The sequence below is a fragment of the Bradyrhizobium sp. P3_C3 genome (assembly GCF_056402655.1).
In genome coordinates this window covers 52,688-109,452 of record NZ_JBFUGY010000008.1, presented here as the reverse complement: position 1 = coordinate 109,452, position 56,765 = coordinate 52,688, and the positions used below count along the sequence as shown (strand labels likewise).

Sequence of the window (56,765 nt, the reverse complement as noted above, 5' to 3'; positions counted from 1 at the left end):
GATTGCCGCGGACCACGACGACCCGGGTCTCCTCCGGGTGGGTGGCATCGATCAACATCTTGTTGGGCATGTCTTAACTCTTGGCGGCGGCGGGCGCGATTCACCGTGGGCGCGATCTGCGCTGCCGGGTGACGCGACGGTCCACCTGATTCGGGGGTGAGGGGAAGGCCGAAACGCCGTCTCTCGCGCCTTGCCGAAACGGAAGCTGGAGGGCCGAAGCGGCGCGCGGGATTGTCACTCCGCAGCGTCGCGAACGGTCCTTCAGAATTCGTCGGCACAGTCTGGCGCATCAAGCGTCGGCCCGTATGAAACATTGGGCGGCGGGGCCGCCCCTCAATCAGTTGCTGCTGGCCAGGCATGGCGCGAGCGCGCTCGCCTTGGGGATTACGAACCGCTCCCTTGGGATTAAGGGACCGGGTAACGAGTCACGTCGCTGTCAAAACCGTCCCGGAAACGCGGTGGTAACCAGGGACCGTCCGCCACCGGGGCTTGACCCGCTCCACCTCGCTGCCGCGCACCGCGCTGGTCTTTGAGGGGAACGGAAAAACGCTGGAATTCCCAAACCTTGAGAGTTCCGGCGCTGCACCGGGAGGCTGAACGCGACACAACCGGAAATATCGGCCGTCAGCACTCCGTACATACGTGGAATGGACCAACCGTGCAAGGGAGCGTCGCACGACGGTCACAGTCGGGGAGTTTCGTATATCTGTCATTAAGCGGCGATTAACCCTGTGGTTCTATTGCGTTAGAAGGGCCGCTCGGAGGCACTGAATCGGTGACGAGCCGCACAAATCAAAGGGTTTTGCTGGGATGCGCGCTTCTGTGCGCCGCAGCATTGGCATGCGCTGATTCCTGGCGCCTGAGCGCGGCGGAAAGCCAGCCGCAACCCTCTGTTGCGGTAGCGAATTTTCCAACCGCGTCCGCCGCCCGGCTGGCCGGCGATGGCAAGCAGACCCGTTTCATCCTCGACATCGATCAGGCCGTCACATTCCGCGCCGTGACGCTCGCCGACCCGTATCGGGTGGTGGTCGATGTGCCCCAGGTCAATTTTCAACTGCCCGCGGGCACCGGGGTCGAGGGGCGGGGACTGGTCAAGGCCTTCCGCTACGGGCTGGTCATGCCCGGCGGCTCGCGAATCGTGTTCGATCTGACAGGCCCGGCCAAGATCGCCAAGTCCTACGTGCTGGAGGCCGCCAATGGCCAGCCGGCCCGGCTCGTGCTCGAGCTGGAGGAGGTCGACCGGACCGCCTTCGTGCAGTCGCTCGTCCCCGAGAAACGCCCCGAACTGCGGCCCGCAATCGCCGACGCGCCGCCGGCAACGGTTCCGGCCGCCGCAACTCCGGAAGCTGGGCAGCAAAAGGTCGACGGCCGCCCGATCGTCGTGATCGATCCCGGCCATGGCGGCATCGACAACGGCACGCAGTCGAGCGGCGAAAGCGAGAAGAACCTGGTGCTGGCCTTTGGCCTGGCGCTGCGCGACCGGCTGGACAAGACCGGCAAATTCCGCGTGGTGATGACACGGGATGATGACACCTTCATTCCGCTCAACGACCGGGTCAAAGTCGCCCGCGGGCTCAAGGCCGCATTGTTCGTCTCGATCCACGCCGACGCGCTGCCGAAGGCCGAGGGCGATGCGCAGGGAGCGACCATCTACACGTTGTCCGACAAGGCCTCCGACGCCGAGGCGCAGCGGCTGGCGGATGCGGAAAACCGGGCGGACGCGATCGCCGGTTTCAACCTCGCGGAGGAGCCGACCGACGTCGCCGACATCCTGATCGACCTCACCCAGCGGGAAACTCGCACCTTTTCAAGCCGTTTTGCCCGCCTGTTGATGGGCGAAATGAAGTCGTCCGTGCGGATGCATAAGCATCCCCTGAAGTCGGCCGGCTTCCGGGTCCTCAAGGCGCCCGACGTGCCGTCGGTGCTGGTCGAGATCGGCTATGTCTCCAACAAGGGCGACCTCGAGCATCTGGTCTCGGAGGGGTGGCGGTCCAAGGCCGTGGGCTCGATGGCGCAGGCGATCGACGGGTTCCTGACCAAGCGGATGGCGACGGCCGGATCGTCGAATTGACGACCGGGAGGCGTCGAATTGAGAGGGATTTTCCGTCCCGTTGCAAAAGCCCTAGTTTGGCCACAGCGGGCGCTTTATAAAAATGCCGCAGGGGGTTCCGGAATCGGCGAGAATCCCGTTCGGCAAGCGTCTTGGTCCGGCACTGATGTAATTGAGTAGGCCGGTGAATTCGCGACGTGGAGTTGGCGCCTGTTTTGGGTGCCTTGAGCTGATCCAGAGTTTGAACGGATAAACATATAATGCGCTTGCTGGTGCGGTTCATGGGCTTCCTGTTCGCCGCGGGAACGGTGGTGTTCCTTGTCGGTGTCGGGGCCGTGGCAGGCCTGATCTGGCATTTCTCCAAGGACTTGCCCGATTACTCTCAGCTTCAGGATTACGAGCCGCCGGTGATGACCCGCGTGCACGCGGTCGACGGCTCGCTGCTCGGCGAATACGCCAAGGAGCGCCGGCTGTACCTGCCGATCCAGGCGGTGCCGAAGCTCGTGATCAACGCCTTCCTCGCGGCCGAGGACAAGAATTTCTACGAGCATGGCGGCATCGACTACACCGGCATGGCGCGCGCGGGCGTGCTCTTCATCCAGAACTACGGCTCGAACCGGCGTCCGCAGGGCGCCTCCACGATCACCCAGCAGGTCGCCAAGAACTTCCTTCTGACCAACGAGGTCTCCTTCGCCCGCAAGATCAAGGAAGCCTTGCTGGCGATGCGCATCGAGAAGACCTACTCGAAGGACAAGATCCTCGAGCTGTATCTGAACGAGATCTATCTCGGCCTCGGCGCCTACGGCATCGCGGCCGCTTCGCTGGTCTATTTCGACAAGTCGGTGAACGAGCTGACGGTCGCGGAAGCGTCCTATCTGGCCGCGCTGCCGAAGATGCCCGCGACGCTGCATCCGGTGCGCAACCGCGATCGCGCCATCGAGCGCCGGAACTACGTGATCGACCGTCTGCTGGAGAACGGCTGGATCAAGCAGGCCGACGCCGACAAGGCGCGCAAGGAGCCGCTGGCCGTCACCAACCGTTCCAACGGCGCCCACACCTTCGCCGGTGAATATTTCGCCGAGGAAGTCCGCCGCGACATCTTCGAGCGCTACGGCGAGAAGAAGCTTTACGAAGGCGGTCTGTCCGTCCGCACCACGCTCGACCCGAAGATCCAGGTCATGGCGCGCAAGGCCATGGTCGCCGGCCTCGTGAATTATGACGAGCAGCAGGGCTATCGCGGCGCCATGAGCAAGCTCGATATTTCGGGCGATTGGGGCGTGAAGCTCGCCGAGATCAAGTCGCTGTCCGACATCTCGCCATGGCGCATGGCGGTGGTGCTGGAGACCAGCGACCAGTCGGCGCGCATCGGCTTCCAGCCGAACCGCGAGCTCGGCGGCGCCATCAGCAAGCAACGCGAGACCGGCATCGTCACGGTCGACGGCGTGCGCTGGGCGAGGGCGGCCCAGGGCAACGCCAAGGGCAAGACCCCGACGTCCGTCGCGCAGGTGCTGCAGCCCGGCGACGTGATCTATGCCGATCCGCTCTACACCAAGGAGGGACAGCCGGTCRAAGGCCAGTACCGCCTGCGCCAGATCCCCGAAGTGTCCGGCGCGATGGTGGCAATGGATCCCTGGACCGGCCGCGTGCTCGCGATGGTCGGCGGCTTCTCGTTTGACCAGAGCCAGTTCAACCGCGCCACGCAGGCCTACCGGCAGCCGGGCTCGTCGTTCAAGCCGATCGTCTATTCGGCCGCGCTCGACAACGGCTATACGCCCTCGACCGTGGTGCTCGACGCGCCCATTGAAATCGACCAGGGCCAGGGCGCCGGCGTGTGGCGGCCCGAAAACTTCTCGTCCGGCAAATTCCAGGGACCCGTCACGCTGCGCAACGCGCTGCGGCAGTCGCTGAACACCGTGACGGTGCGCCTCGCACAGGACATCGGCATGCCCCTGATCGGCGAATATGCGCGCCGCTTCGGCGTCTATGACGAATTGCCGAACTATCTCTCCTACGCGCTCGGCGCCGGCGAGACCACGGCGATGCGCATGGTCACGGCCTATTCGATGCTCGCCAATGGCGGTCGCCGGGTGAAGCCGACCTTGATCGACCGTATCCAGGACCGTTACGGCCGCACCATCTTCAAGCACGACCAGCGCGAATGCCGCGGCTGCGACGCGCCGGGCGGCTGGAAGAACCAGGCCGAGCCGCAGCTGATCGACCGCCGCGAGCAGGTGCTGGATTCCATGACCGCCTATCAGATCACCGAGCTGATGGAAGGCGTGGTCCAGGCCGGTACCGCAACCGTGGTCAAGGAGGTCGGCAAGCCGATCGCCGGCAAGACCGGCACCACCAACGAGGCCAAGGACGCCTGGTTCGTCGGCTTCTCGCCCGACGTCGCCGTCGCGATCTATATGGGCTACGACAAGCCGCGCGCGCTCGGTAGGGGCAACGCCGCGACCGGCGGCCATCTGGCCGCACCCATCGCGCGCGACTTCCTCAAGCTTGCGCTCGCCGATAAGCCCGCCGTTCCGTTCAAGGTGCCGGCCGGCATCAAGCTCGTGCGCGTCGTCTCCAAGACCGGCATGCGCGCCGGCCCCGGCGAGACCGGCGGAACCATTTTGGAAGCCTTCAAGCCGGGCACGGCGCCGCCGGACAACTACTCGGTCATCGGCGTCGCCGATGCCGACGGGCGCGGCGGCGTGCCGGCGTCGCAGCAGCAGCAGCCGGATTCCGGCTTCTTCATGCGGCCGGGCACCGGCGGGCTGTACTAGCGGATAAGACAGATGATCGCGGTTCCGGCGGTTGCGCTTTGCAGCCGCCGCCGCTACATCCCAGCTCCAATGCACGCGGGATTCCGCGAGATCAGAGTACAATATGCGCGCCGAAATCGAACGGTTGGTAGAAGAGATCAAGCAGTCAGTCGGGCTGCTGAGGAGGCATCTTTGACGTCGAGAAATCGACGGCGCGCCTCGCTGAGCTGAACAAGCTCGCAGAAGATCCCAACCTCTGGAACGATCCCCAGAAAGCCCAGAAGCTGATGCAGGAGCGCACCTCGCTTGAGGATTCGCTCTCGGGCATCGGCAAGGTCGAGCAGGAGCTCGAAGACGACATCGGCATGATCGAGCTCGGCGAGGCCGAGGGCGATGCTGGCGTCGTCGCTGAGGCTGAAACCGCGCTGAAGAACCTCAAGAAGGAAGTCGCCCGGCGTGAGCTCGAGGCGCTGCTCTCGGGCGAGGCTGATCGTTTCGATTCCTATCTCGAAGTCCATGCCGGCGCCGGCGGCACCGAGAGCCAGGACTGGGCGCAGATGCTCTTGCGCATGTACACGCGCTGGGCCGAAACGCACGGCTTCAAGGTCGAATTCCTCGAAGAGTCCGAGGGCGAAGAGGCCGGCATCAAGTCCGCGACGATCCAGGTCTCGGGCCACAACGCCTATGGCTGGCTGAAGACGGAGGCCGGCGTGCACCGGTTGGTGCGCATCTCGCCGTTCGATTCCAACGCGCGGCGGCACACCTCGTTTTCGAGCGTGCAGGTGTTCCCGGTCATCGACGACAGCATCAAGATCGACATCAAGGAAGCCGACGTCCGCGTCGACACCATGCGCTCGGGCGGCGCCGGCGGCCAGCACGTCAACAAGACCGAATCCGCGGTGCGCCTGACGCATATTCCGACCGGCGTTGCCGTGGTCTGCCAGGCCGGCCGGTCCCAGCACAAGAACCGGGCGCAGGCGTGGGACATGCTGCGCGCGCGGCTTTACGAGATCGAGCTGAAGAAGCGCGAGGAAAAGGCCGCCGCCGACCAGGCCGCCAAGACCGATATCGGCTGGGGTCACCAGATCCGCTCCTACGTGCTGCAGCCCTACCAGATGGTGAAGGATTTGCGCACCGGCGTGCAGACGTCCGACACATCGGGCGTGCTGAACGGCGAGCTCGACGACTTCATGGCCGCAACCCTGGCGCAGCGCGCCTTCGGTACCACTGGCGCCGACATCGAGGACGTCGACTGATGTCCCGCGTCGCCTTCATCGGGTTGGGGCGGATGGGCCACGGCATGGCCGGGCGCTATCTCGATGCCGGCTTCACGGTGACGCTGTGGAATCGCAGCAAGGCAAAAGCGGACGACCTGATCGCGCGCGGCGCGCATTGGGCAACTTCGCCTGAGGATGCCGCGATCGATGCCGATGCGGTTGTGACCATGGTCGCCGATGACGAAGCCTCGCGCGCGGTCTGGCTCGGGCCTGAGGGCGCGGCCAAGACGGCAAAGGCCGGCACCATTGCGATCGAGTGCTCCACCGTCTCCTATGACCACGCCCGCGAGATGGGCCGCGAACTGAACGCGCGCGGGCTGATCTACATCGACTGCCCCGTGACGGGATTGCCGGATGCGGCCGCGGCCGGAAAGCTGACGCTGCTCGCCGGCGCCGACGCAGCTGATCTCGAACGTGCGCGGCCGTTCCTCGAACCGATCGGCTCGACCATCCGCCATTTCGGCGCGGTCGGCTCCGGCACCGTCTACAAGCTCATCAACAATCTCCTGGGTGCGATCCAGATCGCGGGCCTTGCCGAAGGCCTCGCCATCGCCGAACAGGCCGGGCTCGACATGAACCTGGTGCTGGAATCGATCCAGGCCGGCGTCGCCGCCAGCCCGCAGGTGCAGCGTCATTCCAAGCGCATGGTCGCCCGCGATTTCAGCGGCGCGACCTTTACGGCGGCGCTGCGGCACAAGGATGCCGCCTATGCGGTGAAGCTCGCCGAAAGCCTGCTCGCCGACAAGCCGCTGGTCTCGCGCGCTGCGGTCGAGTCCTACGCGCAGGCCAAGGCCGCAATGCCCGACGACGATGAAGGCAAGATGATCGAGCTGGTGTCGCGGCCGAAGAAGCCGACCTAGCTGGGCGCATCAACATGGGGCAGCCTCGTTCGGATCGCGGTCTCGGCATTGCCCTCGTCATCGCTGCCGCAGTTGCCTGGAGCACGGCGCCGTTCTTCACGCGCCTCTTGCCGTTCGATCCCTGGACCATCCTGTTCTGGCGCGGCCTGTTCGCGGGCAGCCTGATCAGCGTGTTTCTTGTCGTGATGCAGGGCCGCGCTGCGCTGTGGCAATTGGTCGTGCCGGGGAAGGGCGGCCTGCTCGTCGCGTCCTTGTCCGCGGTCGGCATGGTCTCGTTCATTCCCGCGCTTCAGATGACCAAGGTCATGAATGTGGCGGTGCTGATCGCCACCCAGCCCTTCGTTGCGGCTGCGCTGGCGTGGCTGTGGCTCGGCGAAGCCGCGACGTGGCGTACGCTGACCGCGAGCCTGATCGCCTTTGCCGGCGTGGTGATCACGGTCGGCGGCGTTGGGCCGGCGCCGATCTCGGCGGCGTCGCGCTGAGCTGCCTGATGGTGCTCGCCATCTCCGCCATGACGGTCGTGGTCCGGCGTCATCGCGAGACGTCGATGGTGGCCGCGGCAGCGCTGTCGAACTTCATGGGGAGCCTCGTCAGTCTTCCCTTTGCCCACGACATCGCCCATGTCGGCGGCAACAGCCTTGCGATTCTCGCGATGTTCGGCTGCCTCCAGGTCGCGCTCGGCCTGACCTTCTACATGCTCGGCTCGCGCTTGTTGCCTTCGGGGCAGGCTTCCCTGATCGCGACGCTGGAAACGCCGCTAATGCCGTTCTGGATCTGGGTCGCTTTTCGCGAACTGCCCGCCGTGCATGCGCTCATTGGCGGCGCGCTGGTGATCGGAGCGGTTGTCGCCGATATTGCCGGTGACGCTCGCTCGCGGCGCCCCTCCTGAGCAAATTTGTCGGAAATCGGGTGGCGGCCTGTCTCGCGCCGTTCTAGGCGGCAGGCTCGGCCGCCGAGGTGAAGCAACATGTCCCCGAACGATAACAGGATCGACGCGCGAGACTGGTCGCTGCTCGCGGTGCTCTCGGTTCTCTGGGGCGGATCGTTCTTCTTCAATGGCGCGGCGCTGCGGGAATTGCCGCCGCTGACGCTGGTGCTGCTGCGCGTCGCGCTTGGGGCGGCCATTCTGCTGCCGTTGCTGCGGATGCAGGGTATCGGTCTTCCCAAGGGCATGGCGGGCTGGAAGCCGTTCGTCGCGATTGGACTGCTCAACAACGTCATCCCGTTCTCGCTGATCGTGCTCGGCCAGACCTACATTCCGAGTGGGCTGGCCTCGATCCTGAATGCGACCACGCCGCTGTTCACGGTGATGGTGATGGCGGCGGCCGGCGAAGAGGCCCTGCAGATGCGTCGGGTGGCCGGCGTGGCGCTCGGGCTCGCCGGCGTCATCATCCTGCGCGGATGGGAAACGAGGCCGGGGCAGGGGCTCGGCATCCTGCTCTGCCTGGGCGGCGCATTCAGCTATGGCTTTGCGGCGCTGGCCGCGCGGCGGCTGCTGAAGGACACGCCTCCGCTGGGAACGGCGACGTTTCAGCTGATGGCATCGACTGTGATGATGGCGATCGTCGCCGGCGCCATGGAGCAGCCGTGGCATCTTTCGATGCCGGGCCTGACGACCTGGCTCGCGGTGCTTGGCCTTGCCGCCCTGTCGACGGCGCTCGCCTACATCGTCTTCTTTCAGATCATTCGGCGTTCGGGCGCGACCAACGTGATGCTGGTGACTCTGCTCATTCCCGTCACCGCCATCCTGCTGGGATGGCTGGTGCTGGGTGAGCCGATCTCCGCGCGCGAGATCGCGGGCGCCATCGTCATCGGTAGCGCATTGCTCGTGATCGACGGGCGCGCGCTGAGACTGCTGCGGCGCACCGCGTAAGTTCCGGGTCCGTCGTTTCACGGCGCGGAAAATCGCGGCGCTTGCCAGCGGCGAACGGCCTTGCGACACTCTCCGCAAAACAAGACTACAAAACATAGGGGAGAGAACGATGCCGGGTCGTCGCGAAAGCCTTGCTGCCCTCGCCATTCTTGCTGCCGGCGTGCTCGTCACGGCACCGGCTCTGGCGCAGAAGAAATACGATCCCGGCGCCACCGACACCGAAGTCAAGATCGGCAACATTATGCCCTATAGCGGGCCGGCGTCGTCCTATGGCGTGATCGGCAAAACCGAGGCCGCCTATTTCAGGATGATCAACGACCAGGGCGGAATCAACGGCCGCAAGATTAACTTCATCAGCTATGACGACGCCTATTCGCCGCCGAAGGCGATCGAGCAGGCGCGCAAGCTGGTCGAGAGCGACGAGGTGCTGCTGATCTTCCAGCCGCTCGGCACGCCCTCGAACTCGGCGATCATGAAATACATGAACGCCAAGAAGGTGCCGCAGCTGTTCGTCGCCTCCGGCGGTACCAAGTTCGGGGACCCCAAGAATTTCCCGTGGACCATGGGTTTCCAGCCGAACTACCAGAGCGAGGGGCGGATCTACGCAAAGTACATCCGCGATCATTTCCCCAACAGCAAGATCGCCGTGTTCTGGCAGAACGACGACGCCGGCAAGGACCAGTTCAAGGGCCTGAAGGACGGGCTCGGCGACAAGGCCGGCATGATCATCGCCGACAAGTCCTATGAGGTCAGCGATCCCTCGATCGACTCGCAGATCGTGGCGCTGCATGACTCGGGCGCCGACATCTTCTTCTCATGGGCCGCCCCGAAGGGATCGGCGCAGGCAATCCGGAAGGTCGGAGAGCTCGGCTGGAAACCAAAATTCTTCCTCGCCAATACCGCGACCTCGGTCGCCTCGGTGCTCAAGCCCGCCGGGCTCGACTATTCCAAGGATATCATCTCGACCGTCTATCTGAAGGATCCGACCGACCCGACCTGGGACAAGGACCCGGCGGTGGTGAAGTGGCGCGAATTCATGGACAAATATTATCCCGATGGCGACAAGGCCAACGCCAACAACATCTACGGCTATGTGCAGGCCGAGGCGATGGCGCAGGTGTTGAAGCAGTGCGGTGACAATCTCACCCGTGAGAACGTGATGAAGCAGGCCACTAGCCTGAAGAATTTCCACACTGATCTGATGCTGCCAGGCATCATGGTCAACACCTCCACCGACGACTATTTCCCGATCGAGCAGATGCAGTTGATGCGCTTCAACGGCCAGGCCTGGGAGCTGTTCGGCGACGTGATCACCGGCGAGGTCGGCCACGAGCGCAGTCCGTAGTTCGGTTGTATGTGACCGACAGCGGTCGCGGTGTCCAACTCCGCCAAAGAAATGTCCTCCCGGGTGTGTTCTACTTCACATTGCAGCCGGGTCGGCCCAGCGTAGTCTTCCCTATTGTTCGGGCACCTGGGTCGACGCGCGCTGCGTCTCCACGATGTCCCTGATCTGAATTGTGCCCTGCCTCGGCGAGGGCAGAGCCATTCATGCAAGCGTCGCCTGCTATGTGGGAGCGCGTAACATGGACATCATTGAAGCGATCGTTACGAAGAGCCAATGGATTATTGCGATCTTGGCACTCTTTGTCGTTGCCTGGGCTCGCTTCAACTCTCCGCCCACCAATCGGTCCGGTACGACCTTCGCGCTGTTCTTCTGGGGGGTGATATTCTACTACGCCCTGATGATACCGCTCTGGCTGGTCGTCATGATCGGACTCGTCCAGGGCAGCATCGGGTTCGACTTCATCGTCGGCCAGGTGAAGGCGGTAGATCCAAAGGCGCAGGCGCAACTGGCTCAATATGCTCCGATCGTGGCCGTGCTCATCATCGTCGTCGCTTCGCAATTCCGGCAGGTGGCACGGATCGACCGGGCCGCGCGCGCATTTTGTGTCAGATTGGCCGCCATTCCGCGTGAAGCCGACCGACTCGCATTTGAACTCGCRCAAACCACGGGTTTCGTCCCGCGCGACGACCTTCGAAGCAAGGTGACCAAAATCGTTTCGGAGAATATCGGTCCGCAAGCGTTGAGTTTCAGCAGGGACGGTACTCTTCCCGACCGCTTCACAAGAGCCATCGGCCTTTACAACCTGTTCGTCGGACCCCGGCAGAATGCCGCGGCACTCGACTTCACCGGAAATGGCTATGGCCGATCCGCCTACGCCATGATCATGCAATTGGGCGACGCGGTGGCGGCTCGTGCGGATGCCCGTTACGAAGAGATGATGCACGCCGGTCTTGCCTTTTTCACGTCGTCGCTTCCAACCCCGGAATTGAAGGACGCTTTGAACCGCAACATTGCTGAGGTCACCAACCTCACTTGCGGCCTCGTGTCTCGCTATGTCCTGTTTTGCGAACGGACCCATAGCGGCCGATTGCAGCGGCTAGCGAGGATGGGCTTCGCCTACAGTCCGGGGCCGACCTTTGGGCTGGATCAATGGGCGACGACGATCTTCCTCGTGACGGTCTGGAGCATTGGCATGATGGTGTTCATGCCGGGAACACTTCCGATCGACGTCGGCAAGGTGCTGACGATTGCGGTCACGTTCGGCGCTTCGATCGGCTTCGCAGTCCTGGGCGCAATCGTCGTGGCGCAACGCTTCATCGGACGCAAGGAAGGCAACACACCTGGATATCCGCCTATCGCCGAGTTGGTTGTCGCCGGTCTCGTCGTCGTGGGGCTGTCGATTGCGCTCCGGATCGGCATTCCACTAGTGTCCGCCCTGATGCAGGGAGGAGGATATCAGGACGTTCTTAGGCAGTTCATCGAGCGGCTATACGGCGTCATCACGCCTTTCATCTGTACGATTTCCCTCGGGCTCATTTGTTCCTACATGGGATGTTCGCGGATGAGCTGGTACCGCGTGGCGGCCCTCGGGGCTCTCGCGAACGGCGCCGCGCTGACCTGTGCGGGGTGGCTGGTCGCGCATATGATCGGCCAGCAAGTACTGGCTCTGTTCTATGTACATCCGCAGGATGCGATCCAACTGGTGGCGTTAAGCACTGGCTTAACCGGCTTCATCGTCGGCGGCATGGTCCTCGCGGTCTTCAATGAGTCCGAGCGCATACGCAACGTCACGGCTGAGCGGATAGCCACCAGTCCGCACAAGGAGTTTCCATTGCACGATGCGCCGTCGATTGCCGGCGGACTCGAACCTCCGCCAGTGACGTCTAGGTTCGACGTCGCCGATGATCTTGGCTACCGCGATCGCGCAGGAGTCGAGACCTTCGAGGGGGATTACGTCTGCTTCAGGCCCGCGTTCTCCAACCCCGAGATCATTAGTGCCTACATCATCGGCATTCATTGGGACGAAACCGAGTCCTGTCTTATGTTCGAGGAACGCGAACGTGTTGATGCTGGGCACACGCAGAGGGGCCGTGTCTACATCCCGGATGGACGCCCGTTCCTGAATTTCGTCACCCTCGAGAAGGGAGCGATACGTCTGATCATGGTGTCACGTCCCGATAAGAGAAACGAGCCCGCACGCGGTCTGATCACGACGCTGTCCAATCCCGGTGGCGCCCAGTTTACGCCGGCGAGCGCTCCGATCGTTCTCAGGCGTGTGGTCGATCACACGCTTCAACTCGGCTTCATTCGGCCGGGAGCGCTCAGCTACGAAAGCTATCGCCGCGAACTCGAAATGGTGGTGCCCGATTTTGGCGTCTTTGCGCTGGCTTCCCCCCAGGCGGCTTGCGTGGCGGCGGAGTAAAAGGCCTAGTCGGCGCTGAGCCGCACGCCGGCGCGCAGAAATTTCTGCGGATCGACCGCTTCACCCTCGATGCTGGCCTCATAGTGCAGATGCGGTCCGGCTCTTGCCTTCAGCACCATGCCGCCGGCGACGCCGACGCCGAGCACATACATCCACCCCGCGTGGAAGTCGAACAAATGCGAGTTCAGAAGTGAGCTCGCGATGTTCTGCACCACGGCGACGAGCCCGATCCAGGCCGCAAGGCCTTCGTCCAGGAACAGGCGAAGGTGGGCGATCCACATGGTGTAGAGCAGGACGACGCCGAGTACGCCCCATTGCATCGCGACATTGAGGGTCTGGTTGTGGGGATTGCTGACGATCTCCGCATCGAGGTTGCTTCCACCAGTGGCGGCGCGCTCGAACTGGCGCTTGATCGACCCGGTGCCGTGACCGGTCAGGGGCGCCTCGGCAATGGCGTGAAGCGCCTTGCGCCAATAGGTCAGGCGTTGGGCGGTAGAGGCTCGGCTGATGTCCTCATGGCCGTGGCGGTATTCCACGGCGATGTCTGCAATGCGGTGGCGCAGATAGGGCGAGGTCGTCCAGGCCAGTGTGCTCGCGGCTATCGTGCCCGCGAGCAGGACCAGCGCCGCGCGCCGGCTCAAATGCCTCCAGGCGAGCAGTCCGAGCAGCACGGCGATGCACAGCAACGCCGTGCGCGCGGAGGCGACGAACACCATGTTGGTGGCGAACAGCAGGATCAATGCCAGATAGATGGCTGTCGCGACCACGTTTCCGCGGCGCCAGAAAGTCAACGCCGGCAGCGCGAGCGCAAAGGCGCACAGCGTGAATTCCTGGCTCTGGTCGATGTAGTTCTTGACGGGAACACCGGCCGACGCGGTCGCGGTGAGTTTCCAGGCGGGATCGTGCAGCACGATCCAGGAATAGACTGCAAGCAGCGCGCAGGACGCGAGAAAGCCAAGGAAAACCCAGAAACCGCGTTTGGATCGGCTGAAGTGATAGAGCAGTGCTGGAATAAGCACGAGCTTTGCGACCGGCTTGATCGCATGCAGCCGATCGGCCCACGCGCCGTCCGACCAGAGCGTGCCGAGAAGCGCGAGCAGCAGCAAGGCAAAGGGCAAGGCGAACGCAGGTCGCGCGAGCTGGCGTCCATAATCGCGCCAGTCGATGGTCGGCGTCACCACCAGCAGCCAGAGCCCGACGAAGATCGAAGGCGCCGTGGTCGACCAGGGCAGCGACGCCGCGATCAGCACAGCGAGCCCATCGGCGGCCCCCATCAGAGCGGGCGATTGGCCCATGGCTTGCCATCGGGCGCGCAAGGCTTGTCGACCGGCCGGGCCGGACGATACCGCGGTTTCAGCAGTCATGTGCAACGACGCCTATTGCGCGGCGGCCAGGCTTTCCCGGGGCATCACATGCCCGAGGAAGTCGCGCGCCTGGGTCTCGTAGCCGAAGCGCTCGGCGAGCTCGTGTCTCCTCGCGCGGATGCGGCCGCGGCATTCCTCCTGCCGCGTCAGCACGCGGGTGATTGAAGCTGCGATCGCATCGGTCGAGAACGGATCGAAATAGTCGGCGAGCTCGCCCGCGACCTCACGGAACACCGCGATATCGGAGCACAGCACCGGCGTGTTCGCGGCCAGCGCCTCGATGATCGGTATGCCGAAGCCTTCGGCCAGGCTCGGCATGATCAGCCCGTGCGCCTCCGAGATCATGGCGGCCTTTTCATGCTCGTCGACATAGCCGGCGAAGCGGACATTTGGCGGCAGGTTGCGCATCCGGCTGATCTGGCCCGCATGACCGATCACCACGAGATCGGCCTGAGGGACGTTGCGGAAGGCACGAATGACGGTGGCGACGTTCTTGCGCGGCTCGTTCGACACGATGATGACGAAGTTCGGCCGCCCCGGACGCCCCGACAGGGCTGGGAGGTGGAGGACATCCGGGGCGTCGAACCGGGTGCGGGGATACACGACCCGCGCCGGCAGGTGCGCAAATTGCGGCAACAGTTCCCTGAACCGCATCATGCTATAGTTTGAAACGAAAGCGAGCTCGTCAGCCTGGCGCAGGCTGGTGCCGATCCGCGCCAGGAACTGCCGCGTGGCGATGTCGCTGAGCTTGAGGTCGGTGAGCGGCAGCAAATCGTGGACGACGCAGATCACCTTGGCGTTCGGCTTGCGCCTGATCGCGACCCGCGTCGGGGTGTCCACAACGATGAGATCATAGTCGCGCGCGTCGATCCGCGGCGGCGGCAGCAGGAAGAAGGCCGAAGAGTCCTGATAATTGAAGAATCCGGGCTCGAGCTGGAATTCGCCGAACAGTTCGAGATGGCGCATATCCGGCGGAATGTATTCGAGCGCGGCGGGCCGGTTCTCGATCAGCCGGGCGTGCAGGCCAAGCAGGCCGATCGCGCGCAGGAGGCAGAGGATATTGTCCCGCGACAGCAGCATGGCGGCCTTGTGGCGGAGCCAGTCGAACCTGCGACGCGCGCCGCTGAGCATCACCGGCCCGCTCACGTTGACCTCGTCGAGGAAGCGATAAAGAGCGAGCAGCTCGATGTTGCGCGACTGCGCCGGAAACAGCTTCGTGCGTCGCTCGCGCCGACATAGCTTGCGGTAACGCTTCGAGGTTTCCACCAGCAAGGTGAGTTCGTGGCCTTCCGACGCAAGCGACCGTACCAATTCCCGGGTGAAGTGGAAGATGCCGCGCTTGTGATTGGGTTGTCCGAGCGACTCGGACACGACCAGGATGTTCTGTTTCATGCGCGTTTCTCTCGGAGCTCAAAGGCGTGCGTGGCTGATGGCTCGACCGCGATGGTCGAGGCGATGCGGCCGTGATCGAGGTTGAGGATGCTGGAGCAGGTGCGGCGCAGCAGCGGGAGGTCGTGCGAGGCGATGATCACAATCGCTGCCTGCGAGACCAGGTTTTGCAGCCGCCTCTCGGCCTTCTCCGTAAAATGCTCATCGACGACGCTGAGCCATTCGTCGAGCAGCAGGATGTCGGCCGGGAAAGCGGTGGCGGTCGCGAACAACACCCGCATCAGCATGCCCGAGGAGAACATCCGCAAGGGCAGGCGCTGCATGCGCGCTTCGAGCTCGGTGAAGGCCCAGATCTCGTCGATCACGCTGCGTGTGGGCTTGCGACCGCTGATCCGTAGCAGCAGCGCGATGTTGTCCTCCGCCACGAAATCCAGATTGACCCCGGCGTTCAGGCCGAGCAGGGGCACGACGTTGCCCCGGACCGTGACACGGCCACTGCTCGGCGGATAGACACCGGCGATCAGGCGCAACAGCGTCGACTTGCCGGACCCGTTAGGCCCGGCAAGCCCGATACGGGCGCCGGCTTCGGCCTCGATCGAGACGTTGTCGACGGCGCGGATGATCCGCATCTCGCCCGGTTCGCGGATGAGGTGGCCGAGCAACCGCCGCTTCAGCGAGAAGTCGTAGGCGCCGTAGAGCGGATAGTCGAGACAGACGTTGTGCAGGCTGATCGAGACCATGCTTCAAATCCAGAATGCGGCTTTGCGCAGGTGAACCAGAGTCAGCACGCTCGCAAAGATCAGCAGCGCCAGCGTGATGAGGACGTAGACGATGCTGGCGGGATCGATATGGCCGCCTGCAAGTGGCTCGCGCCACACTGCGAACAGATGCGTCAGCGGATTAAGCCGCATCACCGTCGAGCGGTGATTGATCATCTCGGCCGACCAGATCACGGGCGAGGCGAGGAAGGCGAGCATCAGCGTGGATTCGATGATCGGCTTGAGGTCGCGATAGCGCGTTGCCGTCGCGCCGAGGACGAGGCTCAAGGCGAAGGTACAGGCTATGAACAGCAGCAGGCCAGGCAGCGCCGCCAGCGCGTGAGAGAGGTCGTGGGGCGAGAGGATCAGCCACAGCACCAGCGGCACGCAGGCGTTATGCAGCGCGAACAGCGCCTGGCGGAAGGTGCATTGCAGCAGGAAGATCACCGGCGGCAGCGCCCGGTCGCGGATCAGGCTCGCGGAATTCTGAAGCGCCGTGGTCGCATCGAGCACGACGCTGTTGAGGAAGGTCCAGGCCGTCATCGACAGCGCCAGCATCGGCAGGCGCGCCAGCATGTCGGCGTTCGACATCTGGCCGATCACCGAGCCCAATACGGCGACCACGATCGCCATCTGAAGCGACATCCAGAACGGGCCGAGCAGCGAACGCACGTAGCGGTGGCGCATGTCGGACCACGCCAGTGCCGCCCCGATCCGGACGGTGTCCAGCCAGCCGGTCGCCAGCGGCAGCTCGGCGGCGGTTGCGGGTTCCTTGCACGACGCGGTGACGGCGTCGCGGTAGACGGCCTGCATGCCTTCCCTGAAGGCTGGGGCGGAATAGCGGGTGAGGGCGCGCGTCCGGGCTGACAGTCCCATGCGGCGGCGGCGCTCGGGATCGCTGATCAGCGTGTCGATGGCATCGCCGAGCTTTTCGGCATCGCCCGGCGGCACCGTGATCGCCTCCATGCCATGGCGGGCGACGCGCGGCACCGCGGTGTCGAGCGCCGTGTTCACGACAGGGCGGCCGGCGGCCATGGCCTCGAGCTGGACCAGGCCAAAGGTCTCGGCATTGGTGATCGACGGCATGACGAAGACGTCGGACAGGCACATCAGCTTGATGCGCTCGCTGTCGTTCACCGAACCGAGCAGGCGGACGTGGTCACCGAGGCCGAGCTCGCGGATCAGCTGCTCGAGCCGCGGCCGCTCGGTGCCTTCGCCGATGATCCAGACCTCGAACTTGCGGTTGACGGCGGCGCGGATCAGGACGTCAAAGCCCTTGTAGGGCACGAGCCGGCCGCAGGCGAGCACGAGCCGGCCGCGATCGTTCACGTGGTGCGGCTCGATCTTCGGCCAGTCGTAACCCGAGGTGTCGATGCCGAACGGCACGACGTGGCATTTGTCGACGAATTCCCGCAGCAACGGCGTGTTCTCGATCAGCGCGTGGTCCGAGACGATGATCGCTTTCGCCCGGCGCAGTGTCCGCCGCATCAACGGCTCGATGAACCAGCGCAGGCCGGCATGGGTGACGATGTCGGCATGCCAGTGCACCACCAGCGGCCGATTGGCGCCGAAGCCGAAGGCGAAAACGAGGTCGGCGAGCGGGAAGGGGGCATGGAGCGCGAGCAAATCGTGCTCGGCGATCTTGCGCCAGAGCCGCCAGGGATAGGTAGGAGCGGCGGGAAGCGACAGGACATTGCCGAAGGAGCGGACGCGCTCGACCGGCACGTCGTTGACGACGATCTCGCGCCGTTCGGCCGATTGCGAGCAGACCAGCACGGCGGAGGCGAAGCTGTCCTTCAGGCTGGCGCAGATGTCGCGGATCACGGTCAGCGTGCCGCCGAATAGGTCGGGATAATAGATCTTGAAGATGTGCAGCACCGACGGACGGTGCGGAGTTTCGCTGGTGTGATGCATGATGTTGTCAGCCTGCGAGAAGGGCCGCGACGAACGGTGCGGCCAGCACCGAGATGAAGATCACGCCGCGCAACAGCGCCGGCAGCATCGGCTCGATTGCGCCGTGCCCCCAGTCAGGAGCCGGCACAGCACGCAGTGAGTTGGAATTGCGGACCAAGCGGTCAGCCATGGGTGTGAGTCCCTTTACGTCGCGCCCTCAATGGCGTTTCGTGTATGTGGGAAAATTTACCACGTCAATCAGAAAGTGAGAAAAAGTGGGATTGTGTCCCACGTGGGGCGCGGGTACAATTCAGACATGAATGCCAAGTCCGGGTCCAAAGCAGCGGCTCCGCAGCCGACCGCCGCGAAGCTGCACGCGCCGCTGGCGCGGCTGCTGCGCCCGCTCGTGCGGCTCTGCATTCGCAGCGGCATGACTTTTCCGGCATTGGCGCAATTGCTTCGCGAGCTGTTCGTCAACGTCGCCGAGCACGATTTTGCGCTGGAGGGGAAGGAGCAGACCGACAGCCGTGTCAGCCTGCTCACCGGGATCCATCGCAAGGAGGTGGCGCGGCTGCGCGGTGCCGGCGCGCCGGTGCACGAGGCGCCGGCCGCGGTGTCGCTGACGAGCGCCGTGATCGCGCGCTGGCTTGCTGCGCCCGAATTCACCGATGCGAAGGGCGAGCCGCTGGCGTTGCCGCGCACGGCCGAGGGCGATGCACCGTCGTTCGAGCAACTGGTCGCCTCCGTCACCAAGGACGTGCGGCCGCGCGCGGTGCTCGACGAATGGGTCGACCGCAAGCTCGTCACCATCAACGATTCCGACGAGATCGAGCTGGTTGAGGCGGCCTTCGTCCCGAGCGGCGAGGACGACAGCAAATGGCACTATCTCGGCCGCAATCTGCACGACCATATCGCGGCCGCCGCACAGAACGTCTCAGGCGCGGCGCCGCGCTTCCTCGAGCGCGCGGTGCACTACAACAACATTTCGCCCAAGCTGGCGCGGCGCCTCGAGGCACGCTCGCGCGAGCTCGCGATGGACGCGCTGAAGACCGCCAATCGCGAGGCCAACCGCGCGCTCGGCAAGGACAAGGGCGGTGACGCCCGCTGGAATTTCGGCATCTACATCTACAGCGAAGATGCAGATGGCGAAGGAGAGGCCAAAGAAGGCGGCAAGGAGGGTGGTTCTTCATGAGCCGGCCGCCGCTGATCTCCCGCCGTCTGCTGCTGACAGGATTTTGGCTCGCCGGTACGGCGATGGCCCACGCGCAGGTCAAGCGCGGCACCGATCAGGGCATCGGCGGCACCGGAATCAGGCGCGGTGACGACCACGGCATCGGCGGCACCGGCATCGTCGGCGTGATCCAGCGGTTTGGCAGCATCTACGTCAACGGCGAGCGCGTCACTTATGCGAGCGACGTGCCGGTCCGGATCGACGGCGAGGCCGCGAGCCCCAAGGCTCTGCGCATCGGCCAGCTTGCGCGTGTGGTCGCGACCCATCAGGCCGACGGCACGCTCGTGACGCGCAACATCACGATCGCGAGCGAGGTCGCAGGTCCGATCGAAGCCGTGAAGGGCAACGAGCTGACGGTGCTCGGCCAGAAGATCGTCACAAGCGACAAGGAGAGCAAGCTTCGTGCGGGCACGCAGGTGGCCGTCTACGGCCTGCGCCGGACCGACGGCGTGATCGTCGCAAGCCTGATCGAGCCGCGGCGCGAGGCGACCGAGCGTGTCACCGGTCTCGTCGAGCGCGGGCCTGACGGCTTGCATATTGGCGGGCTGAGGCTGAGCGGGGTCGATCCACTGCTGGTTGGCCAGCGCGCCCAGATCGAGGGCCGTTCGAGCCAGGGCACGATGCAGGCCGCGCGCACGCGCATCGACGACTTCTCGGATCTCGTCGGCGCAAGCCGCCTCTCGATCGAGGCCTATGTGCAGCGTGTGGGATCGAACCTCCAGTTCGGCTCTGGCTTCGTGGCTCGTGACGGTTCACGCTTCGGCCCGGCCGCCGGCGAGGCCCGCATGGTGGTCAACGGCGTGTTCGATCGCTCGCGCGGCTTCCAGGTGGAGTCGGCTCAGGCCATAGGCCAGGGGCCGGGAGCCCCTCCATCCGGTGGCGGCAATCCCAATCGGTCGCCCGGCGGCTCGATCCTGCATCCGAACCGCAGCGCCACCACTCCGAGCGGCGGCCAGCCCGGCGCGCCCGGTGGTGGACCTGCGCCGGGATCTGGCCCTGGACCTGGCCCTGGACCTGGCCCTGGACCTGGCCCAAGTGCGAATCCCGGCTCCGCGCCGACGGGCCCGAGCGGCCCGTCAGGCCCCGGCGGATTTGGTTCGCCCGGCGGCGGGCCCATGGGACCCGGCGGTGGAATGGGCGGTGGCGGCTTCGGAGGTCCCGGAGGCGGGATGGGCGGCGGCCGGCGGTAGGAGGCGGCCACGCTGGAAGCGCGTGGCGCAGGCTTGTTAGCCCGCGCTGAGCCGCACCCCGGCGCGCAAGAACTTCTGCGGATCGACCGCTTCGCCGTCGATGCGGGTTTCGTAATGGAGGTGCGGGCCGGTGGAACGGCCGGTCGAGCCCACGAGGCCGATGACCTGGCCGAGCTTCACGATCTCGCCGACCTTGACGTTGATCTCGGAGAGATGGCCGTAGCGGGTCGCAAGTCCGTTGCCGTGATCGACCTCGACCATGCGGCCGTACCCGCCGGACCAGCCGGCCGAGACCACCTTGCCGTTGGCGGTGACGCGGGCGGGATCACCGGTGGCGGCACGGAAGTCGAGCCCGGTATGCATCGCGGGCCGGCCCAGGAATGGATCGCTGCGCACGCCAAAACCGGAGGTGAATTCGACCTCGCCGATGACGGGCTTGCGGTAGGGCACCAGCGCCAGCGTGCGATTGAGCCGATCCATCTCGGCGCGGGTGACATTGATGCGGTTGAGCTGCTTCTCGAACGGCCCGGCATTGGCCGTCAGCTTGACGGGCACGAAAGGACCGCCCATCGCGGAGCGCGGCACGGCTGCTTCGAGGCTGGCGAGATTGAGGCCGAGGTCGCTGACGACGCCGCGCATCCGGCGCATGCGTGAATCCATGCCTTCCTCGACGGCGCTGAGCGCCGCTATCTGGCGACGCTCGACCTGGTCAAGCGAGGTCGTGAGCCGGACCAGGACGTTGTCGAAACCCTGGTTCTTGGCGAATTGGCTGGTCGGCGGTGCCGCGACGGTCGGCGCGCGCGACTCAAGCCGCGCTTCGCGATCGGGCGGTGCCACGAAGATCACGGTGTCGCTGATCGGCGACGGCTTCGGCGTACCCTGCGTCGCGCCCTGGCTCGAATCGCCGCGCTGCGGGGCCGCGCGGGGGATTGATCCGGTCACGTCAGGCATGGCCCCGAGCGCCGTGGCCCGGGACTCCAGCGCCGTCTGGCGCTTCATGATCTGGTCGAGCTTCTGGTCGAACTGTTCCTGGTCGAGCAGCTGCCGGCTGGTGGTGCGGTCGACCTTGGCACGGAGCTCGGCGATGCGGTCCTCGTAGGCGTACTGCATCTCGGCCTGGCGCGCGATCAGCCGGGTCAGGACGTCGTCGCGGAAGGCGAAATAGGTCGCGGTCGCGGCCGACCAGAGTCCGAGCAGCACGACGGTGCCGACCACGATCCAGAACACCACAGGTCCGAGGCGGACCTGCTTGCCGTGGTGCACGATGGTGTAGGCGTCGTCGGTCGAGGGAAGGGGGATCGCGGCTGCAGCCACGGCGGCGGCAGGACGGCGATGGAGGGGCCGTCCGTGGTCGTGCGCGTGATGTTGGGGGTACTGCGAATATTGGGCAGAACTTTTCGACATCGGCACTCCCGCGCCGGTCGGATGAGTCCGTACGGCCTAATTGCCGCAGCAATCTGGGCCGGTCATGGTTAATTTTCCGGAAACGGAACCGCTCGAATTTAACGGATTGGTTAAAGGCCTCTTGCCGCTTCCAGCACCTCGTCGGCGTGGCCGTCGACGCGGACATTGCGCCAGACCCTGGCTACCTTGCTGTCGGCACCAAGCAGTATCGTGGTGCGAAGAACTCCGAGGAAGCTCTTGCCATACATGGATTTTTCGCCCCACGCGCCGTACGCCTCCAGCATCTCGTGTTTCTCATCCGAGATGAGGGGCATGCCGAGGCTGTGCTTGTCGCGGAACTTCTCCTGGGCCCTTAACGGATCGGCGGAGATGCCGAGCAGGGCCGTGCCGGCAGCGCTGAAAGCGTCCGCCAGCCGCGTGAAATCGATCGCCTCCCGGGTGCAGCCGGGCGTGTCGGCGCGGGGATAGAAGAACAGGACGAGCTTCCGACCGGCATAGTCGGCGAGCGAGACCACATCGCCGCCGTCGCGGGGCAGCCGGAAGGCGGGCGCCTTCTGGCCTTCGGTCAGGGCCGGCTTCGCCTTCGCGGGCGCGGAGGCCGATTTGGAGGAATTTAACTGTTTCGATGCGGCCTTATGTGATCCTGCTTTTGCTACGGTCCTGGTTGATTTGCTCGCCTGCGTCCGCTGTGTTTTTGCGGACTTTGTTTGAGTCGTTGCCCGCTTGGTCGGGGTCTTCTTTTTAGCCGATGCGATGCCGGAGGGCGTTTTGGACGATTTCTTTCGGGATTTCTTGGACATACGCCTTCCTTTCGTCGCTTTCGGCGGGTCAACCAAAGCGGTATTGCAGCTCTCGTCCGGTGTGCCGGAATCGCCCTCGTCTGGGCAAGTCTGGCGACGCCGGGGTATGGTTACAAGGAATTCCACGCACCACCCCACTGCTCGTTGAACGCGCGCCCGGGGCGAAATGACGAACAGCAGGAACATTCGAGGTATGGCGGCAATGCCGGCGCGGGGAGCTTCGCTTCCCGCGGACGGCTGCGGTCCCGGCGGTGCTCAATCCTACGATGGGCGCCTGTATCGAGAGGCAATGGCAAGGAATACGTCGCCCCAGGATTACAATCGGGATTTCGATCGGCGCGGCGGTCAACAGCAGCCGCAGGAATGGGACGACGCCGACTGGGATCCGGATCAGGAAGCAGCGGCGGGCTATCGGGCGCGCCGGCTGTTGTCGCGTTCCAATTCAGGCTTCCATCGTTTCGGTGACGGGTTTGCGTCAATGCGCCGCTGGCTGGCGGCTGATCGCTGGCTGAAGCGGCTGGCCATCGTGGTCGGGGCCCTCGCCGTTATTTTTGTCGGCTGCTTCGGCGCGCTGTGGTGGCGGCTTGGTGCGGGTCCCATCAATCTCGACATCGCGACACCCTGGCTCGCTGCTGCCATCGAGGACAATATCGGCCACGGCAACACTGTGGAGGTCGGCGGCACCCAGATCGAGCGGGCCGGGCGGATCCGCATCGCCGTGCGCATCCGCGACATCGTCGTCCGCGACCACGACCACGCCATCGTCGCCACCGCGCCGAAGGCCGAGGTGAAGCTGTCGGGGGCAGGTCTCCTGATGGGGCACCTGCGCGCGGAAAGCCTCAACCTCGTCGATGCCGAGCTCGCGATCCGCATCGCGCCCGACGGCACCGTCACCGTATCCGCCGGCGACACCGCCAAGCCGCTGGCAACCGGCGTCGCATCCAAGAAGGAAGCGGGCCTGCCGCCGACATTCCCGCGCAACGGTGTCCCGCCGCCGCCATTCGCCACCGGACCTGCAAGCCCGGACGCATCGCAGGCCGCTCCCCAGGCCGCTGCCCCGAGCGGCATTCTTCAGGGCCTCGACTGGCTCGACAGTCTGAGTATGACCGGCCTCGACGGCCAGAACCTCAACGAGATCGGTCTGAAGAACGGCAATCTGATCGTCGACGATCAGCAGCGCGGCAGCAAATGGAGCTTTGAGAACATCACGCTCAGCCTGCGCCGGCCGAGCCATGGCGGCGTCGCGCTCAGCCTAGGCGAGGAGGGCGCGCGCCCGTGGTCGCTGCGCGCCACGATCGGCCCTGCCGAGAATGGTGTGCGTTCGGTCGACATCCGCGCCGATAAGCTTTCCACCGCCAACATCCTGCTGGCGCTCCGGGTGAAGGACTTCACCTACACCGCCGACCTGCCGCTGACCGGCGAGCTCAAGGGCGAGCTCGGCCGCGACGGCGTGCCGACCTTCTTCCGCGGCAAGATCGCGGTCGGCGCGGGCAATATCATCGACACCGACACGCCAGATTATCCGATGGCGATCGACTCGGCCGAGATCAACGTCGAGTGGGATTCGAACCGGCGGGTATTGGTCGCTCCGTTCAAGATTCTCTCGGGCGCGAACCGCCTGACGCTTCTGGCCCATCTCGAGCCGCCCAACGGCACCACCAACGACTGGCAGCTTGGCTTCAGCGGCGGCTCGATCCTGCTGGGCGGCATCGACAACGAGCCCCCGCTGGTCTTCAACCGCATCGCGATCGGCTTCCGCTTCGATACCGACCACAAGCGCATGCTGCTGACGCAAGCCGATATCAGCAATGGCGAGATCGGCGTCGCCGGCACCGGTGCCATCGACTATTCGGGCGAGCCGCGGTTGACGCTGGGCTTTGCGGGAACGCCGATGTCGGCCTCCGCGCTCAAGCGGATGTGGCCGACGCTCGTCGTTCCCGAGTTGCGCGAATGGGTGATCGAGCGGATCGAGCGTGGCACGCTCCAGCGCATCGAGATCGGCGTCAATTCGCCGACGAAGAACCTCCCGCGCAAGGGCCCGCCCATTCCCGACGACGGCCTGTCGGTCAACATCGTCGCGAGTGGCGTCGCGGTCCGCCCCGTGGATGGCATGCCGGTGGTGCACGATGCCGATTTGAAGGCGCGTGTGACCGGGCGCACCGCGACCGTGAATATCGGGCAGGGCATTGCCGATACGCCGGCGGGCCGCAAGGTCACGATCTCCGACTTCGTCTTCGAGGTGCCGGATATGGCGCCCAAGCCGTCGCCATCGCGGACCAGGTTCCGCGCCGACGGCCCCGTGGCGGCCGCCGCCGAAATCCTTTCCAATGATCGGCTCAGCGATCTGTCGGCGACGTTCGTCGATCCCAACACCAGCAAGGGAACGTTCTCGGCGAACATCCAGCTCGGCTTGCCGGTCAAGGGCGCGCTGACCAAGGGCGACACCAGCTACGCCGTCAGCGCCGACCTCAACGGCTTTGCCGCCGACAAGCTGGTGATGAACCAGAAGCTGGAGGCCAACAACCTCAAGATATCAGCCAACAACCAGGGCTATCAGGTCAAGGGCGACGTCAAGATCAACGGGCAGGCGGCTTCGCTGGACTATCGCAAGCCGACCGAGGGCGACGCTGACGTCAAATTGCAGGCCACGCTCGACGATGCGAGCCGCGCGCGTCTCGGATTCGACCTCAGCCCTGCCGTGAGCGGATCGCTGCCGATCAAGCTGTCGGGCAAGATCGCCGGAGGTCCCGACCAGACGACGAAGCTCGGTGTCGAGGCGGACCTGACCTCGGTCAAGCTCGACAACATCCTGCCCGGCTGGGTCAAGCTGCCGGGCAAGTCGGCCAAGGCCAGCTTCAAGGTGGTGCCGACGGCGCAATCAACGCGCCTGGAGGACATCGTCGTCGAAGGCGGCGGCGCCTCGATCAAGGGCTCGCTTGAAGTCGATCCGAACGGCGACCTCATGAACGCGAACTTCCCGACCTACGCTCCGTCCGACGGCGACAAGGCCTCGTTGAAGGTGGAGCGTGGCCAGGACGGGGTGGTGCGGGGCACGATGCGCGGGGATGTGTTCGACGGCCGCGGTTTCCTGAAGTCGGCGATCTCGGGCAATTCCAAGGATGACGCCAAGAACAAGATGAAGAACGTCGATTTCGACATCGACGTGAAGCTCGGTGCCGTCGCGGGCTTCAACGGCGAGGCGATGCGCAGCGTCGACGGCAAGATGTCGCGGCGCAACGGCACCGTCAAAGCCTTCACGCTGAACGGCAAGATCGGCCGCGACACGCCGGTGGCAGCCGATTTGCGCGGCGGCCGCGCCCAGGGCAATCGCGAGGTGATCTACCTCCAGACCAACGATGCCGGCGCGTTGCTGCGCTTCACCGACACCTACACCAAGGCGAGCGGCGGCCAGATGGTGGTGGCGATGGAGCCGCCGACGTCGGAGCCGAACACCACGCGCGAGGGCCTCATCAACGTCCGCGACTTCACGGTGAAGGGCGAGGCGCAGCTCGAACGCGTTGCCGCCGGCGCGCCCAACGGCACCGGGAACGGCGTCTCCTTCAGCGCGCTGCGCGCCGAGTTCACGCGCCAGAACGGCGCGCTGACGATCCGCGATGGCGTCGTCAAGGGCCCGATGATCGGCGCCACCATCGAGGGCTCGATCGACTATCCCGGCAACCAGGTCTGCATGAGCGGCACCTTCGTGCCGATGTACGGCTTGAACAACATGTTCGGACAGATTCCGGTGCTCGGGTTGTTCCTGGGCGGTGGCGACAAGGAAGGCCTGATCGGCGTGACCTACGAGGTCGTCGGCACGCCGGCCGCGCCGGTGATGCGCGTCAATCCGGTTTCGGCCATGGTGCCGGGTGTGTTCCGCAAGATCTTCGAATTCAACACCGGCAAGCAGAACACGCCGTTCGAGGAATTCCCGTCGCAGTCGAACGACGGCTCGACCGGATCGACGCGCCAGCTCTCGAGCGGCTGCACCCTCGCGCGGCGATAACCCACTAAAATTCGCAGGTGCTCGTCCCGGCTTCGCGGCCGAAGCCGCTTCGGCGCGGCGAAGGCCTGGGTATCCACGTCCTTCGTGCCGCGCGGCAAAACGTGAATGGCCGGGACAAGCCCGGCCATGACGCATGTGGAGGTATTGGCGTCGGGAAGCTTACGCCGCGCGCACGCCCGCCAGGAAGGTGCCGACTTCGCCTGAGAGCTGCTCGGCCTGCTTGGAGAGATTGCTGGCCGCAGCGAGCACCATGCCGGCGGCGTTGCCGGTCTCGTTCGCTGCGGTGCTGACACCGCCGATATTGGTGGTGACTTCCTTGGTCGCTTCAGCGGTCTGCGAGACGCTGCGGGCGATCTCGGCGGTGGCGGCACCTTGCTCCTCGATGGCCGCGCCGATCGAGGTGGCGATGCGGCTGACTTCCTCGATGGTGGCGGTGATGCCGCCGATGGCGTCCACGGCCTCCTTGGTCGCACCCTGGATCTGGGCGATCTTGTCGCCGATCTCGCGGGTGGCTTCGGCGGTCTGGCTGGCGAGCGACTTCACCTCGGAGGCGACGACGGCAAAGCCGCGGCCGGCTTCACCGGCGCGCGCGGCCTCGATGGTGGCGTTGAGCGCGAGCAGATTGGTCTGCGCCGCGATGCTGGAGATCAGCTCGGCGACGTGCTCGATCTGCTGGGCGCCGTCCGAGAGCGCGCGGACGATGGTATCGGTGCGGCGTGCGCTGTCCACGGCGCGGCCGGTCACTTCGGCGGATTGCGCGACCTGGCGGCTGATCTCGGTGATGGAGGAGGAGAGCTCTTCGGCGGCAGCCGCGACTGTCTGGACGCGCTGGCTGGCTTCGGTGGCGGCCGAGCCGACCACGGCGGCGCGGCGGTTGGTGCCCTCGGCCGTGGACGACATCGACTTGGCGGTGGTCTCGAGCTCGCCCGAGCCGGAGGCCATCAGGCCGACGAGCTGGCCGACCGAGGCATCGAAGCGGTCGGCGAGCGAGATCAGGGCGTCGCGTTTCTCCTGCTCATTGCGGCTCTTGGCGGCGACCTGTTCGGACTCCAGCGTGCGCGCCGTCAAAGCGGTCTGCCTGAGCATTTCGAGGGTCTCGGCCATGCGGCCGATCTCGTCACCGCGGCCGGTCTCCTCGACCGGCTTGTCGATGGCACCGTCGGCAATCTCCTGCATGCGGGTCTTCTGGCGATCGAGCGCGCCGAGCACGTCGCGGGCGATCAGCCAGGACAACGTCGCCATCAGCAGCATCAGGCCGAAGCCGACCGCGGCAAGCTCGAGCGTCAGCGCGCGCACATCGGCGTCGATGTCGTCGACATAGAGGCCATAGCTGATCGTCGCGTTCCAGGGGGCGAACTTGCGCGCGAACACGGTCTTGCGCACCGCTTCGGTCTGGCCGGGGCGGGGATAGAGATAGGAGGCCACGCCGCCGCCATTCTGTTCGCCGGCCTTGAGGATCGCGTCGGCAATGAGGACGCCGTTGGCGTCGATCGCGCCGGTGATCTTGCCTTCGAGCTGCTGGTTGGCGCCGTTGACGAGGAGGGACGTGTCGGCGTTGTAGACGACCGGATAGCCCTGGTTGCCGTTGAAGGTCATGCGCCGTCCGCGCATGTGGAACTGGGCCTTGGCCTCGGCCTGCGTCAGCTTGCCGGCGGTGACGTCGTCCTGGACCGACTGGGCGAGATTGTAGAGCATGTCGACCGCGGTCTTCATCTGCTGGACCCGGTCCTCCATCATGCGGCTCTTGCTGAGGAAGGCCGATACCGCGATGATGGCCGTGACTGTGAGAGCCGCAAGACAGACCATGCTGGTAAGCTTGGTGCGGATCTTCAGATGGCTCAGCAGCTTCATCGCAGCCTCTACGAAATGGTTGTTATTGCTCGCATCGGTAGCATGAAGTTCTTACCAATCATGAACATAGGCATGCGGCCGCCGGCCGCGCGCGTGACCGTTCGCAGCCTGATGCGCAACCGTGCAGGCAAAGCGACATGCGTCGGCGAACGTCAGCGCGTATGCTGGAGAAGATCGATCCTGGACTTCGGTGGTCATCGAGCCTGGCGGGAGCGGCAATGAACCGATTCGTTCACCGCCTCATCATGTCCGCGCTGCTCGTCGCGGCCCTCGTCCTGATCTGGAACGTGCTGGGCTCGCGGTAGATGACACCGGCAAAGCTGCCGGTGCCAGCCGTGACTTGAGCGCTAGTTGCGCGCGTCAGCGTCGCGCAAATGCGCCGCCGGTCGAGGCGCGTTCGTTGCCCAGCGCCGCATCGACGCTGATCGGGCCACCGCCGGCCGCCGAGAGATAGAGGCAGGCGAAGCAGAACAGGATGGCAAGCGTGCCGTTGTTGAGCAGCGGCAGGAGCACCGGCGTCTCGCCCTTGAGCATATGCCCCATGAAGTAGGCGAAGGCCATTTCACCGGAGAGGATGAAAGCGGCGAGGCGGGTGAACAGGCCGAGGATCAACAGCGCGCCAAGCACCAGTTCAAGCGTGCCGGCCGCGCCGTAAAGCGACATCAGTTCGACTTTCGCGAACATCGGCAAAGGCGGAAACTTGAAAAGCTTGGCTACGCCGAATTGAAACAGCAGCAGGCCGGTGATGAAGCGGAACAGGCTCAGGAGAACCGGTTCAAAGCGAGTGAGATAGGAAAAGTTCATTGGTTTGTGCCCTCCATCCAATGGGCGACTTGGACCGTATTCAGTTCGGCCTCGCAAGCCACCCGGGGTCAATTCGGTGCTGACATTTTTGTCATGTGGACAAAATATCGCAGGTCGTCCCTTAACTCCGGTTGCGCCCGACGGTTTCGCACGCGGCGCAGCGTGTGTCGCCCGTAATTTCCCGGTGACGCGGAGGGATGCAGGTTACGTCGGGGAGACCTACTCCCGCAAGGCGGGGACAATCAGAAATGGAATCATTCCGAGGATCACGCTCGCAAGTGCGAAGACGAGCAGGAGATTGTAGCCGTGCGTGAAGTCGTGGATGAGGCCGCCGCTCCATGAGCCGAACGCCGAGCCCAATCCGCTGCCGATCGAGATGGTGCCGAAGATCGTGCCGACGCGCTTGCCGCGAAAAATCTTCATGGCGGTCGCTGTGATCAGCGGGCCGCGCGAACCCATCATGCTGCCGAAGCAGACGACGAAGCCGGTGAGCAGGATGATGTTCGGATAATACTGCAAGAGCCAGAGCAGGACGATGCCGATGATCGAGATCGCGTAGCTGAGCAGCACCGAGGGCCGGCGCCCGATCAGCCCGTCGAGCGCGGACACGCCGAGCATGCCGAACACCAGCACCACGCCCGAAAAACCCCAGGCGGTCGCGGCCTGGAGCGGCGGAAAGCCGGCGTCGATGAGGTAGGCCACGATCTGCGCGGCGATCGAATACATGCCGACCGCGGTGAAGAAGAAGGTCGAGAACAGCGCCCAGAAAGCGTGGTGGCGCATCGCGCTCGCAAGCGTCCAGCCGTTGTCGATGAAACCGGGATCGGTCTTCTTGCTGACATGCGGCGAGCCGACCGCGAACATGCGCCAGGGCAGAAGCAGCAGCGGCACGAGCAGGCCGAGCGCGGCGAAGCCGTAGACTTGATAGGCTTCGCGCCAGCCGAGATGATCGATCAAAAGCTGCGAGGTCGGGAGCAGCGCCAGCACGCCGCCACCCATCGCCGAATAGACCACCGCCATCGCGGTCGGCAGCCGTGGCCCGAACCAGCGGCCGAGTAGGATCGAGTTCGGCACAATGCCGATGAAGGCGACGCCAATGCCGACGCAGAGGCCGATCGAGAGCTGAAATTGCCAGAGCGCCTGCGCGTGCGCCGCGATCAGGAACGCCGAGCCGAGCAGGAAAAGCCCGAGTGCGTAGACGATGCGCGGTCCGGAATGGTCGAACAGGCGCCCGACCAATGGCGCGGTCAGACCGCTGATCAGCCAGGTCAGTGAGTAGATCGAGACGACCTGCGCACGGTCCCAGCCAAAGTTTTCGGAGATCGGCTTGAGGAAGACAGTGAAGCTCTCGCTGAGGCCGCGGCCGAGGACGGCGAGCGTGAAGCACAGACCGAGCACGATGAGTGCGGTGCGCACCGCATCTCGCTGCGTGCGTTCGTCTTGTTCCCTCGAAGCTTCCCTGGGCGTGTTCTGATCCATTGCCGGTCAGGGAGCGCGCTTCGGCGCGCCCTGACAAGCATCAAAACCTCATACGCCTATGCAGGCCGGATCAGGACGTGCTTCTTCTTGCCGAAGGACAGCTTGATCACGCCCTCAGGCGTCAGATTGGCCGCCGACAGCGCCATCTTCTCGTCGCTGACGGACTCGTCGTTGACGCGCAGACCGCCGCCCTTGATTTGGCGCCGTGCCTCGCCATTGGAGGCAACCAGGCCTGCCTTGACGAAGGCGTTGAGCACGCCGAGGCCGGCGTCCAGCTCGCCGCGCGGAATTTCCACCGTCGGCAGGCTTTCGGCCAGCGCGCCTTCCTCGAAGGTGCGGCGCGCGGTTTCAGCCGCTTGGTTTGCCGCGTCGCGGCCGTGCAAGAGCGCGGTCGCCTCGGTCGCAAGCACCTTCTTGGCCTCGTTGATCTCGGAGCCGCCGAGCGCCTCGAGCTTCCTGATCTCGCTCATCGGCAGCGTCGTGAACAGCTTCAGGAATTTGCCGACGTCGGCGTCCTCGGTGTTGCGCCAGTATTGCCAGAAGTCATACGGCGAGAACTGGTCGGCGTTCAGCCACACCGCGCCCTGCGCGGTCTTGCCCATCTTGGCACCGGATGCGGTCGTCAGCAGCGGCGTCGTCAGCGCGAACAGCTGGTGGGTGCCCATGCGGCGGCCGAGATCGACGCCCATGATGATGTTGCCCCACTGGTCCGAGCCGCCCATCTGCAATTTGCAACCGGTGCGCTTGGCGAGTTCGACGAAGTCGTAGGCCTGACAGACCATGTAGTTGAACTCGATGAAGCTCATCTCCTGCTCGCGCTCGAGGCGCAGCCGCACGGAGTCCATGGTCAGCATGCGGTTGACCGAGAAATGCCGGCCGACGTCACGCAGCATCTCGATCCAGTTGAGTTTTGTCAGCCACTCCGCATTGTCGAGCATGATTGCGTCGCTCTTGCCGTCGCCGTAGCGCAGCACCTTTGCGAACACGCCGCGGATCGATTCCTTGTTCGCCTCGATCTCGGCGACGGTGCGCATGGCACGGGTCTCGTCCTTGCCGGAGGGATCGCCGACCATGGTGGTGCCGCCGCCCATCAGCGTGATCGGCTTGTTGCCGGACTGCTGGAGCCAGTGCAGCATCATCATGGTCAGGTAGTTGCCGATGTGCAGCGAGCGGGCGGTGCAATCGTAGCCGACATAGGTGGTCGCTTCGCCCTTGGCGGCGAGCGCGTCCAGCCCCTCGAAATCGGAGCACTGATGGATGAAACCACGTTCCTGCAGGGTGTTGAGGAAATCCGATTTAAATGCAGTCATCTGTCGGCGAGCCTGACAATTCTTGGTTTACTGTTTCGGGTGCAATTTAAGGGTCTCCCGTGGGAACTTGATTGCCACCCGCCACTTTGCCTGTGGCATTATAAGATGTGTCCCTCTGGCACAAGATCGGCATGCCGGAGGGGGTCTCTTGAGGACGCTGATCCATGATGTTGACGGCACTCGGTTTGATGAGCGGCACCTCGCTGGACGGGGTGGACGTCGCGCTGATCGAAACCGACGGAAAGCAAGTGAAGGCGTTCGGGCCGTCCGGTTACCGGGCCTACAGCCCGGCGGAGCGCAATCTGCTGCGCCAGGCGCTGAGCGAGGCCGTGCACCTGCCGCGACGCGACGCCCGCCCGGGCGTTCTGGCCGAGGCCGAGCGCGCGGTGACGCTGGCCCATGCCGAGGCCGTGGCCGCCTTCATCGCCCAGAACCGGATGAAGCCGGAGGACGTCGACATCGTCGGCTTCCACGGCCAGACGGTGCTGCATCGCCCCGAGAAGCGGCTGACGGTCCAGATCGGCGATGCGCCGGCGCTGGCCAGGGCGATCCATATCCCCGTGATGCACGACTTCCGCGCCGCCGACGTCGAGGCCGGCGGGCAGGGCGCGCCGTTCGTGCCGGTCTACCACCGGGCGCTCGTCCATTCGCTGGAGCGCGAAGGGCCGATCGTCGTCGTCAATATCGGCGGCGTCTCCAACATCACCTATATCGACGGCAACGACACGCTGATCGCCTGCGACACCGGACCGGGCAACGCGCTGCTCGACGATTTCATGTACCGCACCATGAACCAGTCCTTCGATGCGGAAGGAAAGTTCGCAGCGCTCGGCAAGGCGGACGAAGCCTGGATCGCGCGGGCACTGGAACTGCCGTTCTTCGCGGCTCTGCCGCCGAAATCGCTCGACCGCAACGACTTTGCCGCGCTGAAGCTCGGCGACGTCCCGCCGGCCGACGGCGCCGCGACCCTGACCGCCTTCACCGCGGCCGCGATCGCCCGGATCATCTCGCTCCTGCCGCGCCGGCCGCGGAGCTGGATCGTCTGCGGCGGCGGCGCCCGCAACCTCACCATGCTGCGGATGCTGCGGGAGCGGGTGGGCTCGGCCACCGTCGAAGCCGCCGAGACGCTCGGCTGGGCCTCCGACGCCATCGAGGCGCAGGCCTTTGGCTTCCTTGCCGCCCGCGGCCTCAAGGGGCTGCCGCTGTCCTACCCCGCCACCACGGGCGTGCCGATGCCGATGACGGGCGGCGTAATGGCGCGGCCCTGAGGTCCGGGCCTTAAGATCCGGGACGGTTGATGCAAATGCATCGATCTTGACGAGTGAATGCAATTGCATCTATATTGGATGCAGTTGCATCAAACCGCCGGGATCATTGCCATGACCGCTTCACTGAAACTCATCAGCCACAAGCTTTGCCCGTATGTGCAGCGCGCGGTGATCGCGCTCAACGAGAAGGGCGTGCCGTTCGAGCGGATCGACATCGATCTCGCCAACAAGCCCGACTGGTTTCTGAAACTCTCGCCGCTCGGCAAGGTGCCGGTCCTGGTGGTGACGACGGAGAAGGGCGAGGTCGCGCTGTTCGAGAGCAACGTGATCTGCGAATACATCGAGGAGACGCAGGCGGGCCTCAAGCTGCACCCGGCGGATCCGTTGAAGCGCGCCGAACATCGCGCCTGGATGGAGTTCGGCTCGGCGATCCTCGGTGACCTCTGGGGTCTGGAGACCACGACCGATCCGGCGACGTTCGAAAGCAAGCGCCAGGCGGTTGCGGCGAAATTCGCGCGCGTGGAGGCGGCGCTAGGTGCAGGGCCTTACTTCACAGGTGATGCGTTCAGCCTCGTGGATGCGGTCTTCGCCCCGATCTTCCGCTATTTCGACCTGTTCGACGAATTGACCGAGCACGGCATCTTCAGCGATCTGCCGAAGGTCCGCGCGTGGCGAGCGGAGCTTGCGAGACGTCCGAGCGTGCGCACCGCGGTTGGCGCGGACTATCCGCAATTGCTGCGTGCCTTCCTGGTGCGCCACGATGCGCATCTGCTGAAGCTTGCGGCCTGAGCGCACGCCGATGTCGCAATCCATGGCCTGGCTGATGCTGGTGATCGCCGGTGCGCTCGATGTCGGCTGGGCGATCTCGATGAAATATGCGGAAGGCTACACGCGGGCAGGCTGGAGCATCGCCTCGCTCGTGCTGCTCGCCGCCTTCGTCTTCCTGCTCGGACGCGCTTTGCAGGTGCTGGAGGTCGGCGTCGCCTATTCGGTGTGGACGGGCATCGGCGCGGCCGGCACCTTCCTGCTGGGCGTCGTGCTGTTCGGCGAGACCTTGAGTGCGATGAAGCTTGCCGGCATCGCGCTCGTGCTGATGGGGATCGCCGCGCTCAAGCTGGCCTAGATCTCCGCGGCCATCTTCGCGAGCGTTGCGACGGTATTCATGTTGCGCGCGGTGCCGGTCTTGGCGGCGGGGATGACGAGCTTCGATGTCCCCATGCCGTCGCCATAGTGCACGTAAATCTCGCGGCGGCCGAGGCGGAGCTCTTCGTTGTTCTGGCCGCGGATGCTGGCAAGCGCGTCTTCAGGTGGCGCCCTGTCGAGGAAGATCGCGACGGTGCGATTGGGCGCTGCCTTTGGAAAAGGATTGTCGGCCGAGACTTGCGCCATCTCGGCGGCGCTACGCACGAGCACCCCGACCGGCGCGCCGGCGTAGGCGTGCAGGCGCTTTTCGAGGGCGGTCTTGATTGCAGCTTCCGACTTGCGGCCCGTGAAGACGACGTTGCCGCTCGCAATATAGGTGCGCACGGCGGCGAAGCCGAGCTCCTCGCACATGGCCTTGAGCTCGCTCATCGGCAGCTTGCCGGTGCCGCCGACATTGACGGCACGCAGCAAGGCGACGAAGGAGCCCATTTGAGGCCTTAGCGCACGTTGGCGAGGCGCATGTCGAGATAGGCCGTGATGGTTTCCATCAGCGGCTCGAGCTTGGCGTCGAAGAAGTGGTTGGCGCCGGGGATGACCTGCTGGTCGATCACGATGCCCTTCTGCGTCTTCAGCTTCTCGACCAGCGTGTTGACGTCCTTGGGCGGCACCACCGCATCCTTCTCGCCATGCACGATCAGACCCGACGACGGGCAGGGCGCCAGGAACGAGAAGTCGTAGAGGTTGGCCGGCGGCGCGATCGAGATGAAACCCTCGACCTCGGGACGGCGCATCAAAAGCTGCATGCCGATCCAGGCGCCGAACGAGAAGCCGGCGACCCAGCAGGCGCGTGCTTCGGGATTGATGGTCTGCGCCCAGTCGAGGGCTGCAGCCGCATCCGACAATTCGCCGGTGCCGTGGTCGAACGAGCCCTGGCTGCGGCCGACGCCGCGGAAGTTGAAGCGCAGCACTGAGAAGCCGCGATGCGCGAAGGCGTAGTAGCACTGGTACACGATCTGATGGTTCATCGTGCCGTGAAACTGCGGATGCGGATGCAGGATCATCGCGATCGGCGCGTTCTTCTGCTTGGCCGGGTGATAGCGGCCTTCGAGACGGCCAGCAGGGCCGGTGAAAATGACTTCAGGCATGATGATCTCTTGATTGATCCCTTGAAGACGCTCTTCAGCAATCAACCGATTGTGCGGACTTCATCGACTGCTGTGCCGATCAAACCGCGAATGGAAGAGTGGAGCGGCGCCCTCGGATGGTGCGCGAGCGGCGCGCGGTGAACTGACGCGGGCGTTCTAACATGAGGCGAGGGTCAAAAAGCAAGCATCTTGAACATCCGGCAATGGGCTCAAGATGTTAGCGCGTCATGGCGGCGTCATTGAGCGACGGGGATTCGGAATCGAGTTGCCAAGTGCTCCACGGGGGCCCATGTCGGGCTCCAGGACGGGCACACCAACCCGATCGACGGAGTAATATATTACCTTATGCCGAGCCGCGTCTATCTCGACTGGAATGCGACCACGCCGCTGCGTGCCGAAGCGCGGACCGCGATGCTCGCCGCCTGGGAGCTGATCGGCAATCCGTCCTCGGTTCATGCCGAGGGGCGCGAGGCGCGCCGGCTGGTTGAGGAAGCCCGTGCCACGCTCGCGGCGGCCGTCGGTGCATTGCCGAGGAACGTCGTCTTCACCTCAGCCGGAACCGAGGCGAATGCGCTGGCGCTGTCGCCCGGTCTGCGGGGGTCGTCCGGCGGTCCTGTCGAACGCCTGTTGGTCTCGGCTGTCGAGCACGCCTCGGTGCTGTCAGGCGGCCGGTTCCCAGCGGACAAGGTCAGCCAGATCCCGGTCACACGCTCCGGCGTCATCGACCTCGACCGCCTGAAGGCGTTGCTCGGCGACGGCCCGCCGGCGCTGGTCTCCATCATGGCTGCGAACAACGAGACCGGCGCAATTCAGCCGCTCGCAGAGGCTGCAGGGATGGTCCACGAGGCGGGAGGGCTCCTGCACGTCGATGCGATCCAGGCGCTGGGTAAAATCCCGTTCGATATCAAGGCTGTGGGCGCAGACCTTGCGACCTTTTCCGCGCACAAGATCGGCGGCCCCAAGGGCGTCGGCGCGCTGGTCCTGGCGGAGGGGATCACTGGACTGGAACCCGTGCTGCGGGGTGGCGGACAGGAGTTGAGCCGGCGCGCGGGAACCGAGAATGTCGCTGGCATCGCCGGCTTCGGGGCAGCGGTGAGGGCTGCCCTTCAGACTCTGCCGGAGGATGCGGAGCGGATGGCAACCCTCAGAGACTCCTTGGAAAATGGTATCCGGGGGATCGCCGGCTCGATGATCTTCGCGGACGATATTAAGCGGTTGCCAAATACCATCCTTTTCACGGCCCCCGGCCTGAAGGCCGAAACCGCTGTGATCGGCTTCGATCTCGAAGGCGTGGCTGTGTCATCGGGCTCGGCCTGTTCATCAGGCAAAGTGCAGCCGTCTCACGTGCTGTCGGCGATGGGGTATGATGCCACCGTTGCCCAGGGAGCGGTGCGTCTCAGTCTGGGCTGGTCCACGGAACCAGATGACATCAACAGGACGTTAGAGGCTTGGCGAAAGCTTGGTAATACCCTACTTAGAGCCTAAGCGACGAAACACGGCTTGAACGGTTCTAAGCGCGTGCTTTCTGCCGAAAAACATCGTAATACTCGTCCAAGTTTGTGATCCACCGCGGTCCTTGAAACCGCGAGCGGAGGATAGAATGCCAGCCGTGCAAGAGACGGTCGAGCGCGTGAAGCGCATCGACGTCGATCAGTATCGTTATGGGTTTGAGACCCTGATCGAGTCCGACAAGGCCCCCAAGGGACTGTCGGAAGAGACCGTCAAGTTCATTTCCGAGAAGAAGAACGAACCCGCCTGGATGCTCCAGTGGCGGCTCGAGGCCTATCGGCGCTGGCTGACCATGACCGAGCCGACCTGGGCGCGCGTCGACTATCCCAAGATCGACTTTCAGGACCTCTATTATTACGCGGCGCCGAAGCCGAAGAAGACGGTCACCTCGCTCGACGAGATCGACCCCGAAATTCTGAAGACCTACGAGAAGCTCGGCATTCCCCTGCGGGAAGTCGCGATGCTCGAGGGCGTCGAGCCGAAGCCCGGCGATCAGGATCCGGCCCGGCGCAAGATCGCGGTCGACGCGGTGTTCGATTCGGTCTCGGTTGCGACGACCTTCAAGGCCGAGCTGAAGAAGGCCGGCGTGATCTTCATGCCGATCTCGGAGGCGATCCGCGAGCATCCCGAGCTGGTGCAGAAATATCTGGGATCGGTGGTTCCGACCTCGGACAATTTCTACGCGACGCTGAACTCGGCGGTGTTTTCCGACGGCTCGTTCGTCTATGTGCCGCCGGGCGTGCGCTGCCCGATGGAGCTGTCGACCTATTTCCGCATCAACGAGCGCAACACCGGCCAGTTCGAGCGCACGCTGATCATCGCCGACAAGGGCTCCTACGTCTCCTATCTCGAAGGCTGCACCGCGCCGCAGCGCGACGAGAACCAGCTGCACGCCGCCGTGGTCGAGCTCGTCGCGCATGACGACGCCGAGATCAAATATTCGACGGTGCAGAACTGGTACCCGGGCAATTCCGAAGGCAAGGGCGGCATCTACAATTTCGTCACCAAGCGTGGCGACTGTCGCGGCGACCGGTCCAAGATCTCCTGGACCCAGGTCGAGACCGGCTCCGCCATTACCTGGAAGTACCCGAGCTGCATCCTGCGTGGCGACAATTCCAGCGGTGAGTTCTACTCGATCGCGATCTCGAACGGTTTCCAGCAGGTCGATTCGGGCACCAAGATGATCCACCTCGGCAAGAACACGTCGAGCCGGATCATCTCGAAGGGCATCGCCGCCGGCAAGTCGCAGAACACCTATCGCGGGCTCGTCACCGCGCACCGGAAAGCGACCGGCGCGCGCAACTTCACGGCGTGCGATTCCCTGTTGATCGGTGACAAATGCGGCGCGCACACCGTGCCGTATATCGAGGCCAAAAACTCCTCGGCGACGTTCGAGCACGAGGCGACGACCTCGAAGATCTCCGAGGACGTGCTGTTCTATTGCATCCAGCGCGGCCTCACCCAGGAAGAAGCCGTCGGCCTCGTCGTCAACGGTTTCGTCAAGGACGTGCTTCAGCAGCTGCCGATGGAATTCGCGGTGGAAGCGCAGAAGCTGATCTCGATCTCGCTTGAAGGGTCGGTCGGCTAATCGCCGACCCTCGCGGTGCGCTACGGCGCTCCATACATCATTTGAATGGACTGGACACCAAGATGGCTTTGCTTGAAGTGAAGGATTTGAAGGTTCGTGTCGAGGAGCGTGAGATCCTCCACGGGCTGACGCTGACTGTGAACGAGGGCGAGGTTCACGCAATCATGGGGCCGAACGGCTCCGGCAAATCGACGCTCTCCCACGTCATCGCCGGCAAGCCCGGCTATGAGGTCACCGACGGCCAGATCCTGTTCAAGGGCGAGGACCTGCTGGAGATGGACCCCAACGAGCGCGCCGCGAAGGGCGTGTTCCTGGCGTTCCAGTATCCGGTCGAGATTCCCGGCGTCGCCACCATGACCTTCCTGCGCACCGCACTGAACGCGCAGCGCAAGGCGCGCGGCGAGAGCGAATATTCGACCCCGGACTTCCTGAGGAAGGTCCGCGAGGTCTCGAAGTCGCTGAACATTCCGCAGGACATGCTCAAGCGCGGCGTCAATGTCGGCTTCTCCGGCGGCGAGAAGAAGCGCAACGAGGTGCTGCAGATGGCGCTATTCGAACCGAGCCTGTGCATCCTCGACGAGATGGATTCGGGCCTCGACATCGACGCGCTGCGCATTGCGGCCGACGGCGTCAACGCGCTGCGCTCGCCCAAGCGCGCGATGGTCGTCATCACCCATTATCAGCGGCTGCTGAACTACATCGTGCCCGACGTCGTGCACGTGATGTCGAAGGGCCGTGTCGTGAAGAGCGGCGGCAAGGACTTGGCGCTGGAGCTGGAAGCGTCCGGCTACGCCCAGTTCGAGGATGCCGCGTAAGGAATTTTAGGATGAACGTTGCTGTGGCAAAGACCGGAAACGGCCGTGCGGTGAGCGATCTCTTCGCCAGCGCCGAAGGCCGCCTGCCGGGTTCGCCTTCTGTGATCGCGGTACGCCGCGAGGCGTTCGAGACCTATGAGCGTCTCGGCCTGCCGCATCGCCGGATCGAGGAATGGAAATACACCGACCTGCGTGCGCTGGTCGGCGAGGTGCTGCCGCTTGCGACTAGCCCCGATGCGGCCGCGTTGAAGCGCGCCGCGGACGCCGTCAAGGTGCACGCGATCGCCGGTGCTCGCAAGCTGGTGCTGGTCGACGGCGTGTTCGCGGCCGATCTCTCCGACGTCAAGGCGCTTGCCTCTGAGGCGGGCCTCAAGACGCTGCGGGAAGCGCTGGAGAAGGACGCAGGTCTCCTGAAGACCGCGGCCACCGATGCCGTGATCGCGCTGAATGCGGCGCTGGCAACCGACGGCGTCGTGTTGTCGATCGCCGACGGTGCGCAGCTGTCCGCGCCGATCCAGATCATCCACATCGCGACCGCTTCGTCCGCGTCGGCTTTCAGCCGTTCGCGGATCGCGGTCGGGAACGGCGCTCGCGCCACCATCATCGAGAGCTTTGTGGCGGCCGGTGCCAAGGCCTACCAGGTCAACGACGCCGTCATCCTCTCGGTCGGCGACAATGCCGACGTCGCGCATATCCGCCTGTTGGACGATGCGCCCGACGCGGTGAACGTCACCTCGCAGTTCGTGACCGTCGGGGCGAACACGAAGCTCAATTTCTTCAACATGACGACTGGCGCTGCCGTCAGCCGCCTGCAGGGCTTCATCACGATGGCGGGCGAGGGCAGCGACCTCTCCGTCAACGGCGTGAACCTGCTGCAGAAGACCGAGCACGGCGACACCACGCTGGTGGTCGATCATGCCGTGCCGAACTGCGTCAGCCGCGAGGTCTTCCGCGCGGTGATCGACGATCGCGCCCATTCGGTGTTCCAGGGCCGCATCATCGTCCGTCCCGATGCGCAGAAGACCGATGGCAAGATGATGACCCGCGCGCTGCTGCTCTCGGACGAAGCCGAGGCCGACAACAAGCCGGAGCTCGAGATCTTCGCCGATGACGTCTCCTGCGGCCACGGCGCCACTGCCGGCGCGCTCGACGACAGCCTGCTGTTCTATCTGAAGGCGCGTGGTCTGCCGGAGAAGCAGGCCCAGGCGCTGCTGATCCAGGCTTTCGTGGGGGAGGCGATCGAGCAGATCGCCGATGACGGTTTGCGCGAGCACGTGATCGGCATCGCCGAGCGCTGGCTGGAGCGGCGCCAATGAGCACGCATCCCGCAGTCAAGAACGGTGCCTACGACGTCGCACGCGTGCGCCAGGATTTTCCGGCGCTCGCCATGCAGGTCTACGGCAAGCCGCTGGTCTATCTCGACAACGCCGCCTCGGCGCAGAAGCCGAGCGCCGTGCTCGACCGCATGACGCAGGCCTATACGTCCGAATACGCCAACGTGCATCGCGGCCTGCATTACCTCGCCAATGCCGCCACCGAGGCCTATGAGGGCGGTCGCAGCAAGGTTGCGCAGTTCATCAACGCGCCGCGGACCGAAGAGGTCATCTTCACCCGCAACGCGACGGAGGCGATCAACCTCGTCGCGTCGTCCTGGGGCGAACCGAACATCAAAGAGGGCGACGAGATCGTCATCTCGATCATGGAGCACCACTCCAACATCGTGCCGTGGCATTTCCTCAGGGAACGCCATGGCGCCGTGATCAAGTGGGCGCCGGTCGACGACGAGGGTAACTTCCTCATCGACGAGTTCGAGAAGCTGCTGACCGCGAAGACCAAGCTGGTCGCGATCACGCAGATGTCGAACGCGCTCGGCACCATTGTCCCGATCAAGGACGTTGTGAAGATCGCGCATGCGCGCGGCATTCCCGTGCTGGTCGACGGCAGCCAGGGGGCGGTGCATCTGCCTGTCGACGTCCAGGATCTCGGCTGCGATTTCTACGTCTTTACCGGCCACAAGGTCTACGGGCCGACCGGCATCGGCATCCTCTGGGCCAAGTACGACCACCTCGTCGCGATGCGTCCCTATAACGGCGGCGGCGAGATGATCCGCGAGGTCTCGCGCGACATCGTCACCTATGGCGATCCCCCGCACAAGTTCGAGGCCGGCACGCCCGCGATCGTCGAGGCCGTGGGCCTTGGCGCGGCCATCGACTACGTCAATTCGATCGGCAAGGAGCGCATCGCCGCCCACGAGCACGATCTCACCACCTATGCCCAGGACCGGCTGCGCGAGATCAATTCGCTGCGGCTGATCGGCACCGCCCGGGGCAAGGGCCCGGTGATCTCCTTCGAGCTCAAGGGCGCACACGCCCACGACGTCGCCACCGTGATCGACCGCCAGGGCATCGCGGTGCGCGCCGGCACCCATTGCGTGATGCCGCTTTTAGAGCGGTTCAACGTGACGGCCACATGCCGGGCGTCGTTCGGCATGTATAATACGCGGGAAGAAGTCGATCATCTGGCTCAGGCGCTTTTGAAGGCGCGGGATTTGTTCTCATGAGTGACACGGCCGAAATCAAAGCCAATCCGATGGAGACCCATTCGGCGTTGCCGCCGGAGGAGACCGAGCGTCTCACCACCGAGATCATCGCTGGCCTCAAAACCGTGTTCGACCCGGAAATCCCGGCCGACATCTATGAGCTCGGCCTGATCTACAAGGTCGAGATCAAGGACGACCGTTCCGTCGACGTCCAGATGACGCTGACGACGCCGAACTGCCCGGCCGCCGGCGAGCTACCGACCATGGTCGAGAACGCGGTCGCCAGCGTCCCCGGCGTCGGCGTGGTCGACGTCAAGGTGATCTGGGAGCCGGCATGGACGCCGGAACGCATGAGCGACGAGGCCCGTCTCGTCCTCAATATGTGGTGACGCGTAACTCTGGCATTGAATTCGCTCAGCAACGGACCACATCACTGACATGACACAGATATCGTCCGGCCCAACACCAGCATCCACTCCGAAACCGCGGCGCCCGCGTCCGCAGGTGATGCGGCTGACCGATGCCGCCGCCCAGCGCATCAGCGAGCTAACGAGCCGCGCCGATTCCGAGATCGTGGGCCTGCGCGTCGGCGTGAAGAACGGCGGCTGTGCCGGCCAGTCCTACACGGTCGAATACGCCCATGATGTCCGCCCGACCGACGAGGTCGTCGAGGACAAGGGCGTCAAGATCCTGGTCGATCCCAAGGCCGTGCTGTTCCTGCTCGGCACCGAGATGGACTACAAGGCCGACAAGATGCAGGCCCAGTTCGTCTTCAACAACCCCAACCAGGTCTCCGCCTGCGGCTGCGGCGAGTCGGTCGAGCTGCGGCCCGCGAAGATCGACGGGTAAGTCGCTGTCGTTCCCGCGAACGCGGGGACCCATACCGCGTGATCTGGCGATGACGCTCGGTATCAGTACCAAGCTTTCCTGGCTGGTAGTCTTCGCTAAACTCCTCCCTGTGGTTATGGGTCCCGCGTTCGCGGGGACGACCGTGGGGAGACAGCTTGGCCATGGACCGCGAATTCCTGATCGACCTGTTCGCCGATTTCGGCCCCGTCACCATCCGAAAAATGTTCTCCGGCTACGGCGTCTCCGCCGACGGCATCAACTTCGCGCTCGCCTTGCGCGCGGGCCTGTTCTTCCGCGCCGACGAGGTCACCATCCCGGACTTTGAAGCGGAAGGCTCGAAGCCGTTTCAGTATTCGACCCGCGCCAAAACTGTGCTGGTGAATTCCTATTGGGAATTGCCGGCGCGCCTGTTCGACGATTCCGAGGAGCTYGCGCAATGGGCAAGGGCAGCGCTTGCCGCCGCCCAGCGCGCCAAGGTGAAGAAGCGGCCGAAGGGGAAGAAGGCGGTGGCGAAGAAGCAGCTAGCCAAGAAAGTGGCCAAGAAGGCGGTGCGTAGGGTGGGCAAAGCGAAGCGTGCCCACCGTTCGAGATAGTTATGCCGAGATGGTGGGCACGACGCTGCGCGCCTTTGCCCACCCTACGGGACCTGAGGATCAATCTACGGCCTTGGTCAGTCCGACCCTCATGTCCTTGGCCATGAAGACACCGACGCCGTCGGCAAGCACACGACCGTCGGCAATTCCGAGCACCAGCTTGCCGCGGCGGACCATGCGCATGGCGACCTCGTAGCGCACGCGTCGCGTCTCCGGTGTGACCAATCCCGTAGCTTCGACCTCGCCGACGCCAATGGCGCGGCCCTTGCCTGGTGAGCCCGACCAGCCGAGCCAGTAGCCGATCATCTGCCACATCGCATCCAGGCCGAGACTTCCCGGCATCATCGCGTCACCGCGATAGTGGCAATCGAAGAACCAATGGCCGGGCAAAATATCGAGCTCGCCGACGATGTGGCCCTTGCCGAACTCGCCGCCGTCCAGGCTGATCTCGGTGATGCGATCCATCATGAGCATCGGCGGGGCCGGCAATTGCGCGTTGCCCGGGCCGAAATAGCCGCCGTCGCTCGATCTCAGCAGTTCATCCCTGGTGTACGACGGCTGCGGTGTGTGAAAGTCATGGGGATTGGGCAAGACGACAAGTCCTCTCGACGCTCGCAGTCGGGCGGCGGGGAAGATGTCGTTCGGCGGGTTGGAATGTCAAGCGCCGGCSGTCTCTTCGGCGCGCTGCTTCGGCGTCAGGCCACCCGGCTGTGCGACTCGATCGCGAATTCCGGATCGGCCTCGCAGATCACGCGGTTGCGCCCGTTGCGCTTGGCGGCATAGAGGCAGGCATCCGCACGCTCGATCAACGCGTCGGGGTCGTCGCCCTGCTTGAGCATGGAGACGCCGACGGAGATGGTGACGCGGCCGAGGATCTCGCCGGTCGATTTCTTCTTCAATTCCTTCGCCATCACGGCGCGGCGGATGTGATCTGCAACGGTGAGGGCCTGGCGCAGCGCGGTGTTGGGCAGCAGGACCGCGAATTCCTCGCCGCCATAGCGCGCGGTGATGTCCTGTCCCTTGATGGTCTGCTTCATGGACAGGCCGACCAGCCGCAACACTTGGTCGCCGGTGAGATGGCCGTAGGAATCGTTGAACGATTTGAAATGATCGATGTCGAACAGCAGCAGCGACAGCGGCTCGCCCGAGGCGAGCGCGCTCTGCACGGCCATGCCGATCATGCGATCGAAATATTTGCGATTGCCCAACCCCGTCAGCGGATCGGTCAGGCTCTCGGCGCGGATCGCCTCCAGGCTCTGCTGGAGATTGCTGATCTCGTTCTTGGACAGGGTCAGCCGGTCTTCCAGCGCCTTGTTGGTCTCACGCATCTCGCTGGTCGAACGCAGCAGCGTCTCGACGATCGACCTGATCTGGTCGCGGCTCTTGGCCGACGACAGTTGCTCGGTCGCGCCCGACAGGCTGGCATCGTAGGAGCCGGTCATCCCGAGCGCTTCGCTCAGCACCGTCATCACGTCGTCGATCTCGCCGATGACGCGTGCGCCGACCTTGTCGATGCGGTCGGTGGTCTTGATGTGGGAAAGATAGGTCTCGTAGATCTGCTCGAGATCGCCTTCGGTCAGCTTGCCGTGGCGCGCCAGCGTCTCGTTGATGATCTTGTTGAGCGGCGCGTTATAGCCGGTGGCGTAGACGTACCAGATCTCGTAATTGCGGGGAATTGCAGTCTGTCGAAGCGAGCGGATCTGACCGAGAGCCACTTCGGCGAACGCCATCGTGCGTTCGTGTTCGTCGAGCACCTTGACCACTGAACATACCCCACAGCGGTCGGTGCGCCATCGACCGCAGCAATACTTAAATTATGTTCGCAGGCTAACGGACGATCGTGAACGCTCTGTAAACAGACGTTCGCGAATGCATCAGAATAAGTGTGAAGCGGCTCTGCTCAACCGAACCTGAGTCGCGCCGGCGCGTCAGGCGCCGGCGGGAGAACGCACTGGCCGGAGCAGAAACGCCGGAAGGTGCGAGTGATCGCCGGGCTCGGTATCGGCCTCGCGCTGGCGGCGCGGCTCGGGGCGGCCGATCGACGGCACATGCGATGGATTGGCTTGCTGGCGCGATCCACCGCGCGGCTCGGATGATTGCTTCGCTTCACGCGGAGGCCTCGCCTCCCGTGCGGGCCTCGGCTCACGTGCAGGTCTCGCTTCAGGAGCGGGCTGTGTCTCTGCGGAAGGCCTCGCCTCGCCGCGCGGTTCGCGGGGCTCGTGGCTGCGCTCACGATCGCGGCCACGCTGCGGCTTGCCGCGTCCGCCGCGGGAACGTTCACGGTCGCGCCCGCGCGGTTCGCGCGAACGTGCGCTCTGCTCGCCTGCGTCCGCGGGCACTTCGAAATCGCCCTCGGCGCGCGGAATGCTCTGGCCGATCAGCTTCTCGATCGCCACCATCGACTTCTGGTCGAGCGGCGTCACGAGCGAGATCGCCATGCCGGACCGGCCGGCGCGGCCGGTGCGGCCGACGCGGTGAACATAGTCGTCGGGGTGGTGGGGGACGTCGAAATTGAAGACGTGGCTGACCTCAGGGATGTCGAGGCCGCGGGCGGCAACATCGGAGGCGACCAGCAGCGGCAGTTCGCCCTTGCGGAACTGTTCGAGCGCCGCCGTGCGGGCCGACTGGTCCATGTCGCCATGCAGGGCGCCGACGCTGAAACCATGCTTTTGCAGTGATTTGTGAACGACGGCGACCTCGCGCTTGCGATTGCAGAAGATGATCGCGTTCTGGAGATCCTTGGCCTCGCGCAGCAGGCGTCGCAGCAATTCACGCTTCTCATGCGCCTCGCGCCCGGCCGGGACCTGACACTGCGTGACGGTCACGGCGGTGGTGGCGGGCTTGGAGACCTCGACCTTCTGCGGATTGTGCAGGAAGGTCTCGGTGATGCGCCGGATTTCCGGTGGCATGGTCGCGGTGAAGAACAGGGTCTGCCGCGTGAACGGGACGAGCTTACAGACGCGCTCGATGTCGGGAATGAAGCCCATGTCCAGCATGCGGTCGGCTTCGTCGATGACGAGCAGCTCGACGCCGGTGAGCAGCAGGCCGCCGCGCTCGGTGTGGTCGAGCAGGCGGCCGGGGGTGGCGATCAGCACGTCGACGCCGCGCGTCAGCTTGGCATCCTGGTCGCCGAAGGATACGCCGCCGATCAGCAGGGCGACGTTGAGCTTCTGGCCGGCGCCGTAGCGGTCGAAGTTTTCCTTCACCTGCGCCGCGAGCTCGCGGGTCGGCTCCAGGATCAGCGTGCGCGGCATGCGCGCGCGGGCGCGACCCTTTTCGAGGATGGTGAGCATCGGCAGCACGAAGGCCGCGGTCTTGCCGGTGCCGGTCTGGGCGATGCCGAGCACATCCTTGCGTGCGAGGACGTGGGGGATCGCCTGTTCCTGAATGGGGGTGGGGGTGGTGTAACCGGTGGCCGCCACTGCGGCGAGGACTTTTTCAGACAGTCCGAGATTTGAAAAGGACATTGAGCCTCTGGTCGAAACCGCCGTTCGGAATCGAGGGTAATTAAGGCTGTCGCGTTCCACCCCGAAACGGCGCGCTCTCAAAGAAGCTGGGGGTGCTGACTCACGCGAACAAAGCGCAAGGCTCAAGAATCGGTCTTCGATCTGAGCCGCGTCGCCCCGGAACATAGGCGGGAATCGGCCAAAGTCAATGGAGCGGGCGCGGGAAGACCCTAAAAAACCTGATGTTTTTGCTCAAATAGCGGGCCCGGCTGGGCTTTTCCGCCTCCACCGTTAACCGGGCGATAGCTGCCGGAGGGACGGCTAACGCCCTTCCGGGCCCCGGGCCCGGAAATCGCCGGGGGCCATTCCGTAGGCGGCGTTGAAGACCCGGTAATAGGTCGCCAGGCTCTCGAAGCCGCAGGAGGTCGCGATATCGGCGATCAGCCGGTCCGGCGCCTCGCGCATCAGGCGGCGGCTCTGTTTCAGGCGTTCGTCCGTCACGGTCTGCGAAAAGCTCTTCGCCGCGGTTTCGAACAGCATGTGCAGGTGACGCACGGACACGCCGAGCTGGTCGGCCACCATCGCCGGCGCCAGATCGGGGTCTTGCAGATGGCGCGCGATCAGGCGACGCGCCTGTGAGAGCCGGGCGGTCCGCAGCGCGGCCTGCCCACGGCGGCTGCCGGGCCGCACGATGCCGCGCTCGATCAGGGCCAGATGGGCCAAGGCCTGGACGAGCGAGGCTTGATCCGAGGAGGCTTGATCCAAGGAGGTCTGGGCGACTGAGGTCGCATCAGTGGCGCCGTTATCGCCCGCGGCGGCTTCATCGAGGTCGGCGAAGCAGGCGCCGAGCAGGGGCGCCAGGCCGGGATCGCTGAAGGTCCGGGGCGCAAGCTCGCGCATGCGCCTGTCCTGCGTGGAGAGCCTGCTCACGGGGATCTTCAGGATGCGCAGGTGGAAGCCGCCTGCGCCGAGCGGCGCGGTGCGATAGGGCTGGTCGGTATGGCTGGTGGCGAAGCTGCCGTTGGCGATCGCAAAGTCGCCGGTGCGCATGCCGCCGAACCAGCCGCCGCTGCCGAGCTGCTGGTAGACGCAGATGCTGTCGCCGGGCGCGTAGGCGATGTCGGAGTTGCTGCGCTCGACCGTATAGTGCGACGCCTTCAGCTCGACGAGCCCACCGCCGCCGAGCTGGCGCAGCGAGAATTCGCCGTAGAAGTCCGCGCGGCGCTCGCGCTCGAGTTCGGCGGTGACGCCGAACAGGCCCTTGGACCGGACCTCGCGCCAATAGTCGAACCGGTCATGCGGCTCGACCTCGTCAGTACACCATCGATACACGGCAGCCCCCGCTCGCAGCGCAGCTGCCTAGAAAAAGCAGATTCCGGAGGAATCTGCCATAGTCCTGATGACGGAACCCGTGGGCTCTCGGCGTTGAACCGTCGACATGGCTGGACCGACTATCCTCAACGGCAGAGGGTTCCAATGAATCGCTGTTCGAGGCGGCCGGCGGAGCGCCGTTCTGAAACGGGAATTTTGCGATGACGCGTCGGCTTTTCAGAATTCTGGCGGCCCTTGGCCTTGCGATGAGCCTGAGCGGCTTCGCGCTGCCCGCACAAGCCGAGAAACGCGTTGCGCTCGTCGTCGGCAACAACGACTACAGGAACGTCCCCAAGCTCCTCAAGGCGGTCAACGACGCCCGCACCATGGGCGATACGTTGAAGCAGCTCGGTTTCTCGGTGATGGTCGCCGAGAACCAGAGCCGGCAGCAATTCTCCGAGACGCTGCTCGCGTTCGACAGGACGATCGAGCCCGGCGACACCGCATTCTTCTTCTACGCCGGCCACGGCTTCGAGATCGCGGGCCAGAACTACCTGCTGCCGACTGACGTACCGGCGGCGACCGAAGGGCAGGAAGAGCTGGTGCGCGACGCTTCCATCCTGGCCGACCGCATCGTCGAGCGCCTTCAGAACAAGAAGGCGCGCACGTCGATCCTGGTGTTCGACGCCTGCCGCAACAACCCGTTCGAGCGCAAAGGCACTCGCGCGGTCGCCGGCGGCGGCGGCCTCGCGCCGATGGTGCAGCTGCCCGAAGGTGTGTTCTCGGTGTTCTCCGCAGGTCCCCGCCAGACTGCACTCGATCGTCTCTCCAACGACGACGCCAATCCCAATTCGGTGTTCACGCGCACCTTCGCCAAGGAGCTGCTCCAGCCCGGCGAGAATCTGGTGCAGGTGGCGCAGCGGACCCGCCGTCTCGTCAGCGAGATGGCCGACACCGTCAAGCACAGGCAGGTGCCGGTCTATTTCGACCAGATGGTCGACGACGTGTTCCTCAGTGGTGTTGCCAAGGACGCGACGGCCGCTGCGCGCCCGGCCGATCCGCCGCCGCAGAAGCTCGCGGCTCTCCCGCCGGTGTCGGTACCGCGCGTGCCGAAGGAAGAAACCACCAACGCGCCGATCGCCAGCTTCTCGCGGCACAATGGCGGCTGGAGCGTGGTGTTCTCCTTCGCCGACCCGACGCTCGGCATTTCCTGGCGCATGGCCGGCAATGGCGATTTCCGCGAGACCGGCTTCATCGACACGCTCGATCCGCGCACGCGCAAGCGGATGCCGAACCCGTCGATCGAATTGCCGCCGGATGCGCAGGCCGGCACCATCGAGGTCCGCTATGTCGATCAGTCCGGCGACATGCAGGGGCCATTCCCGATCAGGTTCGATCCCGAGGCCGCGCTGATCCGCGACCAGCGCAAGATTCTCGACATGACCGCGACGAGCTGGCTGTCGTTCCGCGAGTTCAACGGGCTGCTCGTCTATTACACGCATCTCGTGTCCTACCGCTGCGCCATCCGCGAGGTGCGCATCGGCATCGACACCGCCGTTCCGAACCAGGTGTTGAAGATGCCGGGCTGCGACATGCGCGATCCCAGCGCGATCAGCGCCGGCATGCCGCTCTACATGAAGCTTGCCCCGGCGACGCAGTTCGTCTCGGTGGAACTGACCTACCGCGATGGCAGCGTGTCGGAAATCAAGAGTTTTCGGGCCGCGAACCGCAGCAACAACTGAGCGGTCTGCGGTTCCATTGTTGGGCGGCGAGCGCAGTTGGCGCGGGAAACTAGCCGCGACGCTTCCCGATGTAGCGCTTGATGGCGTCGATCGCTTCCATCAAGGGCGGCGCAAGCGAGAAGAACGTCCCCATGGCGATCGAGATGACCACATGGCGAAGCAGGACCTTCTCCTGTTCCTCGAACGGATAGCCGTTCTGGTCGATCCGTGCCGGCGCGAGCGTGCCCGCCTCCTGAGGATCCGGCTTCCGCGGCTTGCGCGGCGGCAGCATGATCACGACGAAAAGCACGTTGATCAGCAGCCAGATGCCAAGCACTATCAGTATGGTGCGCAACGCGGGATCATCCTGAAATCAATCGAAATTATCAGCAACGCTACCGGCCATTCGGCATTGCGGCAAACCAATTCCGGCTTGTTGCACCGCACAGAGTACTAAAGTTGTAAGCGAGGAGTTGATGACGGAATCTGATACCCCAGAGCACACCGTGCGTCACTCCGTGAGAACCCGATGTTGCATCGTCGGCGGCGGGCCGGCCGGCATGATGCTCGGCTATCTCCTGGGACGCGCCGGCATCGACGTCGTGGTGCTGGAGAAGCATGCGGATTTCTTCCGCGACTTTCGCGGCGACACCGTGCATCCCTCGACGCTCCAGGTGATGGACGAGCTCGGCCTGATCGATGGGTTCCTGAAGCTGCCGCACCAGCGCCTGCAGATGATGGACGGCCTGTTTGGCGGCACGCCCGTGCGGATTGCCGATCTCCGCCGGCTCCGCACCAAGTACCCGTTCATTGCCTTCATGCCGCAATGGGACTTCCTGAATTTCCTGCGCGAGGCCGGCCAGCGCTTCGCCTCGCTCAAGGTGATGATGAATACGGAGGCCGTCGATCTGATCCGCCGCGGCGAGACCGTCGCCGGCGTGCGTGCGATGACGCCGGATGGGCCGATCGACATCGAAGCCGATCTCACCGTTGCCTGCGATGGCCGGCATTCGACGGTGCGCGAACGTGCGGGGCTCCGCGTCGAGGAGATCGGCGCGCCGATGGACGTGCTGTGGTTCCGAGTCGGCCGCAAGGCGGACGAGACCGAGAACCTGTTCGCGCGCGTCGAGCCCGGAAAGATGATGGTCACGTTCGACCGCGGCGACTATTGGCAGTGCGCCTATGTCATCGCGAAGGGACAATACGAGGCGGTGAAGGCGAGGGGATTGCAGGCGCTGCTCGACGACGTCGTGCGCATGGCGCCGATCCTTCGATCCGGCATTGCCGATGTGAAGAGCTTTGACGACGTCAAGCTGCTCACCGTCGCGATCAACCGCCTGGCGCGCTGGACGCGGCCGGGCCTGCTTCTCATCGGCGATGCCGCGCATGCGATGTCGCCGGTCGGCGGCGTCGGTGTCAATCTCGCTGTGCAGGATGCAGTTGCGACCGCCAATTTGCTGGCCGGCAAGCTTCGGCAGGGCTGCCCAACCGAGAATGAACTCGATGCCGTGCGCCGACGCCGCGAATTCCCGGTGAGGATGACGCAGCGCATGCAGGTGATCGTGCAGAACAACATCATCAGCGGCGCCCTGCAGGGCGGCGAGCGGCCGCTGAAGGTGCCGCTGGTCGTGCGCCTGATCACTGCGCTGCCATGGCTCCAGGGTATTCCGGCGCGCCTGATTGCGCTCGGCGTGCGGCCCGAGCACGTGCAATCCAAGGCCGCGCCGGCGTCGTAGTGCAGGAGGTCGGTAGGGATAACGCGGCGTTAAATCGCGCGCCGCGCGTTGCGTGCGCGCAACAGCGCAAACGGATTCACGTCGCGCCGCTTGCCAATCCGGCGTCTTAACTTTCTTGATTCAAATTTGAGTAAGACCTGCGTGTGACCGTGCACCCATCAAAGGACACGGGGTGTACCATGCGTAACAAATTGATTGCCGCCTTCGCCTGCACGACCGCTCTGGTTTCGACCGGCGCCGCTTCAGCCGCCGATCTCGGTGCGCGCTACATGAAGGCGCCCGCCTATGCGGAGCCGCTGTTCAACTGGACCGGTTTCTATGTCGGCGGCCACATCGGTGGCGCATGGACCAACGAGCAGTTCATCAACAACGGGACCGGCGCGCCGTTCGGCGATCTCGTTCCGGGCCAGGGCTATCGCCAGCGTGGCGCCGGCATCATGGGCGGTGCTCAGATCGGCTACAACTGGCAGGCCAACAACTACGTGTTCGGCATGGAAGGCACGATCTCCGGCCTCGACAACAAGGGTACGGTCGTCAACACCGCCTTCGGCGCCGCTGACGACATCTTCACCTGGCGCGCCAACGTGCTAGCGACCGTCGTCGGCCGCGCCGGCTTCGCCGTGCAGAACAATTTGTTCTACATCAAGGGCGGCTATGCCGGCGTGAACAACCGTCTCAACGTCAGCGACACCGTTGCGCCCTCGACGGGCTCGGGCGGTCAGACCCACTGGGCCAACGGCTGGACCGTCGGCGCCGGCTGGGAATACGGCATCACCCGCAACTGGATCGTCGGCCTCGAATACAACTACGCGGCCTTCGGCAGCCAGACCTATCAGCTCGGCGGCACCTCGGGTAACTACACCTTCGATGCCAAGCCGCGCGACATCCAGTGGGCCGTCGTGCGCGCGAGCTACAAGTTCGACGCACCGGTCATCGCGCGCTACTGAGCACGTCAACAAACGACCGAAGCTAAAAAAGTACTGCCAACAACTGAAAGCCCCGGCTCCGTCCGGGGCTTTTTTCTGCCGATTCGCGCGTCGTTGTCGCCACGGGCGGGACGGCGCAGCGGATGGTCATCTCCGGAAACTGACCGTGACGGTGCATAAGGGTGCAGTAGGTAAATAGCACTTGCCTATTTCTGCCCCCACGGACTCCGCGACGTATCGTTTCAGTCATGTCGTTGATGCGGTGCGCGTCGGCGTGAACTACCGCTTCAGTCCCTCGGCCGTCGTCGCAAGGTACTGATCTCTCCGAACGTGAGAGCTTTCAAAGCCCCGGCATCTGCCGGGGCTTTTTCGTCGACCGCGGGGCAAGCTTACGCCATCACGGAGAATCCACCGTCGACGGGGATCGCAGTGCCCGTGACGAAGTTCGAGGCGGGCGAGGCGAGGAACACGGCGATGCCGGCGAAGTCGTCGATATCGCCCCAGCGTCCCGCGGGCGTGCGCGCCAGCACGCGCTCATGCAGTCCCGAGACCTGCTGCCGCGCGCCGCGGGTGAGGTCGGTGTCGATCCAGCCCGGCAGGATGGCGTTGACCTGGATGTTGTCGGGCGCCCACGCATTGGCGCACGCGCGCGTGTACTGCACGATGCCGCCCTTGCTTGCCGCATAGGCGGTGGCGAAGCTCGCGCCGAAGATCGACATCATCGAGCCGATATTGATCACCTTGCCGTTGCCCGACGCCTTCAGCGCCGGATAGGCCAGCTTCGAGCACACGAAAGCGCTGGTGAGGTTGGTGTCGATCACCTTGTTCCACTCGTCGAGCTCGAGCTCGTGCGGCGGCTTGCGGATGCTCATGCCGGCATTGTTGATGAGGATGTCGATCCGGCCGAGCTCCTTGACGACGCGGTCGATCATGGCCGCGACCGCCGCCTTGTCGGTGACGTCGGTGGCGACGGCAATCGCCTTCACGCCGCGCTCTCTGAGATCGGCAACGGCAGCGGCCGACTTGGTTTCGTTACGTGCGACCACGGCGATATCGGCGCCGGCATCGGCGAGTCCGTGGGCGAGGCCAAGACCGATGCCGCCATTGCCCCCTGTGACGATCGCGACTTTGCCGCGGAGATCGAACCGGTTGGATGTCATATTTGTATTCCCTGGTTTCTTCTATTGGTTGCTCTGCCAGATCAGGACCAGTCCGAAGCCGGCCATGGCTGCGCCATAGCCGGCCCATTGCAACTGGTTGACCATGAAGCTCGACCGCGGCCAGGCGACGGTGCCCGTTCCCTGTCCGATCCAGAGCAGCCCGACGGCGAGGGCAAACAGGCCTGCGATCAGCAGAAATCTGCGCATGCATTCCTCCCCGTTGGTTTGCTTCTGTCGTGGCCTACGGCATCAACGATCGCCGCTTGTCACGAAAACTTCCCGCCAGACTAGCCGTAGCTTCGGTTTGGATACAATGGCTGCGGATGCAGGGCCGCTGGGAGGATCCATGTCCGTGCGGAAGATGATCCTTGGTAGCACCCTTGGCATCGCGGCTGCGGCCGCACTGGTGGCGGCCTATGCCGTCATTCCACGGCGTGCGGATCTGCGGGCGTTCGATCCGGCCGAGATGGCGCGGCTCGAGACCGCGATGTGGCGCGACTATTACGACAAGCGCTATGCCGCGCTGTTCCACCATCTCTACGAATCGACGCGGACGCAGTTCGGCTTTTCACCGCTAGGAAGCTTGCAGATCGCGCTCGGCGCCGCCGGGGCCGCCAGGACGTTCCAGCCGACGCGATCACGCCGGGAGGCCGATGCGGCCCTGCCAGCGCTCGTTGGATACTACCGGGATTTTGCATCGGCCGCGCCAGTGTCGTCCGACGCGCACGAGGCCGCCCGTCTCGAGCTTGACTGGTGGCAGGCGCGGCGCGAGGCGGTGGACCCGCGCGACTAGGGCCTCACCATCGCACGCGTGGTGGCGCTGACCCTACGGCAAGAGCGCGGACGATTCCGGCATCAGGCAGTTCGGCATCGCGCGGGCGGACGCCATGGCGTTTCGCGAAGCGCGGAGCGAGGCGATCACCGAGGCCGACTGGGCGGGGATCGAACCGGCTTGGAGAGACGTACCGGTCTCTGGCCGCGAGCGTCGGCCGCTGACAATTCGGCAACGAAAAAGCCCCGAACGATGCCGGGGCTTTGACGTCCGATATCCAGACTGGATCGGGACTTGTCTCAGGAGTGGGGCCGTTTCAGTTGAAGCGGTAGACCAGCGACGTGCTGATGGTCTGGACCCAGGGCTTGAAGGTAATTGCGGTGCCCGTCAGACCCACCGCCGGGGCGCCGAAGTCATTGCCCGGAGCAAACGTCGTGGGCCGGGAAATGCGGTCATAGTACGCTGAGCGGTATTCGGTTTTCATGAACCAGCCGGGCGCAGCAATTCCGAAAATGTCGAGGTTGTTCTCGACGCCACCGCCAACGAAAAAGCCATCGCGGTGGAAGGAGCCTGTGGTCGTCTGCGTCGCGGTACTGGCGCCCGGTCCCACACCCAGAAACGTCTGAGACGTGCCCGACCATTCCGAACCCGAGTAACCGGCGTTGACGTAGGACAGGACATTGGGCGCAACGAGATAGCCTAGCCGCGCGCCGGCCGTGTAGCTGGTGCGAAGCTTTTGGCGGCCTTCCGTCTGCCAGAAGGCGGGGTCGGTCAGCGAGCCACTGATGTCACCGAACTGTCCGTCGGCGAACACGCCGGCCACCCAACGGCCGTTGAATTGCCAATCGTAACCGGCGCCGACGGTTCCAAACCAGCCGCTGCCACCCAGGCGCGTATCGCGGGTTATAGCGGTGCCCGCAGGTGCGAAGGCACCGAACCCTCCGGCAACACCGGTGCTCTGAACGTTGCTGTCAGCGGACCACAGACCGCCGCCGCCGCCGCCGAAGATGTAGAAGCCGGTCCAGCTTTGGACTGGCGCCTGAGCCTTCACATAAGGGCGGGCCCCAAGATCAGCCGCCGCGGCCGAACCGGTCATCGCCGCCATTGCCGTCAGAGCGAGCAAAAACGTCTTCATGATAAAATCCCAACCCTGGTCTGTTCGGCGCGAGCGCGCTGAACTTCGAGTCATCGGATGACCAAGCTATAGGCGGTTCCAGCCAAAAAGCTGTTGCCGGTCAGGTACATATGAATCGGGAACGCAGAGCTTCAGGCGACGCCTCCGGACTGGCACGACCTGCTGGGGGCACCGTGCACCGGAGCTCTCGATGTTTCGAGCCTTGAACTCCGCAAAACAGAAGCCGCAACGAAAAAGCCCCGGACAATGCCGGGGCTTTGACGTCTGAATTTCAGATCAGATCAGTACTTCGCGACGACCGGACCGGTCCAGTTGAAGCGGTAGACCAGCGAGGTCGAGATCGTCTGGTTCCAGCTGTTGGCGCGGATGCTCTGGCCGACCGGGAGATTGCTGACGTCGAACAGCTCGTCCTGGGTCTTGGCGTTGTAGAAGGCCGAACGATACTCGGTCTTCATGAACCAGCCGGGCGAGCTGATGCCGAAGAAGTTCAGGCTGTTCTCGACGCCGCCACCGATGAACCAGCCGTTGCGGTTGTAGCTGTTGAGGTGGGCACCGACCGGGACGCCAGCGAGGTCAGTGAAGTTGGTCTGGCCGAAGTGGGCGCCCGAGTAACCGCCGTTGACGTAGGTGAGAACGTTCGGAGCGGCCAGCCAGCCGAGGCGCACACCAGCGGCCCAGGAGGTTTCCAGCTTCTGGTTGCCCGTGATATTGTTGCCCGGATCCTGGATGGTGGCGCGGATGCTGCCGAACTGACCGTCAGCGAACACACCGGCGACCCAGGTGCCGCTGAACTGCCAGTCGTAACCGGCGCCCACGGTGCCGAACCAGCCCGAGCCACCCTGGCGCTGGGTGATCGTCAGCGGGGTGCCGCTGACAGTGTCGACAATCGATTGATCGGCATGCGAGAGGCCGCCACCGCCACCGCCGAAGATGTAGAAGCCGGTCCAATTGGCGACGGGCGCCGGCATCGGAGCCTTCACGTAGGGACGGGCGGCCAGGTCGGCCGCCGACGCCGAACCGGTCATCGCGGCAACCGCGGTCAGTGCGAGCAAAATC

The 56,765-nt window shown here is 64.7% G+C and carries 51 protein-coding genes (2 of these 51 running past the window's edge); 28 read left to right on the top strand and 23 right to left on the bottom strand.

Annotation, left to right across the window (positions count from 1 at the left end; genetic code table 11):
* A protein-coding gene (locus AC1DW2_RS11765) for an Rne/Rng family ribonuclease (protein ID WP_477006083.1) crosses the window boundary here: on the bottom strand, positions 1-70 show its beginning. The gene continues 3,026 nt to the left of window position 1, outside the view; only the first 70 of its 3,096 coding nucleotides appear in the window; its start codon is at positions 68-70; the stop codon falls past the left edge of the window.
* A gap of 705 nt (positions 71-775) precedes the next feature.
* Here AC1DW2_RS11765 and AC1DW2_RS11760 point away from each other — a divergent pair.
* From AC1DW2_RS11760 to AC1DW2_RS11720, 9 genes are all read left to right on the top strand, one after another.
* Complete coding sequence (locus AC1DW2_RS11760) at positions 776-2,071, top strand: N-acetylmuramoyl-L-alanine amidase (protein ID WP_354243240.1); 1,296 nt, start codon at positions 776-778, stop codon at positions 2,069-2,071.
* A gap of 239 nt (positions 2,072-2,310) precedes the next feature.
* Positions 2,311-4,821 (top strand): penicillin-binding protein 1A, encoded by a 2,511-nt coding sequence (locus AC1DW2_RS11755; protein ID WP_477006082.1) that lies wholly within the window; start codon positions 2,311-2,313, stop codon positions 4,819-4,821.
* Between the two features lie 103 nt (positions 4,822-4,924).
* Positions 4,925-6,056 (top strand): peptide chain release factor 2 gene (prfB, locus tag AC1DW2_RS11750; protein ID WP_166341001.1). Its coding sequence is split into 2 segments (ribosomal slippage): positions 4,925-4,993 and positions 4,995-6,056, totalling 1,131 coding nucleotides; the frame shifts between segments, so codons are not numbered across the junction.
* Positions 6,056-6,937: an NAD(P)-dependent oxidoreductase gene (locus AC1DW2_RS11745; RefSeq protein ID WP_283018754.1), complete on the top strand. Its 882-nt coding sequence runs from the start codon at positions 6,056-6,058 to the stop codon at positions 6,935-6,937. Before prfB ends, AC1DW2_RS11745 begins: the two co-directional genes overlap by 1 nt.
* 14 nt (positions 6,938-6,951) lie before the next feature.
* Complete coding sequence (locus tag AC1DW2_RS11740) at positions 6,952-7,419, top strand: EamA family transporter (RefSeq protein ID WP_477006081.1); 468 nt, start codon at positions 6,952-6,954, stop codon at positions 7,417-7,419.
* 8 nt (positions 7,420-7,427) lie between these two features.
* Positions 7,428-7,826 carry an EamA family transporter gene (locus tag AC1DW2_RS11735; protein WP_477006080.1) on the top strand — a complete coding sequence of 133 codons (399 nt, stop codon included), beginning with the start codon at positions 7,428-7,430 and terminating at the stop codon, positions 7,824-7,826.
* Between the two features lie 78 nt (positions 7,827-7,904).
* Positions 7,905-8,810, top strand: a complete 906-nt coding sequence (locus AC1DW2_RS11730; RefSeq protein WP_354113156.1) for a DMT family transporter — start codon at positions 7,905-7,907, stop codon at positions 8,808-8,810.
* A gap of 109 nt (positions 8,811-8,919) precedes the next feature.
* Positions 8,920-10,155 carry an ABC transporter substrate-binding protein gene (locus AC1DW2_RS11725; RefSeq protein WP_354123642.1) on the top strand — a complete coding sequence of 412 codons (1,236 nt, stop codon included), beginning with the start codon at positions 8,920-8,922 and terminating at the stop codon, positions 10,153-10,155.
* 238 nt (positions 10,156-10,393) lie between these two features.
* Complete coding sequence (locus AC1DW2_RS11720) at positions 10,394-12,577, top strand: hypothetical protein (protein ID WP_477006079.1); 2,184 nt, start codon at positions 10,394-10,396, stop codon at positions 12,575-12,577.
* Between the two features lie 5 nt (positions 12,578-12,582).
* Here AC1DW2_RS11720 and AC1DW2_RS11715 read toward each other — a convergent pair whose 3' ends face one another.
* Genes AC1DW2_RS11715 through AC1DW2_RS11695 form a run of 5 tightly spaced genes read right to left on the bottom strand, consistent with a single transcriptional unit; the run spans position 12,583 to position 18,171 of the window.
* Entirely contained in the window at positions 12,583-13,941 is a 1,359-nt protein-coding gene (locus AC1DW2_RS11715; protein WP_477006078.1) for an O-antigen ligase family protein, read from the bottom strand.
* Between the two features lie 12 nt (positions 13,942-13,953).
* Positions 13,954-15,333, bottom strand: a complete 1,380-nt coding sequence (locus tag AC1DW2_RS11710; protein WP_477006077.1) for a glycosyltransferase family 4 protein — start codon at positions 15,331-15,333, stop codon at positions 13,954-13,956.
* Positions 15,330-16,070: an ABC transporter ATP-binding protein gene (locus AC1DW2_RS11705; RefSeq protein WP_477006076.1), complete on the bottom strand. Its 741-nt coding sequence runs from the start codon at positions 16,068-16,070 to the stop codon at positions 15,330-15,332. The genes AC1DW2_RS11710 and AC1DW2_RS11705 overlap by 4 nt, the downstream gene beginning before the upstream one ends.
* A gap of 3 nt (positions 16,071-16,073) precedes the next feature.
* Positions 16,074-18,002 (bottom strand): glycosyltransferase, encoded by a 1,929-nt coding sequence (locus AC1DW2_RS11700; protein ID WP_477006075.1) that lies wholly within the window; start codon positions 18,000-18,002, stop codon positions 16,074-16,076.
* Positions 18,003-18,009: 7 nt separating this feature from the next.
* The gene (locus AC1DW2_RS11695; RefSeq protein ID WP_014495568.1) at positions 18,010-18,171 is read right to left on the bottom strand and encodes a hypothetical protein; all 162 of its coding nucleotides are present in this window, start codon (positions 18,169-18,171) and stop codon (positions 18,010-18,012) included.
* Positions 18,172-18,297: 126 nt separating this feature from the next.
* Between AC1DW2_RS11695 and AC1DW2_RS11690 the strand changes: the two genes are divergently transcribed.
* Entirely contained in the window at positions 18,298-19,173 is an 876-nt protein-coding gene (locus AC1DW2_RS11690; protein WP_477006074.1) for a DUF6502 family protein, read from the top strand.
* Positions 19,170-20,402: a DUF5666 domain-containing protein gene (locus AC1DW2_RS11685; RefSeq protein WP_477006073.1), complete on the top strand. Its 1,233-nt coding sequence runs from the start codon at positions 19,170-19,172 to the stop codon at positions 20,400-20,402. Before AC1DW2_RS11690 ends, AC1DW2_RS11685 begins: the two co-directional genes overlap by 4 nt.
* Before the next feature lie 36 nt (positions 20,403-20,438).
* Here AC1DW2_RS11685 and AC1DW2_RS11680 read toward each other — a convergent pair whose 3' ends face one another.
* Both AC1DW2_RS11680 and AC1DW2_RS11675 read right to left on the bottom strand, forming a co-directional pair.
* Positions 20,439-21,806, bottom strand: a complete 1,368-nt coding sequence (locus tag AC1DW2_RS11680) for a M23 family metallopeptidase (protein WP_477006072.1) — start codon at positions 21,804-21,806, stop codon at positions 20,439-20,441.
* Between the two features lie 110 nt (positions 21,807-21,916).
* Positions 21,917-22,606, bottom strand: coding sequence for a peroxiredoxin (locus AC1DW2_RS11675; RefSeq protein ID WP_477006071.1), 690 nt, complete (start codon positions 22,604-22,606; stop codon positions 21,917-21,919).
* Between the two features lie 202 nt (positions 22,607-22,808).
* On the opposite strand from AC1DW2_RS11675, the gene AC1DW2_RS11670 reads away from it, so the two are divergent.
* On the top strand, positions 22,809-26,609 hold the full coding sequence (locus AC1DW2_RS11670; RefSeq protein ID WP_354243670.1) for a YhdP family protein: 3,801 nt from the start codon (positions 22,809-22,811) through the stop codon (positions 26,607-26,609).
* A 159-nt stretch (positions 26,610-26,768) separates the two neighbouring features.
* Here the strand turns inward: AC1DW2_RS11670 and AC1DW2_RS11665 are convergent, their stop codons facing one another.
* Entirely contained in the window at positions 26,769-28,460 is a 1,692-nt protein-coding gene (locus AC1DW2_RS11665; RefSeq protein WP_477006070.1) for a methyl-accepting chemotaxis protein, read from the bottom strand.
* 161 nt (positions 28,461-28,621) lie between these two features.
* Here AC1DW2_RS11665 and AC1DW2_RS11660 point away from each other — a divergent pair, with 161 nt between their 5' ends.
* A complete protein-coding gene (locus AC1DW2_RS11660; protein ID WP_354121625.1) occupies positions 28,622-28,765 on the top strand; it encodes a hypothetical protein in 144 nt (47 codons plus the stop codon).
* Between the two features lie 55 nt (positions 28,766-28,820).
* On the opposite strand, the gene AC1DW2_RS11655 is transcribed toward AC1DW2_RS11660, so the two are convergent.
* The 3 genes from AC1DW2_RS11655 to tyrS all read right to left on the bottom strand — a co-directional run bounded on the left by AC1DW2_RS11655 (position 28,821) and on the right by tyrS (position 32,053).
* Complete coding sequence (locus tag AC1DW2_RS11655) at positions 28,821-29,264, bottom strand: DoxX family protein (RefSeq protein ID WP_071914328.1); 444 nt, start codon at positions 29,262-29,264, stop codon at positions 28,821-28,823.
* A gap of 219 nt (positions 29,265-29,483) precedes the next feature.
* Positions 29,484-30,743: an MFS transporter gene (locus tag AC1DW2_RS11650; RefSeq protein ID WP_477006069.1), complete on the bottom strand. Its 1,260-nt coding sequence runs from the start codon at positions 30,741-30,743 to the stop codon at positions 29,484-29,486.
* 56 nt (positions 30,744-30,799) lie between these two features.
* On the bottom strand, positions 30,800-32,053 hold the full coding sequence (tyrS, locus tag AC1DW2_RS11645; RefSeq protein WP_135213502.1) for a tyrosine--tRNA ligase: 1,254 nt from the start codon (positions 32,051-32,053) through the stop codon (positions 30,800-30,802).
* Positions 32,054-32,217: 164 nt separating this feature from the next.
* On the opposite strand from tyrS, the gene AC1DW2_RS11640 reads away from it, so the two are divergent.
* The 3 genes from AC1DW2_RS11640 (at position 32,218) to AC1DW2_RS11630 (ending at position 34,444) form a co-directional block, all read left to right on the top strand.
* Positions 32,218-33,321, top strand: a complete 1,104-nt coding sequence (locus AC1DW2_RS11640) for an anhydro-N-acetylmuramic acid kinase (RefSeq protein ID WP_439036455.1) — start codon at positions 32,218-32,220, stop codon at positions 33,319-33,321.
* A gap of 111 nt (positions 33,322-33,432) precedes the next feature.
* A complete protein-coding gene (locus AC1DW2_RS11635; RefSeq protein WP_439036456.1) occupies positions 33,433-34,110 on the top strand; it encodes a glutathione S-transferase family protein in 678 nt (225 codons plus the stop codon).
* Positions 34,111-34,120: 10 nt separating this feature from the next.
* Entirely contained in the window at positions 34,121-34,444 is a 324-nt protein-coding gene (locus tag AC1DW2_RS11630) for a DMT family transporter (protein WP_028148768.1), read from the top strand.
* Here the strand turns inward: AC1DW2_RS11630 and AC1DW2_RS11625 are convergent.
* Both AC1DW2_RS11625 and AC1DW2_RS11620 read right to left on the bottom strand, forming a co-directional pair.
* Positions 34,441-34,953, bottom strand: coding sequence for a DUF1697 domain-containing protein (locus AC1DW2_RS11625; protein WP_439036457.1), 513 nt, complete (start codon positions 34,951-34,953; stop codon positions 34,441-34,443). The two genes, AC1DW2_RS11630 and AC1DW2_RS11625, sit on opposite strands and share 4 nt — an antisense overlap.
* 8 nt (positions 34,954-34,961) lie before the next feature.
* Positions 34,962-35,609 (bottom strand): alpha/beta hydrolase, encoded by a 648-nt coding sequence (locus AC1DW2_RS11620; RefSeq protein ID WP_014495555.1) that lies wholly within the window; start codon positions 35,607-35,609, stop codon positions 34,962-34,964.
* 345 nt (positions 35,610-35,954) lie between these two features.
* Between AC1DW2_RS11620 and AC1DW2_RS11615 the strand changes: the two genes are divergently transcribed.
* From AC1DW2_RS11615 to AC1DW2_RS11580, 8 genes are all read left to right on the top strand, one after another.
* Positions 35,955-37,094 carry a cysteine desulfurase family protein gene (locus AC1DW2_RS11615; protein ID WP_477006068.1) on the top strand — a complete coding sequence of 380 codons (1,140 nt, stop codon included), beginning with the start codon at positions 35,955-35,957 and terminating at the stop codon, positions 37,092-37,094.
* Positions 37,095-37,209: 115 nt separating this feature from the next.
* Positions 37,210-38,706 carry a Fe-S cluster assembly protein SufB gene (gene sufB, locus AC1DW2_RS11610; protein ID WP_208071631.1) on the top strand — a complete coding sequence of 499 codons (1,497 nt, stop codon included), beginning with the start codon at positions 37,210-37,212 and terminating at the stop codon, positions 38,704-38,706.
* 62 nt (positions 38,707-38,768) lie between these two features.
* A complete protein-coding gene (gene sufC, locus AC1DW2_RS11605) occupies positions 38,769-39,521 on the top strand; it encodes a Fe-S cluster assembly ATPase SufC (protein ID WP_028161255.1) in 753 nt (250 codons plus the stop codon).
* Between the two features lie 11 nt (positions 39,522-39,532).
* Positions 39,533-40,837, top strand: a complete 1,305-nt coding sequence (sufD, locus tag AC1DW2_RS11600) for a Fe-S cluster assembly protein SufD (RefSeq protein ID WP_477006067.1) — start codon at positions 39,533-39,535, stop codon at positions 40,835-40,837.
* The gene (locus AC1DW2_RS11595; RefSeq protein WP_071914316.1) at positions 40,834-42,081 is read left to right on the top strand and encodes a cysteine desulfurase; all 1,248 of its coding nucleotides are present in this window, start codon (positions 40,834-40,836) and stop codon (positions 42,079-42,081) included. Before sufD ends, AC1DW2_RS11595 begins: the two co-directional genes overlap by 4 nt.
* Positions 42,078-42,449 carry an SUF system Fe-S cluster assembly protein gene (locus tag AC1DW2_RS11590; protein ID WP_071914314.1) on the top strand — a complete coding sequence of 124 codons (372 nt, stop codon included), beginning with the start codon at positions 42,078-42,080 and terminating at the stop codon, positions 42,447-42,449. Before AC1DW2_RS11595 ends, AC1DW2_RS11590 begins: the two co-directional genes overlap by 4 nt.
* A 49-nt stretch (positions 42,450-42,498) precedes the next feature.
* Positions 42,499-42,909, top strand: coding sequence for a HesB/IscA family protein (locus AC1DW2_RS11585; protein WP_071914312.1), 411 nt, complete (start codon positions 42,499-42,501; stop codon positions 42,907-42,909).
* 161 nt (positions 42,910-43,070) lie between these two features.
* Positions 43,071-43,502 carry a TfoX/Sxy family protein gene (locus AC1DW2_RS11580; RefSeq protein WP_439034892.1) on the top strand — a complete coding sequence of 144 codons (432 nt, stop codon included), beginning with the start codon at positions 43,071-43,073 and terminating at the stop codon, positions 43,500-43,502.
* 60 nt (positions 43,503-43,562) lie between these two features.
* Here the strand turns inward: AC1DW2_RS11580 and fabA are convergent, their stop codons facing one another.
* The 4 genes from fabA to AC1DW2_RS11560 form a co-directional block, all read right to left on the bottom strand.
* Positions 43,563-44,093, bottom strand: a complete 531-nt coding sequence (fabA, locus tag AC1DW2_RS11575; RefSeq protein ID WP_477006066.1) for a bifunctional 3-hydroxydecanoyl-ACP dehydratase/trans-2-decenoyl-ACP isomerase — start codon at positions 44,091-44,093, stop codon at positions 43,563-43,565.
* 104 nt (positions 44,094-44,197) lie between these two features.
* Positions 44,198-45,265: a GGDEF domain-containing protein gene (locus AC1DW2_RS11570; RefSeq protein ID WP_477006065.1), complete on the bottom strand. Its 1,068-nt coding sequence runs from the start codon at positions 45,263-45,265 to the stop codon at positions 44,198-44,200.
* 165 nt (positions 45,266-45,430) lie between these two features.
* On the bottom strand, positions 45,431-46,969 hold the full coding sequence (locus AC1DW2_RS11565; RefSeq protein ID WP_063983517.1) for a DEAD/DEAH box helicase: 1,539 nt from the start codon (positions 46,967-46,969) through the stop codon (positions 45,431-45,433).
* Between the two features lie 300 nt (positions 46,970-47,269).
* Entirely contained in the window at positions 47,270-48,280 is a 1,011-nt protein-coding gene (locus tag AC1DW2_RS11560) for a helix-turn-helix domain-containing protein (RefSeq protein ID WP_477006064.1), read from the bottom strand.
* Positions 48,281-48,480: 200 nt separating this feature from the next.
* Between AC1DW2_RS11560 and AC1DW2_RS11555 the strand changes: the two genes are divergently transcribed.
* A complete protein-coding gene (locus AC1DW2_RS11555; RefSeq protein WP_477006063.1) occupies positions 48,481-50,001 on the top strand; it encodes a caspase family protein in 1,521 nt (506 codons plus the stop codon).
* 49 nt (positions 50,002-50,050) lie between these two features.
* Here AC1DW2_RS11555 and AC1DW2_RS11550 read toward each other — a convergent pair whose 3' ends face one another.
* The gene (locus AC1DW2_RS11550) at positions 50,051-50,335 is read right to left on the bottom strand and encodes a hypothetical protein (RefSeq protein ID WP_063983514.1); all 285 of its coding nucleotides are present in this window, start codon (positions 50,333-50,335) and stop codon (positions 50,051-50,053) included.
* A 121-nt stretch (positions 50,336-50,456) separates the two neighbouring features.
* Between AC1DW2_RS11550 and AC1DW2_RS11545 the strand changes: the two genes are divergently transcribed.
* The gene (locus AC1DW2_RS11545; RefSeq protein WP_477006062.1) at positions 50,457-51,716 is read left to right on the top strand and encodes an FAD-dependent oxidoreductase; all 1,260 of its coding nucleotides are present in this window, start codon (positions 50,457-50,459) and stop codon (positions 51,714-51,716) included.
* A 179-nt stretch (positions 51,717-51,895) separates the two neighbouring features.
* Positions 51,896-52,663 (top strand): outer membrane protein, encoded by a 768-nt coding sequence (locus AC1DW2_RS11540; RefSeq protein WP_071914298.1) that lies wholly within the window; start codon positions 51,896-51,898, stop codon positions 52,661-52,663.
* Positions 52,664-53,031: 368 nt separating this feature from the next.
* Here AC1DW2_RS11540 and AC1DW2_RS11535 read toward each other — a convergent pair whose 3' ends face one another.
* Together AC1DW2_RS11535 and AC1DW2_RS11530 are read right to left on the bottom strand one after the other, a co-directional pair.
* Positions 53,032-53,802 (bottom strand): SDR family NAD(P)-dependent oxidoreductase, encoded by a 771-nt coding sequence (locus AC1DW2_RS11535; RefSeq protein WP_477006061.1) that lies wholly within the window; start codon positions 53,800-53,802, stop codon positions 53,032-53,034.
* Positions 53,803-53,823: 21 nt separating this feature from the next.
* A complete protein-coding gene (locus AC1DW2_RS11530; RefSeq protein ID WP_007609848.1) occupies positions 53,824-54,009 on the bottom strand; it encodes a hypothetical protein in 186 nt (61 codons plus the stop codon).
* Positions 54,010-54,148: 139 nt separating this feature from the next.
* Here AC1DW2_RS11530 and AC1DW2_RS11525 point away from each other — a divergent pair, with 139 nt between their 5' ends.
* Positions 54,149-54,595, top strand: a complete 447-nt coding sequence (locus AC1DW2_RS11525; RefSeq protein ID WP_354179489.1) for a hypothetical protein — start codon at positions 54,149-54,151, stop codon at positions 54,593-54,595.
* A gap of 295 nt (positions 54,596-54,890) precedes the next feature.
* Here AC1DW2_RS11525 and AC1DW2_RS11520 read toward each other — a convergent pair whose 3' ends face one another.
* Together AC1DW2_RS11520 and AC1DW2_RS11515 are read right to left on the bottom strand one after the other, a co-directional pair.
* Positions 54,891-55,709, bottom strand: coding sequence for an outer membrane protein (locus AC1DW2_RS11520; RefSeq protein WP_354179487.1), 819 nt, complete (start codon positions 55,707-55,709; stop codon positions 54,891-54,893).
* 281 nt (positions 55,710-55,990) lie between these two features.
* Positions 55,991-56,765: the 3' portion of an outer membrane protein gene (locus AC1DW2_RS11515; protein ID WP_477006060.1), read on the bottom strand. 8 nt of this gene lie beyond the right edge of the window; only the last 775 of its 783 coding nucleotides appear in the window; its start codon lies beyond the right edge, outside the window; it ends in the stop codon at positions 55,991-55,993.

Excerpts from the sequence above, each read along its gene's own strand:
- AC1DW2_RS11745 (WP_283018754.1), top strand. The coding sequence starts at position 6,056 with ATGTCCCGCGTCGCCTTCATCGGGTTGGGGCGGATGGGCCACGGCATG.
- AC1DW2_RS11740 (WP_477006081.1), top strand. The coding sequence starts at position 6,952 with ATGGGGCAGCCTCGTTCGGATCGCGGTCTCGGCATTGCCCTCGTCATC.
- AC1DW2_RS11735 (WP_477006080.1), top strand. The coding sequence starts at position 7,428 with ATGGTGCTCGCCATCTCCGCCATGACGGTCGTGGTCCGGCGTCATCGC.
- AC1DW2_RS11730 (WP_354113156.1), top strand. The coding sequence starts at position 7,905 with ATGTCCCCGAACGATAACAGGATCGACGCGCGAGACTGGTCGCTGCTC.
- AC1DW2_RS11725 (WP_354123642.1), top strand. The coding sequence starts at position 8,920 with ATGCCGGGTCGTCGCGAAAGCCTTGCTGCCCTCGCCATTCTTGCTGCC.
- AC1DW2_RS11715 (WP_477006078.1), bottom strand. The coding sequence starts at position 13,941 with ATGACTGCTGAAACCGCGGTATCGTCCGGCCCGGCCGGTCGACAAGCC.
- AC1DW2_RS11710 (WP_477006077.1), bottom strand. The coding sequence starts at position 15,333 with ATGAAACAGAACATCCTGGTCGTGTCCGAGTCGCTCGGACAACCCAAT.
- AC1DW2_RS11705 (WP_477006076.1), bottom strand. The coding sequence starts at position 16,070 with ATGGTCTCGATCAGCCTGCACAACGTCTGTCTCGACTATCCGCTCTAC.
- AC1DW2_RS11700 (WP_477006075.1), bottom strand. The coding sequence starts at position 18,002 with ATGCATCACACCAGCGAAACTCCGCACCGTCCGTCGGTGCTGCACATC.
- AC1DW2_RS11695 (WP_014495568.1), bottom strand. The coding sequence starts at position 18,171 with ATGGCTGACCGCTTGGTCCGCAATTCCAACTCACTGCGTGCTGTGCCG.
- AC1DW2_RS11690 (WP_477006074.1), top strand. The coding sequence starts at position 18,298 with ATGAATGCCAAGTCCGGGTCCAAAGCAGCGGCTCCGCAGCCGACCGCC.
- AC1DW2_RS11685 (WP_477006073.1), top strand. The coding sequence starts at position 19,170 with ATGAGCCGGCCGCCGCTGATCTCCCGCCGTCTGCTGCTGACAGGATTT.
- AC1DW2_RS11680 (WP_477006072.1), bottom strand. The coding sequence starts at position 21,806 with ATGTCGAAAAGTTCTGCCCAATATTCGCAGTACCCCCAACATCACGCG.
- AC1DW2_RS11675 (WP_477006071.1), bottom strand. The coding sequence starts at position 22,606 with ATGTCCAAGAAATCCCGAAAGAAATCGTCCAAAACGCCCTCCGGCATC.
- AC1DW2_RS11670 (WP_354243670.1), top strand. The coding sequence starts at position 22,809 with ATGCCGGCGCGGGGAGCTTCGCTTCCCGCGGACGGCTGCGGTCCCGGC.
- AC1DW2_RS11665 (WP_477006070.1), bottom strand. The coding sequence starts at position 28,460 with ATGAAGCTGCTGAGCCATCTGAAGATCCGCACCAAGCTTACCAGCATG.
- AC1DW2_RS11660 (WP_354121625.1), top strand. The coding sequence starts at position 28,622 with ATGCTGGAGAAGATCGATCCTGGACTTCGGTGGTCATCGAGCCTGGCG.
- AC1DW2_RS11655 (WP_071914328.1), bottom strand. The coding sequence starts at position 29,264 with ATGAACTTTTCCTATCTCACTCGCTTTGAACCGGTTCTCCTGAGCCTG.
- AC1DW2_RS11650 (WP_477006069.1), bottom strand. The coding sequence starts at position 30,743 with ATGGATCAGAACACGCCCAGGGAAGCTTCGAGGGAACAAGACGAACGC.
- tyrS (WP_135213502.1), bottom strand. The coding sequence starts at position 32,053 with ATGACTGCATTTAAATCGGATTTCCTCAACACCCTGCAGGAACGTGGT.
- AC1DW2_RS11640 (WP_439036455.1), top strand. The coding sequence starts at position 32,218 with ATGATGTTGACGGCACTCGGTTTGATGAGCGGCACCTCGCTGGACGGG.
- AC1DW2_RS11635 (WP_439036456.1), top strand. The coding sequence starts at position 33,433 with ATGACCGCTTCACTGAAACTCATCAGCCACAAGCTTTGCCCGTATGTG.
- AC1DW2_RS11630 (WP_028148768.1), top strand. The coding sequence starts at position 34,121 with ATGTCGCAATCCATGGCCTGGCTGATGCTGGTGATCGCCGGTGCGCTC.
- AC1DW2_RS11625 (WP_439036457.1), bottom strand. The coding sequence starts at position 34,953 with ATGGGCTCCTTCGTCGCCTTGCTGCGTGCCGTCAATGTCGGCGGCACC.
- AC1DW2_RS11620 (WP_014495555.1), bottom strand. The coding sequence starts at position 35,609 with ATGCCTGAAGTCATTTTCACCGGCCCTGCTGGCCGTCTCGAAGGCCGC.
- AC1DW2_RS11615 (WP_477006068.1), top strand. The coding sequence starts at position 35,955 with ATGCCGAGCCGCGTCTATCTCGACTGGAATGCGACCACGCCGCTGCGT.
- sufB (WP_208071631.1), top strand. The coding sequence starts at position 37,210 with ATGCCAGCCGTGCAAGAGACGGTCGAGCGCGTGAAGCGCATCGACGTC.
- sufC (WP_028161255.1), top strand. The coding sequence starts at position 38,769 with ATGGCTTTGCTTGAAGTGAAGGATTTGAAGGTTCGTGTCGAGGAGCGT.
- sufD (WP_477006067.1), top strand. The coding sequence starts at position 39,533 with ATGAACGTTGCTGTGGCAAAGACCGGAAACGGCCGTGCGGTGAGCGAT.
- AC1DW2_RS11595 (WP_071914316.1), top strand. The coding sequence starts at position 40,834 with ATGAGCACGCATCCCGCAGTCAAGAACGGTGCCTACGACGTCGCACGC.
- AC1DW2_RS11590 (WP_071914314.1), top strand. The coding sequence starts at position 42,078 with ATGAGTGACACGGCCGAAATCAAAGCCAATCCGATGGAGACCCATTCG.
- AC1DW2_RS11585 (WP_071914312.1), top strand. The coding sequence starts at position 42,499 with ATGACACAGATATCGTCCGGCCCAACACCAGCATCCACTCCGAAACCG.
- AC1DW2_RS11565 (WP_063983517.1), bottom strand. The coding sequence starts at position 46,969 with ATGTCCTTTTCAAATCTCGGACTGTCTGAAAAAGTCCTCGCCGCAGTG.
- AC1DW2_RS11555 (WP_477006063.1), top strand. The coding sequence starts at position 48,481 with ATGACGCGTCGGCTTTTCAGAATTCTGGCGGCCCTTGGCCTTGCGATG.
- AC1DW2_RS11545 (WP_477006062.1), top strand. The coding sequence starts at position 50,457 with ATGACGGAATCTGATACCCCAGAGCACACCGTGCGTCACTCCGTGAGA.
- AC1DW2_RS11540 (WP_071914298.1), top strand. The coding sequence starts at position 51,896 with ATGCGTAACAAATTGATTGCCGCCTTCGCCTGCACGACCGCTCTGGTT.
- AC1DW2_RS11535 (WP_477006061.1), bottom strand. The coding sequence starts at position 53,802 with ATGACATCCAACCGGTTCGATCTCCGCGGCAAAGTCGCGATCGTCACA.
- AC1DW2_RS11530 (WP_007609848.1), bottom strand. The coding sequence starts at position 54,009 with ATGCGCAGATTTCTGCTGATCGCAGGCCTGTTTGCCCTCGCCGTCGGG.
- AC1DW2_RS11525 (WP_354179489.1), top strand. The coding sequence starts at position 54,149 with ATGTCCGTGCGGAAGATGATCCTTGGTAGCACCCTTGGCATCGCGGCT.
- AC1DW2_RS11520 (WP_354179487.1), bottom strand. The coding sequence starts at position 55,709 with ATGAAGACGTTTTTGCTCGCTCTGACGGCAATGGCGGCGATGACCGGT.